Raw genomic sequence first — 57,671 nt, forward strand, 5'->3', positions numbered from 1 at the left:
TCATACTTAAATCCGTTGATTTTTCAGGGTTATCGCAACACGCTTCCCACTGTAGAACTTACTTTGGGAATTTACGTATTTGTTAAAACGAATAGGTATTTATGTTTGATCTTACAGAAATTATTAGGGAGGACTGGTTTAAATGAGAATAATCAGTGGCAGATTAATCATCGGTTTGGCAGTACTGATTGTAGGGGTGCTCTTACTGCTGAATAACTTAAACCTGGGTGTGGAGATAGAGATGAGCCAAATTCTACGGTTATGGCCGGTTATTCCGCTAATACTCGGTTTAAACTGGTTGTTTCTCTCTTTCAGTTCAACCGGTTCAGCAGAGGGTAAAAAGATATATTTTTCCTGGGGTCAGTTTGTAACAGCCTTGATATTTATTGTATTCGGAGCAATTTATCTCGGCAGGAATTTAGGCCTTTTTGAAGTAGAGGTGCGGTTATTTTGGAACATCTTATGGCCGCTTGTCTTGATCCTGATCGGTATTAACCTTTTAAAAGGTAAAACGTTCAGTGGTGTTAAGGGCGGTCGCTTTACTTTCCTTGGCGGCTCAAATGTCGGTAGCCCTCATCCTTGGAAACTGGAAAGCGGTAGTTACTTTGCCCTTATGGGGGGCATAGAGATGGATCTGACTGCAGCGGAACTTGATGAAGGGGAAACAATTCTTGATTTAACGGCTGTCATGGGTGGAATTGAAGTTAAAATTCCTCGTGATATGGCTGTCATATACGAAGGTTCGGTTGTCCTTGGCGGGGTAACATTTAAAGATCTGGAAGACGGGGGTATAGTTGCCGGACGAAGGGTTGAAGATAACCTTACAGAAACAGCTTCCAAAGTGCTAAGGATTCAAGCCCGGGCTGTTATGGGTGGTATAGAAATTAAAGAAGCGAAATCTTAAATTCCGGCTACCCTGTTTTTTAAGGCGGCAAATACCTTGAGTTCAGGAAGATCAGGCCTCAACTGGTGAATCTGGTTCAGGCATACCGAAGCACCGTAATCCATACCCTGGCATCCTGCTAACAGCAGGATATCGCCGGGGTTTGTTTCTTCCAGCCCCTGTGCGATCGCTTCTGAAAGATTGTCATGTATTACTGTTTCGATCCCGGCTTCGCTCATAACCTGCCTGTAAACGTCACGTTCTTCGTGAGTAACCAGATCTTTTTCCCCAACAAAATCACAACTGGTGGTAGCTATTACATGATCCAAATTAAGCAGTTTAGCCCAGTGAACTATCGCTTCCGCATTTTCACGATTTACCGTTACTCCACGACTGCCCCTTATTGCATATACCAGGTGTAATTTTTTGTAGTCCATCATCTGGAGGGTTTCCAGGGTAACATGAATGTTTCCACTGTTGGCGAAGTGATCATCAATTACTTTGAAGTCATCTTCAAAGATAAGTTCAAAACGGCGTTCAACCCCCCTGAAATTCTTCAGAGCACTCTGAATGACCGGAACAGGTATATCCTGCAATAAGGCTACAAGTATGGCTGCCATGGCATTGTAGACGCTGTGCAGACCCAGCACAGAAAGTTCAATCGCAAAGGTTTCCGGTTTTACATGCAGCGGTTTGGTTTCCTCTTGGTTTTTCACTTCCACAATAAAACATGCCCTGCCGGTGCTGAGATCCAGTTCGTGAACCAGGCAGTCGGCATCGCGGTTTTTAATCCCATAGGTAAATGTTTTTGCCTTTGTTTCTCCAACCAGAGACGCGGTGTAGGGGCAGTCCATATTAAAGACAGCAAACTGGGCTTCTGTTGCTTCGCGGGCCAGGCTCGATTTTGCTTTGAAATAAGCCTCAAATGAGCCATGCAGATCAATATGTTCACGACTTATATTGTTGATAACTATAGTATTAAAATCAACGCTTCCGACCCTTTTAAGTTCAAGACCGGATGAAGAAACTTCCATAACCGCATGAGTGACCTTTTGCTCAACCATTTCGTTAAAATAGCCGTGTAAATCAAGAGATTCTGGAGTGGTTAGTTCAGCTGCCCGAATAGTTTTGCCGGTCTTAACGATAACCGTTCCGACCAGTCCTGTATTGAATCCATATTCTTCAAAAATTGCGTTGATCATGTAAGTGGTTGTTGTTTTGCCATTTGTGGCGGTAACCCCCGTCAGGTTAAACTTTTTTGAAGGATGATCATAGTATTTATCGGTAAGGGCAGCAAGAGCCCGGCGTGAATCGGCAACCTGGTACTGCGGGATTGCAAGATCTTTCCGAAACTCTTCAACCACAGCGGCAACTGCACCATTTTCCCGGGCTTGATCAAGAAAAAGATGACCGTCTGTTTTATATCCTCTGATACAGACAAAAAGATTACCGGGTTGAACTCTTCCGGAATGATAGGCCAATCCTGATATTTTGATATTTCCGGCATAAATAGAATCCAAAACATCAACGGCTTCTAATAATTTCTGCAGTTTCAAATTTATATACCCGACCTCTCCGGAAATTCTTTGTTTCCCAGCAACAATTCTTCAATACAGAATAAACTCCTTCTTCAAGGATAGTAAAAGAACCCACCGCTCAAGTGGGTTCTTAGAATGATTATAACGCAGGATTAACTTACTCGGAAATCTCAATCGATTCGGTAGGGCATTCCTCAGCCGCTTCGCGAACCTTTTCTTCATGTTCTGCCGGAACCGGGTTTACTTTCACCTCAGCTTTTTCATCACCAAGTTCAAAAACCTCAGGACAGATATCCTCGCAGATGCCACAGGCGCTGCAATCGTCGTTTACTTTAACCTCCATGCCGATGCCTCCTTAAATTAAAAATATAGATATTACCAATTAAATATTATTCGCTAGTTATTTTGTTTTCCCTCTTTTTTTCCCTCTTTTTTATGAGTAAAGATGTTAAGTGATAAATCAATTATTGTGCCATCTATTTTTTAAGAAATTGAACTCTAAGTTATGGTTACCACTGGCGAATTTTGTGGAAAATTGGTTCGGTCCATAGGTATAAAGGAATTTACCTGTGGATAACCCTGTGCATATTGTGAGTAGAACAGATATTTGCCTTTTAAAAATGTTTTGTTTTGGGGCATAAATCTTTTTTCAATTTATTTTTGGTTACATAATTAATTAGTAATATTCTCCAGAAACGATTGCTAATTAATGGTGTTTGTGTTATTAATATTATTAATTATTTGGGGAGGTGCGTCAATGAGAAGAATTAATCTATTATTTTTAGCCCTTATGCTGCTAAGTCTGCTGCTTGTTTCCGGGTGTTTTCCCAGCACCTGATAAATATTGATCATTGAACCGGTTCGGTTCTAAAAATCTGTGAACATGCAAGTAGGGGTGTTCGTTATCGTGAACGCCCCATTTGTATTTAATACCGTGAGATCTGTTTAATCAAAGTATTTCAAGCTGATCACTATAATCAGTCAACTGTTCCAGCTTGCTGCAGCCTACAACAAATGTATCTTCTATACCGACTGTGCCCTCACCGGGGAAGATGAATTTTGGTTCCAGGGCAAAAACCATTCCTTCTTCCAGGAGGTGATCAACACCCCTGGCGATTACCGGGAGCTCATCTAACTCCAAGCCTACCCCGTGACCGACGAAATTTACTTTTTCAACATAACCCATAAAATGATTGGCCAGGCCGGCTTGTGCGGCCAGTTCTTCAGCTTTATCGTAAAGAAGGTTTGCGGCTGTGCCCGGCTTTCCCATCTCGATTAAACTGTGCTTGATTTTTAAAGCCTGGTTGTATGCTTCTACAAGATGCGGTGATGGAGAACCCAGTGAGAATATACGGGTTTGATCAACCATGTAACCGCCGTATACGCTCACGAAATCAACCAATATCGGTTCGTTGTTGCTGATTATAGAAATACCGGCTCCCTGGGGAAAAGACGGATTCAATCCGGAACCGCCGGTCGGGCCATCGAAAAAGGTAACTGCAGCGGCATTTCCCCCGGTCATAATATGACCGTAATAAAGTTCCTGGTTAAAGCCACGCATCCGTACGGAGCCCTGATGGCCCAGTTTGCGGGCGTGTTGTTCCAGCAGGGAAGCTAATTCTATTTCTGTCATTCCTTTTCTGATCACAGCTTTGGCGTGTTCAAGAACCGAGCGGCTGATATCGGCTGCCTTTTTCATCAACTCTATTTCATGAGGGGATTTAACAGATCTGACCTGGCGGATTAGCATGGAGATATCTGCCAACTGAAACCCATTTAACAATTTCTTGTAACGGAAGTAAAGGTTGGCGGGAAGAACATCGGCTTCAACGCCGATTCTGCTTCCCGCGGGAATTTCGCTGTTGATTAATTCAAACAGCTTGTCCCAACCGGTAAAGGGGATTACATTCTCCAAAGAGCTTTCTTCCCTGGCCCGGGTTAACGACTTCCGGACAATAAGTGAAGGTTCTCCATCTAACGGTATAAAAAGATGGGCGTTTTGACCGGTTCCGCTGAAATAAAAAAGATCGGCTCGTTGAATGATCAGGGCTGCGGCAACATCAGCTTTTTTCATCTCTGCTTTTAATTTGGTTAATCGCTTTTTTAACTCTTCAAAAGGTGTCATTATACCCTCCTTACATAAAATAATATCATAAAGAATAAAGAGGGGACACCTTTTAATAAGGTGTCCCCAGAAATTATAAAACCTTGGTTTAATGTAATTACCCAGTGAAAAAGCGGTTGTTATTTATGCAAGCTCGAATAATCCGGCTGCTCCCATACCTCCGCCGATGCACATTGAAACTACGCCATATTTTGTTTTGCGGCGCAGCATTTCATGTAATAACGTGGCAGTGAGCTTTGCTCCGGTGCAGCCCAGGGGGTGTCCCAGGGCAATTGCCCCACCGTTAACGTTTACAATATCCGGATTGAGATCCAGTTCACGCATACAGTAGAGAGCCTGGGAAGCGAAAGCTTCATTTAATTCAAAAAGGCCGATATCTGCAATTTTTTTACCGGTCAGTTCCATCAGCTTTGGAATGGCCACTGCCGGACCGATCCCCATTATTTCCGGCGGACACCCGGCGACTGCAAAACCGCGGAATACGGCAATTGGTTTAAGGCCCATTGCGGCTGCCTTTTCAGCAGACATGACCACAGCGGCAGCGGCGCCATCACTTGTTTGTGATGAATTGCCCGCTGTAACACTACCCTTAACGTGAAATGCCGGACGAAGTTTGGATAGCGCCTCAAGAGTTGTGTCCGGACGGACTCCTTCATCGACTTCGAAGATTGACTCTTTTTCCGCAATCTTGTTATCGGAGTCTACATATCGGTCGATAATTTTCAAAGGAACAATCTCATCCTTGAAACGTCCTTCTTTGATCGCTGCTGTTGCTTTCTGATGGCTGGTAAGCCCGAATTTATCCTGATCTTCGCGGGATATATTAAACCTCTGTGCAACGTTTTCTGCGGTTATGCCCATAGGGGTGTAGGTTTCGATGTGGTTATCTACAAGCTCAGGGCTGGGAGCCAGTTTGTTGCCGCCCATGGGAACGATGCTCATACTTTCGACTCCACCGGCGACAATAACATCAGCAAAACCGCACATGATCCTTTCAGCAGCCAGAGCGATTGACTGCAGTCCCGATGAGCAGAAGCGGTTTACAGTCTGACCCGGAACACTATCGGGTAAACCTGCCTGCAGGGCAACAATCCTGCCCAGGTTCATGCCCTGTTCAGCTTCGGGGAAGGAACAGCCAAGAATAACATCTTCTATTTCAGCAGGATCCAGCCCCTTGGCTCTGGCGACAGCTTCTTTAACTACTACCGATCCCATATAATCGGGACGGGTAAAGCGCAGTGAACCTTTTGGAGCCCTGCCAACTGCGGTCCTGACACTGGAAACAATTACAGCTTCTTTCATACTGGTTACCTCCTCCTTTAATTCCTCAAGGGCTTGCCTGTTGTGAGAATATGGCTGATTCGCTCATGTGTTTTCTCCTCACCAACAAGCCGCAAGAATGCTTCTCTTTCAATATCCAGCAGGTATTGTTCACTGACCAGAGAATCAGGTTTAATATTGCCGCCACAGAGGACAAACGCTATTTCGTTTGCTATTTTCATATCATGTTCACTAATGTAGCCGCCCCAGAACATGTTCTGAACACCCGCTTTGAATGCGGCCAGGCCATATTCGCCGATAACCTTAATCGGTTTCGGACGCGGCGGTTCATAACCTTCAAGAACCATGGCCAGTACTGTGTTTTTTGCATCATGGAGCAGGTAATCCTGATTAACGGTAACTTTATCCGTTGGCCTGAGGAAACCCAGTTCCTGGGCATGGCGGGCACTGGTTGCAACGGTGGCCATAGCTATAGCTTCGAAAGCTTTTTGAACATAAGGTAGCCTGTCTACCTTGGTGTCATCCCTCAATCCTTCAGTAAAACGTATCAACAGCTCTTTATTGCCGCCCCAACCGGGCAGAATGCCGACACCCATTTCAACCTGCCCCATGTAGGTTTCTGCTGCAGCATGGATCCGGTCGCAGTGCAGCACTATTTCCATGCCTCCGCCTAAGGTCATCTGGAAAGGTGCTCCGACCACAGGGATTTTTGAGTACTTGATGGCCATAAAGGCATCCTGTCCCGACTTAATAGCACTTTCCAGCATTTCCCATTCTCCACCCTGGGCAGCCATCATGATCAAAGCAACATTTGCACCAACACAGAAGTTCGATTCCTGATTGCCGACTACCATGCCAATATAGTTTTTCTGGGCTTCTTCTACAGCCTGGTGAACCATTTCAATGAACATGGGTGAGGCAGCCTGGCGAGGGCTGTGCATTTCTAAACAGCATACTCCATCACCCATATCGATCAGGCTGGCATCATCATTGCCGATTATCAGTTTGCCCTGTTTTTTCAGAGCAGGCAGGCTGATAATTTCCGGACTGACCGGAACGGGTTTGTAGTTTTTACTGGCGAAATCATAGTAGGATCGTTTGCCTGTTTCATCTTCCATGTAAAAACTCTCGAAGCCTTTTTCGAGCATTTCTACCACATTTGCCGGTATATTTTCACCCTCATTCTTCATCCGTTCTACACTTTCCCTGACTCCGATGGCATCCCAGGTTTCAAATGGTCCTAATTTATGATTGAATCCCCAGGTTATTGCCCGATCGACGTTAACTATGTCATCCGATATTTCTGGTATCATTGAAGCACTGTATAGCAGCTGTTTTTTGGTTAAATTCCAGGCAAATTTTCCAGCCTTATCATCTGAGTCGATGAGCATCTTAAAACCGGTAACCAACTCTTCATGTTTGGTTTTGCCAAGAATTTCGAAGCGTGGTTTCTCTTTTGGCCGGTATTCCATATTTTCATAATCTAGGACAAATATTTCAGAACCGGCTTCACCCTTAACTTTTTTATAGAAACCCTGTTTCGTTTTATCTCCCAACATCTTGCCATCAACCATTTTTTGTAGTAGTTCTGGTATATTGAATACTTCCTTTTCTTCCGGATTTGTTGTTTTTTCATATACTGTACGTGCAACATGACAAAAAGTATCTAACCCGACAAGATCAAGTAAACGGAAAGAAGCCATTTTGGGTCGTCCCATTGGCGGCCCGGTAATGGTATCGACTTCTTCAACAGTCATTTTTTCTTCTAACATTAACTTGACAGCATATACCCCACCGAAAGTACCGATTCTGTTGGCTATGAAATTCGGGGTATCCTTGGCAAAAACCACACCTTTGCCGAGTACTTTCTCACAGAAGCGGTGCATATACTTCAGGACTTCATCCGTTGTTTCTTTACAGGGGATAATTTCTAATAATTTCATATAACGGGGTGGGTTAAAAAAGTGAGTTCCCAAAAAGTACTTGCGAAATTCAGCTGAATTCTCTGATACCATTTCGTTAATGGAGAGACCCGAAGTGTTTGAGGAAACAATCGTCCCAGGAGCCCAGTTTTCTTCAACCTGCTTGAATACCTTCTTCTTGATATCCATATTTTCGACGATTACTTCAATTATCCAGTCAACATCTTTGAGCTTCGCCATATCATCTTCGAAGTTACCGGGTGTGATCAGTTCTATAGTTGACTGGCGGTATAGTGGAGCAGGTTTTTGTTTGAGCAGGGCTTCCTTGCCACTTGCAGACAAGCGATTGCGAACTTCCGGACTGTTAAGGGTTAAACCTTTTTTCTCTTCCTCCGGAAGCAGCTCACGGGGGACAATATCAAGCAGGTAAACCGGAATTCCCACGTTGGCGAGGTGGGCAGCAATGGTGGCACCCATAACTCCGGCACCTAAAACAGCAGCCTTACGAATTTCTTTCAAGGCCATTAAAATACCTCCTTCTGACATTAAATAGGATTCGATAACGGCGGAGAGATTGTTTATGTTTAATGCAGTCCTCTCAGCAGCAGGTCGAATACAGGTTTTCTAAGTTCGGTCAGGTCGTAAGGTTTGCTTGACATGACCCAACAGGTTACAACTTCATCGATTGCACCGAATATAACTTTTCTGGCTGTCCTGGTATTCAAGCCAATTCTGAAAAGACCTTCATTCTTTCCTTCCTCGATCACCTCCTCGATCAGTCGAAAGTAGTTCATCAGCGGTTTTGAAATTCCTTCGTTAATTGTTTTATCGATCTGTCTTAGCTCAATTTGGGTTACCCTTGCCTGGTCATGTTTCTGCCCCAGGGTTGTCAGATGGTAATTTATAATGGAACTTAACTTTTGATCTGCAGAAGAGCAGTGTACAAGTTCAGAGCGAAGTCCACTTACAAAATTGTTCATCAGGTTTTGGAAAAGAGAAATTAACAGGTCTTCTTTATTTTTAAAATAGATATAGACGGTTCCATCGGCAACTCCGGCCTCACGGGCAATGTCTGCCACCCGGGTACGGTGATAACCGGTTTTGGCAAAGGTTTTTACTGCTGCTTCCAAAATAACCTGGTATTTATCTCCGGTCCGTCTGGCCAAATTTGCCTCCCGCATAGTGAATGAATACTCATTCGTTTTCAGTTATTGTATATTATTTTGAAATAATAAGCAAGAGTTATCGCAATTATTTGTAACTGTTGTATCTATTTTTTTTATATGGTAATATATTATTGCTTTTGGCGCCTGTGTTTAGGCGTTTTTATTATTGCCCAGCACAGAGGCGTATTTTGCAATTTAACCTGGATAATAATCGTTTCAGATTTAACTTTTTATGGTAAGGAGAGGAAAGGAAATGCTCAAAAAATGGGAAAAAATTGAGAATAGCAAGGTAAAGTTGGAAATAGAGGTAGCATCACCTGATGTTGATACCGCTCTGGCCAAAGCATACCGCAAAGTGGTAAAAGATATAAATCTGCCTGGTTTTCGCAAGGGTAAAGTACCGCGCAGGATTTTGGAATCTCGATTCGGACCGGAAATTTTTCATGAAGAAGCGCTGGAAATACTGGTACCTGAGGCTTACGAAGCAGCAATAGAAGAAACAGGCCTGGATCCGATCAACCATCCCGATTTTGAATTAGTGCAGATTGAAGAGGGAAAAGAACTGCTTTTTAATGCTGTAGTTGAAATCCTACCGGATGTAGACCTTGGTGAATTCCGTGGCCTTGAGGCCGAGCAGGAAGAAGCTGAAGTCGATGATATACAGATCGATCACCACCTTTACATGCTGAGGGAGCAAAATGCCCGGCTGGTCCCCCGTGAAGAGGGGCGGACTAAAGAAGGAGATCTGGTTACACTTGATTTCAAGGGCTATATTGAAGGAGAGGCTTTTGAAGGAGGAGAAGCAGAAAATTATTCACTGGAGCTTGGTTCTAACTCTTTCATCCCCGGATTTGAACAACAGTTGGTAGGGGTGGGTCTTGATGAGGAAGTTGATGTTAAAGTTAAATTTCCCGAAGACTATAGCCAGGAGCAGTTGGCCGGTAAAGATGCATCATTCAAAGTCAGGGTCAAGCAGATAAAAGAAAAGCAGCTTCCCGAACTGGATGATGAATTTGTCAAGGAAGTTAGTGAGTTTGAATCACTGGAAGATATGAAAGCGGATCTTAAAGAAAAACTATTGAAAAATGCTGAGGAGCAATCTAAATCAAAGCTTGAGGAATCGCTAATTCAAAAAGTTACTGAAGTTTCAACAGTTGAAGTACCGAAAATACTGATCGATCGTCAGGTGGACCGGATGCTGGGAGACTTGGAGAATTATCTCCGCTACCAGGGAATGAGCCTGGATCAGTTTGTTCAGCTTTCAGGAAAGACTATGGATGATCTGCGGGCTGATCGGTTAGAGGAAGCAGAGATGCGAGCCAAGGCCAACCTGGTGCTTGATGCAATCGCGAAAAAAGAAGGAATTTCCATAGATGACAGCGAATTAGAAGCTAAAATCGTATCAATTGCTGAAAGTTATAATGACGAAGCGGAGCGGATTAAAGAACTTCTTGAAAAGCAGGGCAGATTGCCTGTTATTCGGGAAGAGCTTCGCGTACGAAAAGTAATAGATTTGCTGGTTGCTGAAGCTAAAATTAAGAAAGTTAAAAAGAAGAAACCATCAAAACCAAAGGCAGCAGGGGCAAAAAAAGTAACGAAGAAGAAGGCATCAACTCCTGAAAAGACAGCTAAAAAGCCTTCAAAAACACCGGCCAAAAAGAAGAAAGTAGTTGCTGAAGAAAAAACTGAAGAGTAATATAGTAATCAAGTCTTAAATATTGCAGGGAGGTTAAACGATGAGTGTTTTAGTTCCGATGGTTGTTGAACAGACTAGCCGTGGTGAAAGAGCCTATGATATTTACTCACGTTTGCTGAAAGATAGAATTATATTTCTAGGCAGTGTAATTGATGACAATGTAGCAAATTTGGTCGTCGCTCAAATGCTATTCCTTGAATCAGAGGATCCGAAGAAGGACATAAACCTATATATAAACTCTCCCGGCGGTTCGGTGCATGCCGGTATGGCCATATATGACACCATGCATTATGTTAAACCATCCATATCAACCATTTGTGTAGGATTGGCCGCCAGCTTTGGAGCAGTTTTGCTTGCTGCAGGTGAAAAGGGGAAACGTTTTTCCCTGCCAAATTCGAGGATTATGCTGCACCAACCGGCTGGAGGAGCCCAGGGGCAGGCAGTCGATATAGAGATACATGCCAGAGAGATCCTGAAGATCAGGGAAACCCTGAATCAGATTCTGGCTGACAATACAGGTCAACCTGTGGAAACTATTGCCAGGGATACGGATCGTGACTTCTTCATGTCTGCTGAAGATGCAAAAAAATACGGTTTGGTTGACGAGATCTTGGTTAACAGAACTTAGGAACTTAGAAGCGGAGACGAGGTGAACTCTCGCGATGTTTAAATTTAACGAAGAAAAAGGGCAGTTAAAGTGCTCATTTTGCGGAAAAACCCAGGAGCAGGTCCGTAAGCTGGTTGCCGGTCCGGGAGTCTATATTTGCGATGAGTGTATTGAGTTATGCAATGAAATTATTGAAGAAGAAATCGGTGAAGAACCGGAATTAGGTTTTGTTGAACTGCCGAAGCCGCAGGATATTAAAGATGTTCTCGATCAGTATGTAATCGGCCAGGAAGAGGCAAAGAAGACTCTTTCAGTGGCAGTATATAATCATTACAAGCGGGTTAATGCAGGCCAGAAAATGGATGATGTCGAACTCCAGAAAAGTAATATAGTTCTGGTTGGCCCTACCGGAGTTGGAAAAACACTGCTGGCACAAACTCTGGCGCGTATCCTGAACGTGCCTTTTGCAATTGCCGATGCTACTTCACTGACCGAGGCAGGTTATGTTGGTGAAGATGTAGAGAACATTCTGTTGAAGTTAATCCAAGCGGCCGATTATGATCTGGAAAAAGCGGAAAAAGGCATTATTTACATTGACGAGATCGACAAAATCGCCCGCAAGACAGATAATCCTTCAATTACCCGCGATGTATCAGGCGAGGGAGTCCAGCAGGCTTTGCTGAAAATTCTTGAAGGGACAGTAGCCAGCGTTCCACCCCAGGGTGGGCGCAAGCACCCACATCAGGAATTTATGCAGATTGACACAACGGATATTCTGTTTATCTGTGGGGGTGCCTTCGATGGTCTGGAAAAAATCATTCAGAACCGGGTCGGGAAAAGAGGGATCGGTTTCGGTGCCGAGGTAGTATCAAGCGATGATAAAAACCTGGGTGCAATTCTGAAACAGATATTACCTCAGGATCTGTTGAAATATGGCCTGATACCCGAATTTGTCGGCCGGATACCGGTTATTGCAACCCTCGATCCTCTGGACATGGAAGCATTTGTCAGAATTCTAAAGGAGCCGCGTAATGCGTTAACCAAGCAGTACCAGAAAATTTTTGAACTGGATGGGGTAGCACTCGAATTTAAAGATAACTGCCTCCAGGCTATTGCGGAAGAAGCAATGAAGCGTAATACCGGGGCAAGGGGTCTGCGTGCCATACTTGAGGAAGTTTTGCTTGATGTTATGTTTGATCTTCCTTCCCGTGACGATATTGAGCGGTGTGTAATAACCAGGGATGTGGTACTTAACTGTGAAGCTCCGATCCTGGTAACCCGTGAAAAACGTAAAAAGAAAGAAGAAACAGCCTGACGGGAAGCAAACTATTTATACAGTAGTTTATCTGATTGGTTTTTAAGGTATAATTAAGCGAGAAGCAAATACAGAAAAACACGAGCTTCTCGCTTTATATTTTTAAAGCAAAGGTGGTTAAACTAAATGTCGAAAAAAGAAAAATTACCTGTTCTGCCTTTAAGAGGCGTCCTGGTATTTCCCAATATGGTACTGCACCTTGATGTAGGCAGGGAAAAATCAATCACAGCGCTAGATCAGGCAATGCTAAAAGATACCCGGATTTTCCTGGTTGCCCAGAAAGACTCCAAGATGGACGAACCGGCGATTGACGATTTATATCCTATCGGTACTATTGCCCTGGTAAAGCAGATGGTAAAACTACCGGGTGGAACAATCCGTGTTTTGGTTGAAGGTTTATCAAGAGCCAGTCTCGAGAAACTTGAAGCCGGCAACAAATATATAAAAGCTGAAATCAGAGAGATCAACGATGATGACAAGGTGACACCCGAGATAGAAGCCCAGATGCGGACCATGCTAACTCAGTTTGAAAAATATACAAAACTTGGCAGGAAGGTGCCCCCGGAAACACTGGCGGCAGTAGCAGATATTAATGACCCGGGGCGTTTTGCGGATATTATTGCATCACACCTGAGCATGAAAATAGAGCAAAAGCAGGATATCCTGGAAGCTATAGAACCTCTGCAGCGTCTTGAGAAGCTCAATGATATGATCAGCCGGGAAATTGAGATTATTGAAATCGAACGGAGGATCAGTCTCAGGGTACGCAGACAGATGGAAAAAACACAGAAGGAGTACTACCTTCGGGAACAGATGAGGGCAATTCAGCAGGAATTGGGCGAAAAAGATGAGCGGATGGCCGAGGCAGATGAATACCGTGAAAAAATTGCTGAAACTGAACTACCGGAAGAAGTTGCCGAAAAAGCGCTAAAAGAAGCTGATCGTTTGGAGAAGATGCCGCCTGCTTCTGCTGAAGGTGGGGTAATCAGAACCTATCTGGACTGGTTGCTTGAGCTGCCCTGGGTTGAGGCCACTGAAGATCGTCTTGATCTTGATCGGGCGGAAGAAATACTGGACGAAGACCATTACGGTCTGGAGAAAGTTAAAGAAAGAATCATTGAATACCTGGCAGTCCGCCAGTTAACGGAAAAATTGAAAGGGCCAATTTTGTGCCTTGTTGGACCTCCCGGTGTAGGGAAAACTTCACTTGCAAAATCAGTGGCACGGGCGCTGGAACGTAAATTTGTCCGTATTTCGCTTGGTGGTGTAAGGGATGAAGCAGAAATCAGGGGTCATCGTCGCACTTATATCGGGGCTCTTCCTGGTCGGATAATTCAGGGGATGCGTCAGGCCAAGTCGATCAACCCGGTTTTTCTGATGGATGAAATTGATAAGATGTCAACTGACTTCAGGGGCGATCCATCTTCCGCACTTCTGGAAGTCCTGGATCCGGAACAGAATTCAAACTTTAGCGACCATTACATTGAACTGCCTTATGATCTTTCTCATGTAATGTTTATCACAACCGGAAATACAACATACAATATACCCCGTGCCCTTCTCGACAGGATGGAGTTGATCTATATCCCGGGGTATACTGAGGAAGATAAAGTGCAGATTGCAAAACGACATCTCATACCCAAGCTGCTTGAAGAACATGGTTTAAAAGTAGAAAACCTGGAACTGTCTGAGGAAGCTGTACGTAAGTTGATCAGGGAATATACCAGGGAGGCCGGAGTGAGAAACCTTGAGAGGAGTATTTCTACGATCTGCAGAAAAGTTGCCCGGGAAGTAGCGAAAGATCGAGAGAAGCGAATCAAGCTTACCCGGCAGAATATCCAGAAATATTTAGGTGTTCCCCGTTATCGGTATGGGTCTGCCGAAAAAGAAGATGAAGTAGGCGTCGCCACAGGTTTGGCCTGGACAGAAACAGGCGGAGATCTTCTGTCAATTGAGATTACCCTGATGAAGGGTAAAGGCAATATGATTCTTACCGGGCAGTTGGGGGATGTGATGCAGGAATCAGCGAAAGCCGCTATGAGCTATATTCGAACCCGTTCAAAGGCACTGGGACTGGACGAAGACTTTTATGAAAAGAATGATATCCATATCCATGTTCCCGAGGGAGCGATCCCGAAAGATGGTCCGTCGGGAGGAATTGCCATGGCAACCGCTCTCGCATCTGCTTTGACAAAAATACCTGTACGAAAGGATGTCACCATGACCGGAGAGATAACTCTGCGGGGAAGAGTGCTGCCGATTGGCGGTATCAAGGAGAAAATGCTGGCCGCGCACAGGGCGGGTATTAAATATATGATCATACCTGAAGAAAATCGCAGAGACCTCAGTGATATACCGCAAAATGTACGGCGAAAAGTTGAAGTTAGAATGGTTGAACATATGGATCAGGTTCTGGAAATTGCTTTGGCCAAACCGGTTGAAGAAGGGTAGATAAATGAGAATCAACCAGGTTGAACTTAAATCTTCAGCATACAGCATTAAAGATTTCCCCCAATGGGAACTGCCGGAGTTTTCATTTATCGGCCGTTCCAATGTGGGTAAATCGTCATTAATCAACAAACTGATCAATAGAAAGAATTTAGCCCGCACCAGTGCGACTCCGGGCAAGACCAGAGGTCTATATTTTTACCTTGTTAATAATAAGTTCTGTTTCGTTGATCTCCCGGGATATGGCTATGCCAAGGTTTCCAAGCATGAAAGAGAAAGATGGGCTCCAATCATAGAAGAGTATCTTTCCGGCAGGATCAATCTATACGGCTGCCTGCATCTTATAGACTGCCGTCACGAACCGACAGAGGATGACAGACTGATGTCAGCCTGGCTGCGTGCGCACAGTATAAGGACTATTACTGTGGCTACCAAGGCAGACAAGCTATCCCGAAATGCATTGAACAAACAGTTATCCCTGATCAGGAAAAGCCTTGGATTTTTTGAGCAGGAAACACTGCTGACTTTCTCTGCAAAAACCGGAGACGGGCGTGATCAGCTTTGGAAGTCAATTACCGATCTGCTGCCAAAATGAAATTACTTATAAGTTTACGTATAAAAGTATTTTCTGACTAGAAGAGGTGGATTATGCCAGTTGCAGGTATTGATATCGGTTCACTATCCGCAGAAGTGGTTATTTTTGAGCAGGGTGAAATAATTGATTATATAATCCGCCCTACAGGTTCTAACAGCAAGCTTGCTGCTGAAAAAGCGCTGGAGGAAGTTTTGAACAAGGTAGGTATGAGGAAGGATGCCCTGGCGTATATTGTTGCAACCGGCTACGGCAGAATAAGTATCGATTATGCTGACAAAAGAATCACTGAAATAACCTGCCATGGACGGGGCGCCCATTATTGGGACCCCGATATTCGGACTATAATTGATATCGGAGGACAGGACTCGAAGGTTATCAGGCTTAACGAAGAAGGCAAAGTGATCGATTTTGCCATGAATGATAAGTGCGCAGCAGGAACCGGAAGATTTCTGGAAGTAATGGCCAATGCCCTGGAAGTGGAACTCGAAGGGCTTGCCGGATTGAGCAGCCGGGCTCAAAATACCGTTTCAATCAGCAGTATGTGCACGGTTTTTGCTGAATCAGAGGTAGTTTCGCTTATTGCCCAGGGGCTTAACAGGGAAGATATCGCCCGGGGTTTGCACCAGTCGATAGCCGATCGTACTGCTGGACTTGTCCATCGGGTTGGCCTTATGGAAAGGGTGATGATTACCGGCGGTGTAGCCAAAAACGCAGCTGTGGTGGAAGCTCTGAATGAAAAACTGAATACAAGTATAATTGTACCACCGGAGCCGCAGATAGCCGGTGCGTTAGGCGCAGCTATCCTGGCCTGGGAAGAGGTCGTTAATTAAGTTTATAGTTTAGATATCTATCACTTTTTCAGAATGTGTTCCAGCCTGTTTTGATACAGGCTTTTTTTGATCTGTATGCTTAAAACAGCAGCCAGAAATGCTTTAAAAAGGTCAAAAGGGATAAAGGGGGCGATACCCAATAGTAAAACCTGTCTAAAGTTGTATCCCATTATTAATCCGAGTTGGATTCCTCCAACCAGGTAGATGAAAAAGAGAGCCGTAAGCATTGCGGCAGCAGTACGGTATTGGTTTGGTTGTTCTGAACTTTCAATGATTTTTCCGCAAAAATATACTGCAGGGATAAAACCCCATAAATAGCCGCCGGTTGGACCGGTCAGAATGTAGATTCCACCCCTGGTCAGGGAAAAAACCGGGGCTCCGGCTGCTCCCAGGAGCAGGTAGGCTGAAATGACCAGCAAACCTGATTTGCTCCCCAGAAGAACTGCGGTCGCCAGCACCCCGATCACCTGACCGGTAAACGGCACCGGGCTGAAAGGAAGAGGAATGGCGATCTGGGCCAGGATGGCAATTAAAGCAGTAAACATGGCACAGATTATTAATCTTGTTAATGACATCGCGGTTACTCCTGTCAGTTTTTTATTTCTCCGTAGTTTACGTTGTGGATGAAACCATGTTCATCTTCCACAACAAGCGAACCATTTTCACTAAGATCGATCACTTTGCCGGTTAGTGATTTGCCGGACCAGATCAGGGTGATAATTTTTCCGGTAGTTTCATTTAGCTCGAGCCATAAATTGTGAAATGGTGCGAAACCCTGTCGGTAAAAAATTTCATAAGCTTTTAACAGTGCTTTTCTGATTGAAATCAGCAGTTCTGTCCTGTCAAATAACCTGCCGGTTTCGATAAAAAGTGAAGTTGCCAGAGGTTTTAACAGTTCGGGAAAATCAGCAGGTTTTTGATTTACATTTAAGCCAATTCCAGCAACTATGTAGTCAATTTTTGTCTGATACCCTTTCATTTCAGTTAAAATCCCGCCCAGTTTTTTCCCGTTGAGAATCAGATCATTAGGCCATTTTATGGTTGAAGAGATCTCATATTTTTCATTCAAGTGATTAGCTATTACTGCTCCCGTTATTAATGTTATTGCCTGAGCATTTTCCGGTTTTAGCATAGAGGGTTTTAAAAGAATAGAAAACCAGAGGCCGCAGCCAGGAGGTGAGAACCAGTCCCTACCGCGCCTGCCTCTTCCTTTATTTTGTTCTTCAGCAACAACAGTATAATAATTTTCACTTAGTGCCGCATTTCTGTGTATAGCAAGGCTTGTTGAGTCGACTGTCCTGTAATATAAAATTTTTTCTGCTTCCAGCTTTTTGTCATCAAGTAAGCAATATTTTTTGTCTTGATAATCCATACTACCACCGGCCATCATATTTTGATAGAATGATAAGCGAGCAGGATATTATTGTCAACCTGCCCCTTTAGCTTGGCCATAATTAAAATAAAAAGAAGACGCAGTTCATATGAACTGCGCCCAGTGATATATATAAAAAGAGGGGGTCAACTCACATTCATTATAAAACCTTAACATTACAGGAATATTACAAACAGGTTGTTTTTTTATTACATTACTTTTGATCTGACTTAAAAAGAGGATATTTATGGCCAGAATCAATGATTATCTGATAAAAAAACTATCTTGTGTCGAGAGGGAAGAATCGGCAGAGGCTTTTTTTGCTGTTTTGAAGAGTTTACATACCGAGATGCTGTTTACTCTTGATAAAGGAAAAAGAAAAGGAATCATAACCCCTCACTCAATTATTCACACCCTTACAAATAAAGAAAAACACAGCGATCTGAAAGTATCTGATTTTGAGTTGAAACCGCTACCGGTAGCCAATGACGATGACGATCTTGTTGAAATCGGGGAAAAGATAGAAAAGCACGGGATCCTGGCAGTTCTGGATAAAGATGGAGAGATTGAAGGAGTGATCACTCCGGAATCAATTATTAAATATTATGCTCACTTATATTCGGCGCTGGAACGAGAGCTTGATGCAGTTATCAATTTTTCCTCTGACGAAATTCTTGTCGCCGATGGCAATGGTATAATTCTCCGGGCAAATTCCATATTTGAAGAAAATTTTGGGGTTAAACTATCCGATGTGCTTGGAAAGTCTGTAGATGAACTGGTAGATAAAAAAGTATTTTTCCCTTCTGTAACAAGGATGGTTATTGAGAAAGGAAGCGCACAGACAGTAATTCAGTCGAAACGTGACGGACGTAAGCTGTTGGCCACCGGGACACCTGCATTTAATGAAGACAATACGCTATTCAGGGTTGTTGTGAATACCAGGGATATAACCAGGCTGAACAACCTTAAGAGACAACTGGAGGAAGCAGAACTTTTAAAAAATCGTTATCAACAGGAGTTGGTCGAGCTCAGGCAGGGTTACCTGAGGAAGAATGAGATTGTTGCTAAAAGCAGCACTATGCAGGAATTGATTAAAATAGCCCGGCGAATTGCTGATGTAGAATCAACGGTGCTGCTGACTGGAGAGTCGGGCTCAGGAAAAGGTATGGTGGCGCGATATATTCACAGCTGCAGTCCCAGAAATGCAAAACCTTTTACTACTGTCAATTGCGGGGCAATACCGGAAAACCTGCTGGAGAGTGAACTTTTTGGTTATGCAGGAGGTGCATTCACTGGAGCTCTTCGTGAAGGGAAAATAGGTAAGCTTGAACTGGCCAATAAAGGAACACTTTTTTTGGACGAGATAACTGAACTACCCCTTTCCCTGCAGGTTAAGCTGCTGCATGTCATGCAGGAAGGCATGATCTGCCGGGTTGGTGGAACCAAAGAAATAAAACTTGATCTACGTTTCATTGCAGCAACAAACAGGGATATAACAAAGATGGTTGAAGAAGGCAGGTTTCGTGAAGATCTTTTCTTTCGCCTCGATGTGATTCCTCTGCATGTTCCTCCTCTTCGAGAACGGTTAGAAGATATCAGGCCTCTTACAGAACTCTTTTTAGAAATGCTGAATCAGCGGTATCAGCAGCAGAAAATGATCAACCCGGAGGTGATTAAATATTTTAAAAAGTATCATTGGCCGGGTAATATCCGGGAAATGGAAAACCTGGTGGAACGGCTTGTTATCGTTGTTGAAGGGACTGAAATAGGTGTTGAGGATTTGCCGGATCATATCCTCAGCGATTCAGGTAAAAGTGAAAGCAGGATTAAACCGAAAAACGCAGCACCTTCTCTCCGGGAAGCCAGGGAGGCTGCAGAAAAAGATCTGCTTGCAGATACTATGCACCGCTGCAGGAATACTTATGAAATTGCTGAAATGCTCGGTGTAGATCAGTCAACGATCGTCCGCAAATTTAAAAAGTATAAATTGCGGTTTTAATGCCCGTTTCCGGCAAATATATTTGCTTAAAAAGTTCTTGACAGCTTTAGAGAGATCAAAGTAATGCGTTTTAATGTAAAAACGCATTACTTTGATGCAATAATGCATCAAATAGGTTTTTCTTTTGCTTGAATTTATTAACATTCCGAGCTATATACCTGAATATATCTTATATTAAAGGATTCTATAATTCTCTAGATGCTGCCTTCAGTTCGAAGCTATTGGCATAGCAATTGCTATATTATATTAAAAATATATTTATACAGATTCAGGAAAGGGGACTAACAATGAGCGATCATCAAGGAAGGGTGGTTTCATTTGAACCGGGACCAAAAGCGCGCGAGCTTCTGGCTTTACGTGATGAAAATGTAGCCAGGGGAATATCTTACGTGCTCCCTACATTCATCAAAGAAGCCAGGGGTGCAATGGTTACCGATGTTGATGGAAATGAATTTTTAGATTTTGCAAGCGGGATCGGCGTAGTTAACTTTGGCCATAATCATCCTGCAGTGGTGGAGGCGATAAAGAACCAGGCTGATCATTACCTGCATACCTGTTTCATGGTTGCCATGTATGAGCCTTATGTTCAGCTCGCCGCCCGATTGAACAAACTGACACCGGGTGATTTCCCTAAAAAGACTGCATTTTTTAACAGTGGAGCCGAAGCTGTTGAAAACTCGGTTAAATTAGCCCGCCGGTTCACCAGGAAAACAGCCATTGTTTCCCTGGAATGTGCTTTTCATGGCCGGACCCTGATGGCAATGACCCTTACTTCCAAGGTCAAGCCTTACAAGTACGGGTTTGGACCATTCGCACCGGATGTTTATAAAATACCGGCACCTTATTGTTATCGCTGTCGATTCGGGCTTACTTATCCTGGATGTGATCTGCATTGTGCTCGTTATCTTGAGCAGTTCTTCGCTGTAGAGTGTACTGCCGATAATGTAGCTGCTGTTATTGCCGAACCTGTCCAGGGTGAAGGCGGTTTCATTGTCCCTCCGCAGGGCTATTTCAAAGTACTGCAGGATATCTGCAAACGGAACGATGTTCTGTTGATTCTTGATGAAATCCAATCAGGTTTTTACCGAACAGGTCCCAAATTGGCCAGTTACTATTTTGATGTGACTCCCGATCTGATTACAATGGCAAAATCTCTGGCCGGTGGTGTTCCAATCAGCGCCCTGACCGGTCGCTCTGAGGTAATGGATGCAGCCGGACCGGGAGAAATAGGTGGAACATATGGAGGTAATCCTCTTGGTTGTGCTGCATCACTGGCAGTTCTGGATATAGCTGAAAAAGAAGATATTGAAAGCAAGGCTATGGAAACCGGGAAAATAACTTCTGAGCGGTTGGAAGACATGAAAGAAAAGTTCCCGCTTATCGGTGAACACCGCGGGTTGGGGGCAATGCAGGCAATTGAGTTGGTTAAGGATCGCAAAACCAAAGAACCGGCACCTGAAGCAGCAAAAGCGATTATCAAGCGCTGCCATGATCAGGGCCTGATCATTATTACAGCCGGTATTTTCAGCAATGTTGTCAGGTTGTTAATGCCGGTAAATATCCCTGCAGATCAGCTGAACAGGGGTCTCGATATCCTTGAAAACGCTATTGCAGAGGAGCAGGGAGGTCGCTGATCTCTTGTATGGGTCACACGGTAAACTGCTGTTAATAGACTTGAGCAAATCAGATATTACCGAAAAGGGTATCGGTGAAGACATTTATAAAAACTATATCGGTGGTAAAGGCCTGGGCAGTTACCTGCTGTTGAAAATGCTGCCACCGGAAGTCGATCCTCTTTCTGCTGACAATTTACTGATCTTCACAACCGGTCCGGCAGTTGACACCGTTCTTTCACCGGCGAGCAGATATGGTGTGTTCAGCAAATCTCCCGCAACGGGGCTTTATGCAGAATCATACAGTGGTGGCCATTTGCCTCCCCTGATGAAAAGAACAGGATACGATGCCCTGATTATCTCAGGCAAATCACCCAAACCTTGTTATATCAGCATTTCAGAAGAAGGTGTGAGTTTTTTTAGCGCTGAGGAGATATGGGGCAGGGAATCCTATGAAGCAGAAGAAATTCTCTTAAAAGATACCGGATTGAAAAATGCCCAGGCATTGGTTATCGGGCCGGCCGGGGAAAAAATGCTGCCCTTTGCCTGTATTAAAAACAACCGCTGGCGCAGTGCCGGAAGAACAGGGCTCGGGGCGGTCATGGGATCGAAAAACCTGAAAGGTATTGTATTTAGCGGTAATACAAAAGCTTCTATCGCAGATGAGGAAGGCCTGAAGGAGTGGAATCAACGTTTTTACCAAAACCACAAGGATTCACCTGCTGCCCAGTTATATCGCCGCAAAGGAACCCCGGCACTGGTTGCAGTTACCAATAATGCCGGCTGTTTTCCTACCCGTTACTGGTCTGAAGGATCGCTTCCGGGCTGGGAAACCATAAGCGCAGAATACATGCAGGAATCGATGGAGGTTAAATCACGCGCCTGTTACCGCTGCTTTTTTGCCTGCGGAAAATTATCAAAAGTTCTACACGGCAGGCATAAAGATTTAGTTGTTGAAGGTCCCGAATTTGAAACCATTTATTCCTTCGGAGGGCTTTGCTGCCTGACTGAAATGGAAGAGATTCTTTACCTGAATGATCTATGTGATCGATGGGGTATTGATACTATTAGCGCCGGGAATATTGCGGCATTTGCTATTGAAGCAGGGTTGAAAGGTTTGCTGTCCCAAGCCCCTTCATACGGTGACGCTGAATCAATTGCCCGTTTTTTGAAAAAGGTAGTTAACATTGAAGATGAAGGAGCCATATTCCGACATGGGCTCAGGAAGACAGCAGAAACACTGGGGTTGGAAAATTTTGCAATCCATGTCAAGGGATTGGAACCGGCAGGTTATGACCCGCGGGTATTGAAAGGCATGGGATTAGCCTACGGGACATCCGACCGTGGGGCATGCCACCTGCGTTCGACTTTTTATAAACCTGAATTAAGCGGGATGATCGATCCCGGTCAAATTGAAGGAAAAGCCCGCATGTTCATCGACTATGAAGATCGTCTTAATATTTATGACTGCCTGATATTCTGCCGTTTTTACAGGGATCTGATTCACTGGGAAGAGTTAATCACTGTTCTCCACTTACTAACGGGGGTAAGGTACAGCGCAGCGGAGCTGCATCTTATTTCCGGAAAAATCCAGAATCTGACCAGGTTATTTAACCTGCGTGAAGGAGCAACCATACAAGATGATATGCTACCCAAACGCTTTTATGATCAGCCGATCAATAATGGGAAAGATATAATTACCAAAAAAGAGTATGAGTTTATGCTTAAAGATTATTACCTGTTACGCGGATGGGATGAGTATGGTATTCCCCGACAGGTAGCGCCGCTATAAGTTATATGTCTGTAACTTTTTAATGTATATTTATTTAGAAGGAGGAAAAACAATTTATGAATATTAACGAGTTTATGAATTATGTTATCAGCAGGAATCCTGGTGAAGTAGAATTTCACCAGGCAGTAGAGGAAGTAGTTGAATCAATACTACCTGTAATTGAAGAAAATCCAAAATATCTGAAGGCAAAAATACTGGAAAGATTGGTAGAACCGGAAAGAATAGTTATTTTCAGGGTACCCTGGGTAGATGACAAGGGAGATGTCCAGGTCAATCGCGGTTATCGCATTGAATGGAACAGTGCAATCGGGCCTTATAAAGGTGGAATCAGGTTTCACCCGAGTGTAAACCTGAGCATCCTTAAATTCCTGGCTTTTGAACAGGTTTTCAAAAATTCACTGACAACTCTGCCCATGGGTGGTGGCAAGGGTGGTTCCGATTTTGACCCCAAAGGTAAATCGGACAATGAAGTAATGAGATTCTGTCAGAGTTTCATGACTGAGCTTTCCAGGCACATTGGACCGAATACCGATATACCTGCCGGAGATATCGGGGTAGGTGGCCGGGAAATAGGTTATATGTTTGGTCAGTATAAAAGGCTTCGTAATGAGTTTACAGGGGTATTAACCGGTAAAGGATTAAACTGGGGTGGCAGCCTGATCCGGCCGGAAGCAACCGGCTATGGTTGTGTGTACTTTGTTCAGGAGATGCTTAAAAGTAAGGGTGATTCGCTGGAAGGTAAAAGATGCACGGTGTCCGGCTCCGGCAATGTTGCACAGTATACAGCGGAAAAACTTCTTGAACTGGGTGCCAGGGTGGTAACATTCTCTGATTCAAACGGGTTTATCTGCGCTGAACAAGGTATCAGCAAAGAAGACCTTTCCTGTGTACTGGATCTGAAAAATGTCCGGCGGGGAAGGATTAAAGAGTGCACCGAGGAATTTGAATGCGATTATTATGAGAACCAAAGACCGTGGTCCATCAAGTGTGACATTGCTTTTCCCTGCGCTACCCAGAATGAAATTGATGAAAATGATGCAAAAACACTTGTTGCAAACGGCTGTATTGCTGTCGGCGAAGGAGCAAACATGCCGACTACACCTGCCGGGGTGGAGGTTTTTCAGAAAGCGAGGATCCTCTATGCTCCCGGAAAAGCAGCAAATGCAGGCGGGGTATCAACTTCCGGTTTGGAAATGTCTCAGAACAGCATAAGAATAGCCTGGCCGCGTGAAGAAGTGGATAGAAGGCTCCACGAGATCATGGTGGCGATTCACAACCAGTGCGTGAAATACGGCCGGGAAGATGACGGCTATGTTGATTATGTAAGAGGGGCTAATATTGCAGGATTTGTTAAGGTAGCCGATGCAATGATCGATCAGGGCGCTGTATAAAACCTACCTGAGAATATCTGAAAACTTATGCGCTTTCTCTTTGCAGGGGGAGCGCATAAGCGCGGTTTGTTGATAACAATTTGACCGGGAATTATATATTATGTTAATCTTAATCCGTCATAAGCAAGCAAACGAGAATACGGGCGGTTGACATTCGAAGATGGATCTAAAAAAACTAAATTACTATTACACAAAATTTAAGTTTGGTGAAGATAACTTTCATGATTTAATGCAGTTCAGGGTTCGGGAAATACTGCTGATTTCCACCCTTTATGATGCCTACACATTTGAACAGGAATCCCGTCTCAGTCAGCAGTTGGTTGGTGAGTACCACGAATTGAAGCTCACTACCATACCGAGAATAACCAATGTGCCAACAACAGAAGATGCTTTAAGTAAGTTGGAAGAACAGCATTTTGATCTGATAATAACCACCATGCGTATTTCCGGTTTATCAGCTTTTGAACTGGGAAAGCAGATCAAAGAAAAACACCCTGATATCCCCATACTGCTGCTGTTAACCAATAAAGCCGATCTCAGTATTGTATCCGGAAAACGGGACGAAATGGACTGCTTTGACAACGTATTTCTCTGGAACGGAGACTCCAAGCTGATTTTGGCCATGATCAAATACATCGAAGATAGAAAAAATGTCGAATACGATACAAGAAACGGCCTTGTCAGGGTTATTCTTCTTGTAGAAGATTCGGTTAGTTTTTATTCAATTTACCTGCCTACTCTTTATACCGAGATAATGATCCAAACCCAGAGATTAATTTCTGAAGAGTTAAATGATGCCCAGAAATACTACCGGATGAGAGCAAGGCCGAAAGTACTATGCGCCCGTAATTATGAAGAGGCTATGGATATTTGCAGTCAGTATAAAGAATTTATGCTCTGCATAATCTCTGATGTCCGTTACGAGAAAGATGGGGATATTAACTGTGAAGCCGGTATAGAGCTAACCAGAACTTTAAAAGACGAAAAATGGGATATACCGATTTTGCTCCAATCATCGGAGATAGTTGACAAAGAGATTGCTGAGTCGATGCAGGTGCATTTTATACACAAATACTCACCTAACCTGCTGTATGAACTAAAAAGTTTTATTCTGAATAACCTTGGTTTCGGTGATTTCATATTCAGGAATGAAAAGGGGGAAGAGATTGGAAGGGCTACATCACTTGCCGATCTGGAAAATAAAATAACCCAAATCCCTAAAGAGTCATTACTATATCATAGCAAACGAAATCATTTTTCTGCATGGTTAATTGCTCATGGAGAAATACAGGTTGCCCGAAAAATCAAGCCTGTAAAAGGCACTGATTTTCCGGATACTGACGCCCACCGTCAATTTTTGGTTGATGTTTTCAATAAAACAAGAAATGATCGCCGGAAAGGCAAGGTAATCGAATTTGAAAAAAATTCCCTCTCCATGGAAAACCAGATAGTGAAATTAACCGAAGGTTCTCTGGGCGGCAAAGGCCGGGGGATTGCATTTTTTAACAGCCTTTTTACAATTATCGAGCTTGACAGGCACGATGAAAATGTAGAAATAAAGATTCCAAAAACGGTTATAATCGGGACCGACGAGTATGACCTCTTTATTGAAAGAAACGGTTTACGTAGCCTTATGTCCTCTGATGACGATCAGCTGATCCAGCGCCAGTTTCTAAAAGGTGAACTGACCGAGACCTTGAAGGGAAAACTGTCTGATCTTCTCGATGTTATTGAAAAACCGCTGGCAGTGCGGTCATCCGGACTCCTTGAAGACTCTCAATCACAACCATTTGCCGGTATTTATGACACTTTCATGCTTCCGAATAATCATATGTCAAAAACAGTACGGCTCGAACAGCTGATGATGGCTATTAAACTTGTTTATGCTTCTGTATACCACCAGAATGCAAAAAGTTATATTGAAAGTCTTCGATATCGCCTGGAGGAAGAAAAAATGGCTGTTGTGATCCAGGAGATTGTCGGCAGGGAGAACGATGGATTCTACTATCCGCATATTTCCGGTGTAGCTCAATCATACAACTTTTATCCTACTTCGCATTTAAAACACCATGACGGGGTGTCAATGCTGGCTGTTGGCCTGGGCCATTCCATAGTAGAAGGTGGCCGAAATTATCGTTTTTGTCCCCGTTATCCCGATATGAACTTTTTTCCCATAGAGGATCAGGTCCGCTATTCCCAGACTGAAATTTATGCTCTCGATATGCACCGGAATGAACAGGTTTTTTCCAATGGTGATTTATTAACCCTTGCCATGCTGCCCATTAAAACTGTTGAAGAACATAAAAATCTAACCCATCTGGCTTCTGTCTGGGACGCGGAGAACAACAGGATTGATGATGGTCTTTCACTGCCCGGACCACGAGTGGTTAATTTTTCTAATATCCTCAAATACGAAGCCTTTCCCCTGGCTAAAATTCTGGTTGATATTCTGGATGTATCAGAAGTTGCTTTCGGAGTGCCTGTTGAAATTGAATTTGCTGTGGATCTGACTAAAAATAGAAAATCCGGAGAAAAGCCGTCCTTTTATTTTCTTCAGGTGAGACCTTTGACAGTCAACACTGAGGATATGAACCTTAACCTTGAAGCAGCCCGCAAAGAAGACCTTATACTTTTTACAAACGAGGGCATGGGACACGGAATTGTCGATAATCTTTACGACCTGGTTGTGGTTGATCCGGAACGGTTTGATAAAACACGGACAGCTGATATAGAAAAAGAGATTGAGTATTTTAACCAAAAAATGAAAGATGAAAACAGGCGCTACATCCTTATTGGTCCGGGTAGGTGGGGTTCGAGGGATCGCTCTCTGGGAATTCCGGTTAACTGGGGACAGATATCTCAGGCCCAGGTTATTGTTGAGGCTGGTATAAAAGATTTCAATATTGAACCGTCACAGGGAACTCACTTTTTCCATAACTTGATTGCAATGAATGTTGGATATTTTAACATTTCCTATGATTCGAAAACAGATTTTATTGATTGGCAGTGGATTAAGTCACAGGAGCCGCAGGAAATGAGAGCGTATACTGCCCATTTCAGTTGTAGTGAACCACTGGTGGTAAAGATGGATGGTAAAAAGGGCATATCAATGATTTTGAAAAGCAGAAACTAGCAGCGAAAATAAATTTCTGGTGGCAGATGAAATAAACAACATGTTTTTTGGTATCTTTCTGTCACTTCTGGTAGGCTGAAGTTTAGAATCAATTAGAATGACTTCTAATTTATTTGACAATCCTGTAAGGGGGAGATCATTTTTGGTTCGCATGGAAAGTCCGGTAACCAATGCCCTGTTAACAATCAACCGGGAATGGTGTAAAGGGTGTGGAATCTGCATAGCCTTCTGTCCAAGAGAGGCTCTTTTTTTGGATGAAATGGAAAAGGCGGTAAAGGATAATCAGAAGTGCAGAGCCTGCGGTGTTTGTGAAATGTTTTGCCCAGATTTTGCTATTTCGTTGATCAAGCAAGGGAGGCCTGATAATGCCGGAGATCAAACCGGTCCTGATGCAAGGTAATGAAGCCTGTGCTGAAGGTGCGATAAGTGCGGGAGTCCGGTTTTATGCCGGCTACCCGATTACTCCATCAACTGAAGTAGCCGAACACATGGCATCCAAGCTGCCTGAAATCGGTGGCGTTTTTATCCAGATGGAAGATGAGATTGCCAGCATGGCAGCTGTTATTGGAGCTTCCATCGGAGGCATGCGCTCTTTAACCGCGACCAGTGGTCCCGGTTTTTCTTTGAAACAGGAAAACCTGGGATATGCCATCATGGCTGAAATACCATGCGTAGTGGTAAATGTCCAGCGTATGGGGCCAAGTACCGGTGTGCCCACTGCACCGGCCCAGGGTGATGTGATGCAGGCAAGGTGGGGGACCCATGGTGATCACCCCATTATTGTTTTTTCTCCGGCATCAGTTTATGAAACATTTTATCTGACAATTGCAGCGGTTAATTTAAGCCAGAAGCTGAGACAACCGGTGATCATGCTCCTCGATGAGGTAATCGGGCATATGAGGGAAAAAGTTCTTATCCCGGAAGCCGGAAAATTAATGGTTGAAAGATCAAGCGATAAAGTGCCATCCGATTGGAAACCTTATGACGAAAAAGGATTAACTCCCCTGGTTCCATTTGGTTTTGGCCATTTCTATCACGTAACAGGATTATTCCATGATCAATATGGCTTCCCTACAGGCGATCCCATTCAGGTAGAGCGCGCTCTTGATCGCATCCACGGAAAACTTGAAAAATACAGAGATGAAATAATTCTGACAAACTATATCGGGCATAAGGAACCCAGGGTAGCAATTATTACCTATGGCTGTACAGTTCGGTCGGCAAGAGCGGTGGTTAAGAAAGCTTACTGGCAGGAACGTTTACCGGTTGGGCTCTTAAGTATGCAAACTATCTGGCCCTTCCCGGCCCGCGAAGTCGAAGCCCTGGCAAATCAGGCCGATGTGATAATCGTTCCGGAAATGAACATGGGACAGATCATCGGTGAGGTGGAAAGATATGCCTGTGGAAAAGCAAAAATTGTTCCATTGAACCGCTATGACGGGGAAATGATAACTCCTGAACAAATATTGAATGAGATTGGGAGGTGGCTCTAATCGAACAGTTAACCAGGGATTTTTTAAGATCACAAAAATTACCACATATCTGGTGTCCCGGCTGCGGCAACGGGATTGTAACTGCCGCTTTGGTCCGGGCTATTGAGAGGGCAGGTTATGACCAGAGCGATGTAGTTATCGTTTCCGGTATCGGCTGTTCTTCGAGAGCGGCCGGTTACCTTAACTTTAATACGTTGCACACAACACACGGCAGAGCCCTGGCATTTGCCACAGGGCTGAAGATGTCCAGACCGGAGTTGAAAATATTTGTTATTATGGGTGATGGAGATTGCAGCGCAATCGGTGGTAATCACTTTATCCATGCTGCCAGGAGGAATATAGATCTAAATGCAGTAATCATTAATAACTACATATATGGCATGACCGGTGGCCAGCATTCTCCGCTTACCCCCAGGGGCAAAAAAGCAACTACTGCGCCCCGGGGAACTCTGGAAAGGGCTTTTGATCTACTGGAACTGGCAAAAGGTGCAGGCGCAACCTTTGGAGCCAGGGCAACAGCAGCCCAACCACGTCAGCTTGAGCAGCTCATCCTGCGGGGGGCTAACCACAAAGGGTTTTCAGTTATCGAAGCGCTATCTCCCTGCCCGATAGCCTATGGCAGACGAAATAAATTGGGAACTGCAGTAGATATGCTTCGGGATATGAAAGAGAAGAGTATATCTGTGGAGAGATCTTTTCAGATGGCAGATACTGAACTTGAAGAGAAAACAGTCACCGGGGTTATCTACACTTTGGATGCACCTGAATACTCCGAAGAATACTACCGTTCTATCGAAAAGACCGTAAATTAGAGACGGGGGGTTATCCTTTGAGTAACAGGCAGGAGATATTACTGACCGGCGCGGGAGGACAGGGTTTGATCCTTGCTTCCATCGTGCTTGCAGAAGCGGCGGTTAATGATAATAAAAATGTTGTGCAGACGCAGTCATACGGCCCTGAAGCAAGGGGTGGGGCCAGTATGGCCGGGGTAATTATCGATGTAGATACGATTGAATACCCTAAAGTGACAAATCCGACTGTCCTGCTATGTATGAATCAGGCTTCCTTCAATAAATACCTCCCGAAGATTAAACCCGGTTGTATTGTTATTGTCGATTCCACGTTTGTCAGCGGACCTTTTCGCGAAGAATATAATGTCATGTCATTTCCGATTACCCGGATGGCCCGGGAAGAGCTTGGAAAAGAAGTGGTGGCCAACATGATGGCACTCGGTGTTATTAATGCGGCAGCAGGGCTGGTCAACCGTGATGTGTTTAGTCAGAGTATCTTTAAACTTGCACCTAAAGGAAGTGGTGAACTCAATCAAAAAGCCTTCGATTTGGGTTACCAGCTTTTTGAAAAAGGCTCGGGGGATAATATCGGAATATCTGCTCAAGCCCCTCAATAAGAGAGTCTTCCTGGTCGTAATTGTCACGGTTATTGCGACAGAACTTTTTATTGTTACCGATATCGGACCTTTTCGTTTTTCCATCGGAACGGTTGTATTTATTTATGCAATCCTCAGCCTTAATCAACTCCTGATTATTCCCACCACTATTCTGGTTGCTTTATCCACGCTGTTACTAAGAGTGGGACTTGATTATTTTTTCTGGATTCCGCGAGAATATTTTAACTTCATGATGGCTCACCAATATTCCGGTGTTGTATATTTTTTAATCCTCTCATTTATCCTCAGACTCGGAGGGTACAGGCAGGGAGAGCGGACGTTTACCCTGCCCCTGGTACTTTTCCTTGGCGGAGCTGTGACTGTGTCAACTCTTTCCGAAGCGCTGGTAAGGGTGCCTTCCGGCGAGATATTTACCGGAGGAAACATTATCATATTGATTCTCATGTCTGCAGTTCAGGTATTTTTAGTTATAAGTCTAATTGACATCAGTCAATTTCAAAAGACAATGGTTCTTGATGAGCAGCAGCGGGTAAGTTATGAAAAAATGCTGCTGGTTGCTTCCGAACTCTATGATGAGCTCTTTTACATGCAGAAATCAATGGAAAATATTGAAAATATCATGGCTAAAAGCTATAATTTACATAAACAACTCAAGGAACTAAAGCTCGCCGAACGCACCCTGGAAAAAGCTGCTCTTGAAATAGCTGAGGAAGTTCATGAAGTAAAAAAGGATACTATTCGAATCCTGGCCGGTCTTGGAGAAGTAATTAAAATCCGGCAAGAAAAACCGATCCTGAATCTTTCTGAAATACTGGATCTCGTCATAAAAACTAACCGCAACTACAGCCAGAGTCTTGAAAAGAAGATCCAGTTCAAGCTGCGCATTGAAGAAGATATGGATGTTATCCAGATCTACCCTCTGCTGGCTATACTTAACAACCTGGTTTCAAATGCTATTGAGGCTATAGAGCAGGAAGGTGAAATTCGCCTGAAAGCCAGACATAGAAGCGGTATATTGCGAATAGATGTCAGCGATAACGGTATTCCCATCAGGGAAGGTGATCGTAACCTGATATTTGAACCCGGATTTACAACTAAATTTTCCCCTGAAGGCGTTCCATCGACCGGGATCGGACTGGCCTATGTGAAAGGTTTGGTTGAAAACTTCAACGGTCGTGTCTTTTTCAGGGAAAAGAAGCAGGAAAAATGTTTTACCATAATGATCCCTGTTTCAAGTCTTACCGGAGGTTAGTATGGATTTTACTTTTTTTATTATTGAAGATGATCCTGCCTGCCGCAGCATTCTGGCCCGGGTAATTGAGGATGAAAATCTCGGGGAGGTAATCGGCGAACTTCCGGATGGACATGGAAATGTCGTTGGAACAATTATTTATCACCAACCCGAAGTGCTCATCGTTGATCTCCTGATGCCTGGTAAAGATGGTATAGAAATTGTTGAGCAGCTGAAAAGTAGAAATTACCGGGGTAAGATAATTATGATTTCACAGGTTGAAAAGAAAGAGATAGTTGCCCAGGCTTATGCCGCCGGTATTGAATTTTATATTAATAAACCGATTAACAAGGTAGAAGTAATTTCAGTTATAAAAAATGTTACTGAAAGAATTCGCATGGAGCGTTCATTTGAACAGATGCGCGACTCCCTGGCAGCATTGGACCATATTGGCAGTTTGAGAAGAACTGTTAATGTAAAATCAAGCCGGATAATGGACCATGAAACAATCAGGGGGCGGGCCAGGGAAGTACTATCAGATCTCGGCCTGATTGGTGAACCGGGAAGTCATGATTTGATCCAAATTGCTCTCTTCCTTCATACGGTGCCTGACACGGACCAGTACCTAGGTGACTACAGGCATTTAAAGGAGCTCTATCAGGCCATTCAGGATAAGTACCTGCTGGAAGAAGATAAGCAGACTGATGCCCGCGCTATAGAACAGCGGGTAAGGCGAGCTATAAAACACGCCATGGATCATATGGCCGCGCTCGGCATAGAAGATTATAATAATCCGCTTTTTGAACGTTACGGCCCGAAGTTTTTTGATTTTAATGAACTGAGACTTAAGATGAAAGAACTGGAACACCCCCCCCAAACCCCTTCAAAGACCAGGGTTAACATCAAGCAGTTTATCAATGCCCTGTACTGGGAGATTAAAAAGTAACCACTGGCATTGACTTTCAAGCTGTGAAATAATAATATTTATAAGATCATTCATTTGAGGTGAATTTATGTCTGAAAAAATGCTGCCGCCGGTATATGATCCCTCTGAAGTCGAAATGAAGAGATATCAATTTTGGCTTGATGGTGAATATTTCAAAGCTGTCCGTGATACAACAAAAGAGCCCTTTACAATAGTAATACCTCCACCAAACGTAACAGGATCACTGCATATGGGACACGCACTGAATAATACTGTTCAGGATATACTTATCCGCTGGCGGAGGATGCAGGGCTATGATGCATTATGGATTCCCGGGTGTGATCATGCCGGAATCGCCACCCAGAATGTAGTTGAAAAGCATTTGGCTGAAGAAGGCATAGAGAGCCGTGAACTGGGAAGAGGAGCCTTCATAGAGAGAGTCTGGCAGTGGAAAGATACGTATCACGAAAGGATCACCAGGCAGCTTTATCGTCTTGGTGTTTCCTGCGACTGGTCCCGCGAGCGGTTTACCATGGACGAAGGCTGTTCCCGGGCAGTTAGAAAGGTATTTGTTGATCTTTATCACGCTGGTTTAATCTATCGCGGCGATTACATGATCAACTGGTGTCCTCGTTGTCATACTGCTTTATCCGATATTGAGGTTGAACACGAAGATGAGTGCTCCTCACTAACCCACATCCGTTATCCCTTGTCTGATGGCAGCGGTTTCATAACAGTAGCAACAACCCGACCTGAAACAATGCTGGGTGATACGGGCGTAGCCGTTCACCCTGATGATCATCGTTATATAAAGTTGGTTGGCAAGACTGTAATTCTGCCACTTTTAAACCGTGAAATACCAATTGTTGCCGATGAATATGTTGATCCGGAGTTTGGAAGCGGTGCGGTTAAGGTAACACCGGGCCATGATCCCAATGACTTCGAAATTGGACAGAGACATGATCTTGAAGTTATAAAAATTATTGATGAAGAAGCGAAGATGACAGAGGCAGCCGGGATTTATGCTGGCCTTGATCGCTATGAGAGCCGTAAAAAAGTTGTAGAGGATCTGGAAAAACAGGGTTTGATCGAAAAGATTGAAGAGCATCAACACTCGGTCGGACATTGCCAGCGCTGCAATACTGTAGTTGAACCTTTAATATCCCGCCAGTGGTTTGTTAAAATGAAACCTCTGGCCCAACCTGCTCTGGAAGCGGTTAAGGATGGCCGGACCCAATTTGTACCTCCCCGGTTCACCCGCATTTATCAGAATTGGGTTGAAAATATCCGTGACTGGTGCATTTCACGCCAAATATGGTGGGGTCACCGGATCCCGGCCTGGTACTGCTCATGTGGTGAAATCATTGTTTCTTACGAAGATCCGGTAAAATGCCCCCAATGTGGCAATGGTACTCTTGAACAGGACCCAGATGTGCTCGATACATGGTTCAGTTCAGCTCTTTGGCCATTTTCTACCATGGGATGGCCGGAACAAACGCCGGATTTAGAACATTTTTATCCTACCAGCGTTCTGGTTACAGCCTATGATATTATTTATTTCTGGGTTGCCCGGATGATGTTTATGGGTTTGGAGTTCATGAAGGAGATTCCCTTTCATACAGTTTATATCACCGGCCTGGTTCGCGATGCGCTGGGCAGGAAAATGAGCAAATCGCTGGGAAATGGAATAGATCCCCTTGATGTAATTGAAAATTATGGTGCCGATACACTGAGGTTTACCCTTGTAACGGGGCAGGCACCGGGAAATGATCAGCGATTCAGACAGGAAAGTGTTGAAGCAGGACGTAATTTTGCCAACAAAATATGGAACGCTTCCCGCTTCGTTCTGATGAATCTTTATGATGAGGGTGAAGAAGAATTAATGTTTAAATGTTTTAATCCTCTCCAGCTACCCGTTGATTTAAACCGCACAGACCGGTGGATTCTGCACCGGTACAACGAGACAGTTCAGAAGGTTACAGGGCTACTGGAAAAATATGAGCTGGGCGAAGCTGCACGCCTTATCTACGAGTACCTCTGGAATGATTTTTGTGACTGGTATGTTGAAATAAGCAAACATTTCCTTTACCGAAAGGGTAAGGATAAGAGTATACGGGAGGATAAAGCTCGCATTCGTAGCCTACTGGTTTATCTTCTGGATGGGGTAATGCGTCTGCTGCATCCCTTTATGCCGCATATTTCCGAGGAAATATGGCAGCAGCTTCCCGAACGGGCCGAGAAAGCCCTGGTTGTGGGGGCATGGCCTAAGCCGGAACCTAAAATTTGCTTTAGCAAAGAAAGCAGTGAAGTTATACTACTTCAGGAGTTGATCAGGGCCATCAGAAATCTTCGCAGTCAGGTTCAAATTCCCCCTGGCATAAAAACTGCCGTCCTGGTTCGTGCAGGAGGTAATGCCGCCGCCTGTTTCAGGGAGGAGAGCCATCATATTAACCGCCTTGCATTTGCTGAGCCGCTGGAAATAGATCCGGCCGCTGCTAAACCTGCTCAGGCACTGACGTCGATTATCGGTGATGGAATAGAGGTTTACCTGCCTCTTAAAGGGGTAATCGACCTTGATGCCGAAGTATCCCGCCTGGAGAAAGAAGTTGTCCAGTTACAAAAAGAAATATTAAAAACTGAAGGCAAACTTAATAGTAAAGGCTTCATCGACAAGGCGCCAACTGAAGTTATAGAAAAAGAAAAAGCCCGAAGGAAAGAGCAGGAAATCAGAATTGTTAAGTTACAGCAGCGTTTACAGGAGCTAAACTAACAGATGGATGATCTGGAGTTAATATATCAGGAATCATTGGATTGGATTCATGGGCTGGGCCGATTTGGTATTAAGCCGGGCCTGGAAAGAATAACGGCATTGCTAAATCTCCTTGATAATCCCCACCACAAAATCAAGTTTATCCATATCGGCGGAACAAATGGCAAGGGGTCGACTGCTGCCATGCTGGCTTCTATTTTACGATCAGCAGGGTATTCTGTCGGGTTGTACACGTCACCTTACCTTCTTTCCTTTACCAACCGGATGGCCGTTAACGGCGCTGACGTAGCCCGGTCTGAGCTTGTTAATATTGTGAATCGTATCCGTCCCCTGGTTGAAGAAATAAAGAAAAACCCCGGGCTCGGTCAAATGACAGAGTTTGAAGTGGTTACAGCCATAGCGTTTACCTATTTTGCCCAGAGAGATGTGGACATGGTAGTCCTCGAAGTAGGTTTGGGCGGCAGACTTGATGCAACCAATGTTGTTAATCCCCTGCTAAGTATAATTACCAATGTTAGCCTGGAACATACAGATATTCTAGGCGATACGGTTGAAAAAATCGCGATAGAGAAAGCCGGAATAATTAAAGAGAATAGGCCGCTAATAACTGCTTCAGATGACCCGGCGGTAGTTAGGATCCTGGAGGAACGCTGCCGGCAGGTTAATGCTCCTTACTATGTCGTTAACCCTGTATTAGATGGAAAACCGGAATCTGAGATTACTCTATCTGCTCACCTGAGAGAAATTACAGAAGAAGGACAGTTTTTTGATTATAGTGGGGTTGATCTCTCTCTGGATAACCTGTTTGTCACTCTACGCGGTTCTTACCAGGTGATCAATGCAGCTACCGCGCTGGCAGCCATTGAATTACTGGGCAGGGCAGGGTATCAAGTGGAAAGTGAGGCGATATACAAAGGTTTAGCTGAAACATCCTGGCCGGGAAGGTTGGAAGTGCTTCGCAGAAACCCTCTTCTTATTATGGATGGTGCGCATAACCCGGCGGCAGTGAAGGAACTTGCTTCAGACATTACTGCTTACTTCAAGTTCAAGCGACTTATTCTGGTGATTGGAATGATGGCCGATAAAGATATCAAAGCGATGCTCGAGTACCTTATTCCTATTGCCGATGTAATTGTCTTTACCCGCCCGGTTTTAACAAGGGCGGCAGATCCACAGACTATTGCCGACATTGCTGTAAATACACTGAACATGCAAAAAGAATACCAGGTCATTTGGGAGCACGGTGAAGCATTGCGAAAAGCACTTGATCTTGCCGGCGAAGATGATGCTGTTCTTGTAACCGGTTCTTTGTATACAGTAAGCGATGCCAGGGCAAGCTGGCTTAAAAGTGATAACTGATAAAAAGAAAGTTATATGCAGGACTTTAAAGAGATTTAACGAAACTTTTATAGGCGTTTGCATTTTTTCATAACTTAACCACATCAATCAATACCAGGAAAGGGTGAACTAATTTTATGAGCAGCACTGGATTTAAGGGAGGCGTTCATCCGGGTTATCATAAAGAAATTACTGCGACCATGGCAGTAATTGCGATGAAGCCGCCCTCCAAGGTGGTAATACCTTTACAACAACATATCGGTGCACCCTGTGAACCGCTGGATAATATCGAAGTCGGCACCCATGTTAAGCTGGGGCAGAAGATTGCTGATAGCAGCGGTTTTGTTTCGGCGCCGATTCATGCCACGGTATCGGGTACAATAACGGAGATCGGTCTTTTTAATCATCCCCTGGGAAGACCGGTTCAGGCAATAACCATAGAATCGGACGGTCAGGATGAATGGGATGAGACGATAAACCCTGCCGGCGATCTGGATGATCTTTCTTCTGATGATATCCGTAAACTTGTTCGTGAAGCAGGAATTGTCGGGCTTGGTGGTGCAACTTTCCCAGCTCATGTCAAATTATCTCCACCTGCAGAAAAACCTATTGATCTGGTAATTATTAATGGAGCTGAATGTGAGCCATATCTTACAGCTGACCATAGGGTAATGCTGGAAAAACCTGAGGAGATAGTTTTCGGACTGAAAGCAATTTTAAAAGCGCTGGGTGCTGAAAAAGCTGTTATCGGCATAGAAGACAATAAGAGCGATGCTATAAGGGTAATGGAGCAGGCAATCTCAGGAGAAAACAATATAACTGTTGCCCGGCTACACACTAAATACCCGCAGGGTGCCGAGAAGATGCTGATAAACGTTACTACCGGACGGAAAGTCCCTTCCGGAGGATTACCTCTTGATATTGGTGTTGTAAATCATAATGTAGGGACAGCTGTAGCTGTTGCTGAAGCTATCCGGGAAGGAAAGCCTCTGATAGAAAGGGTCGTAACCGTAACAGGCTCAGGTGTTAATCGACCCTCGAACCTTCTGATCAGGATCGGAACCCTGGTCAGTGATGTTCTGGAAGTTTGTGGAGGCTTGAAAGAAACAACCCAAAAATTGATAATTGGCGGCCCGATGATGGGATTAGCCCAGCCTGATCCTGATATTCCTGTTATCAAGGGAACTTCAGGAATTCTCGCCCTGACAGACCAGGACATTTACATTGCTGAAAGCAGTCCCTGCATTCGCTGTGCCAAGTGTATCGATGCTTGTCCGGTTCAACTGTTGCCGACAGAAATTGCCAAATTGGCTGAAAATAAGCTTTATAAAAAGGCGGAGAAAATTTATGCCCTTGATTGTTTTGAATGTGGCTGTTGTTCTTACGTCTGTCCTTCCAAAATTCCTTTGACGCAATGGATAAGGATTGCCAAGGCGGAAATCTTGAAAGCAAAAAAAAAGTAAAGGCTGAGTAAGGGAGGGAAGTGATGAATATGGAAAAGAAAATGTTAGTTTCATCTTCTCCGCATATACGGACTATTGAGTCAGTACAGAGTGTTATGACTGATGTTTTAATTGCTCTTTTTCCGGTAGCCCTCATGTCGGTGCTGCTATTCGGGTATAAAGCTCTTCTGACCATGATTATTTCGGTAGTTACAGCGATGCTGGTGGAAGCGATCTGGCTGCGCAAACGTGATATTTTCAGTGATGGCAGCGCAGCTGTAACCGGATTACTGCTGGCAATGACTCTTCCCCCGGCTCCCCCGTGGTGGCTGGTGGTGATCGGTGCTGCAGCAGCGATAATTATTGGCAAACAGGTTTTTGGAGGGATTGGTTATAATATTTTTAATCCCGCTTTGGTCGGCAGGGCAATTCTTGTTGTTTCATGGGGAGGGCATATGGTCGGACGTATTTGGCCGCAGCCACAACCATTTGCCTTTGGAGCCGATATTTCGGCTGTAACAATGGCAACCCCACTTGCCGGTCAGGAAGAAGCTTTGGCAGTTAGTCTTACTCAGCTCTTTGTTGGTAATGTGGCCGGCTGTCTGGGAGAAACATCAGCCCTGGCCCTTTTGATCGGTGGCTTGTGGTTATTTTACAAGGGACATATTGACTGGCGTATACCCGGCGGTTACCTCGGAACCGTTTTTATTCTGGGAGTACTACTGGGCGGCGGTTTTTACGAGAATAACTTTTTAACCGGGCTCTTTCATGTGCTGGCCGGAGGGGTCATGCTCGGAGCGCTGTTCATGGCGACCGATATGGTTACCTCACCGGTTACGCCCAGGGGCAGGTTGATTTTCGGCATAGGCTGTGGATTGATCACAATGTTGATCAGAGTCTGGGGAACTATGCCGGAAGGTGTAACATTTGCTATTCTGATCATGAATGCGGTTACCCCGATTATTGATAATTTTACAGTTCCCAGGCAATTTGGGGGGGTGAAGAAAAGTGCGTAATATATTAAGGTTATCGTTAACTCTGGCTCTTGTCGGAATAGTGTCAGCCCTGCTTTTAACTGGTTTGTTCAACCTTACCGAGCCTATAATAACGGAAAGACAGGAAAGAGAGTATCTGGAGACTCTGGAAGCCTTTTTCCCGGATATAGATACTTTTGAGACGGAAGTTCTGGAAGCAGATGCTTACGACATGGTTTATGATGTTTCAGGTCAGCTGCTGGGGGTAATGGGTACAATTAAACAGCAGGGTTATGACGGTGATATTACGTACAACCTGGCAATAAATCAATCCGGCGAAGTAGTCGGAATCAGAATTGTATCCCATTCGGAAACTCCGGGAATCGGAGATGTAATTGAAACTGAAGCTTTCCAGGAGCAGTTTAAAGGAAAATCTTATGAAGACCCGATCGCTGCAGGAGAAGATGTAGACAGCGTTAGCGGCGCTACGGTCAGTTCTTCGGCAATGATTAATTCAATCCGGCGTGTCGTCGGTGTTGTGGCTGAGAATTATCTGGGCATAGAAGCAGTTACCGTAGAGATTTCTGAAGTTCCTGATGGAGTTTATGAGGGATCTGCACCCGGTTTAATGGGACTGATTGTCGTTGAAGTGGAAGTTTCCGGGGGAGCTATCACGCGGATAGAGGTGCTTGAACACGAAGATACTCCGACTTACTTTATTGAAGCTTATCCACTTATCGCTGAAAGGATTATTGAAGCCCAGGATTTTGATATTGATATCAGAACCGGAGCAACTGTAAGTTCTGAAGGAATATTGAATGCTGTTATCAATGCGCTCCTCGGTGCTCTCGGAATTGACAGTGGTGATGTGGAAGAGGTGGAAGATGAGCCGGTCGCTGTTGATTTTTCTGAAGTTCCTGACGGAGTTTATGAAGGCACCGCTGAAGGCTTTTTAAGTCCGATAGTGGTAGAAGTTGAAGTATCCGGAGGGGAAGTAATCTCCATTAGCATAATCAATCATGAGGAAACCGCTGAATATTTTGTTCAGTCCAATCCTCTCGTTCCGGAAAGAATAATTGAAGAGCAAACCCTTGATGTAGATATTATTACCGGTGCAACTAATTCTGCACGAGGTATTGTCAATGCTGTTAGAAATGCCCTGATCGGGGCATTGCAAGATGGTACTGGAGGTGACGGCAACTGATGAAATCGAGTAATCCTTATCTACAGGATCTAACCAGGGGTATTGTCAAAGAAAATCCTGTATTCGTAATGCTGCTCGGTATGTGCCCGGTATTGGGAGTTACTGCATTCATTGTCAACGGGTTTGGGATGGGGCTTGCTGCTACTGCTGTTTTGATCTGTTCCAATCTGGTGGTTTCGCTTCTTCGCAATTACATACCGCCGCAGGTGCGTATTCCCTGTTTTATTGTAATTATTGCAACCTTCGTAACAATCATTGAGATGGTCCTAAAGGCTTTTCAACCAGTATTATATGATGCGCTTGGTGTATTTGTTCCGCTAATTGTGGTTAACTGTATTATCCTGGGCAGAGCTGAAGCCTTTGCCAGCAAGAGGCCGGTATTACGTTCGCTTATGGACGGCATCGGCATGGGTATCGGATTAACTTTAGCGCTGGTTATTCTCTCGACTGTTCGTGAGGTTATCGGTCAGGGCACAATCCTTGGTCCGGATCCGGCAAGCGCTATTCACTTATTTGGATCGAGCTATGAACCGATGGCGCTATTTGCACTGCCACCGGGAGCATTCATTGCACTTGGATTCCTGCTGGCAATTGTAAATGTGCTCTTCAAACGCTTTAATATCAAATAGCTCAGTAACGGGCCTCTGAACCGGCCCGGGTAGGAGGGTAATATGGAAAAACTGCTGTCGATAATTTTTATCTATATTTTTGTAGACAATTTTGTTCTCCAGCGTTTCTTTGGGATATGTCCTTTTTTAGGGGTTTCCCGCAAAATGGAAACGGCGATGGGTATGAGTATGGCTGTTGTATTTGTGATGACCCTGGCTACTCTCGTGACCTGGTTGATTTACACATTTGTATTGACCCCTTTTAATTTGACATACCTGCAGATTGTAACATTTATTCTTGTTATAGCCTCCCTTGTACAGCTGGTGGAGATCATTCTGCGTAAAATAAGCCCCACTCTGTACCAGGGATTGGGTATATTCTTGCCCCTTATTACCACTAACTGTGCAGTTATGGCAGTAGCACTCTTGGCAGTACGTCAGGAATTTACCCTGGTTGAGTCGGTGGTTTTCGCCATCGCAGCTTCTCTCGGATTTTCTCTGGCCCTGATCATCATGTCTGGTATCCGGGAAAGACTTGAACTGGCAAAAATACCGGAAGCTTTAAAGGGTTCGGCAGTGACATTAATTACGGCTGGTATCCTGTCCCTGGCTTTCTTGGGTTTCAGGGGGATGCTTACGCTTTAACAGTTGCTTAATATAAAGTTGTTCCAAATATTGCTGTGAGGTGAAAATATCGTGCTTATTATATATGCAATAGTTGCCCTGGGTCTCATCGGCCTACTTTTCGGATTACTCCTGGCTGTCGTGGCCAGGAAGTTTGCCGTGCAAACCGACCCGCGGGTCGAGGCGGTAAAAGAAATATTACCTGGGGCCAACTGTGGGGCCTGCGGATATGCCGGATGTTCAAATTTTGCCGAAGCGGTTGCCCAGGGAGATACCAAGACCAGCGGTTGCATTCCAGGTGGAGAAGAAACAGCAAAGGCAATAGCTGAGGTCCTTGGTGAAGAAGTTACTGCTGAAGCTCAGCCGGTTGCAACGGTATTTTGTATCGGTGACTGTTACAAAACTACCGATCGATATGTATATGACGGAGTAGAAGATTGTGTAGTGGCTAATGAATTTGTTGGTGGTTTTAAATCATGCAGTTATGGCTGCCTCGGTTTCGGAAACTGTGTGAACGCCTGCCTTTTCGATGCGATTAAAATGGGTTCTCATGGTCTGCCGGTAGTCGATCCGGAAAAATGTACCGGCTGTGGTTTGTGTGCATCGGCCTGTCCGCGGCATATTATCCAAATGCTGCCTAAGGGTAGTGAAGGACACCTGGTTCTATGCAGTTCTCACGATCGGGGCAAAACCGTTTCCCGGGCCTGTGAAATTGGCTGCATTGCCTGTAAGGCCTGTATAAAAGCCTGTCCACAGGAAGCAATTGAAATGGATGAATACCTGGCAGTAATTGATCTTGAAAAATGCGATGACTGCGGGGAGTGTGTTAAAGTATGCAAGCCTGGAACTATACACCGGCGATCAGAAATACCTTCGGAGGAAGATGCTAAAGCTGCAGCAGCAGAAAAGGTTGCTGAGTCTGCATAATAAATAGCGGGTTGTTGATATTATGAAAAAGCAATGGTTAAACTACATTGGTATAACCATTATTTTCTTTCTCTTCTGGGTGGCCGTAAGCGGCTCCCTGGAATGGCCGCAGCTTGTTGTCGGTTTAGCAGCGGCCTCTTTTGTTACGTACTTCAACCGGCAAATGATCATTACTGCAGAGGAAAGGCCACCAATCAGGTTAAAAACTGTTATTTGGCTGGTCGGTTATTTTTTAAAACTTATATTTGACATAGTAGTAGCAAATTTTCAGGTAGCCTGGATAGTGCTCCACCCTAAAATGCCTATTGAACCTAACTTTGTTTCTCTGACGGTTGATATTGACAAAGTCACCAGCAGGGTGCTTCTGGCAAATTCAATTACCTTAACACCAGGAACATTAACAGTCCTTGCTGATGAAAAAGAATTTTTGGTCCATGCTCTGACTTTTAAAAATGGTGAAGGATTGGCCGACTGGCCCCTGATCGGCAGGTTAGAGAGAATGGAGGAAGAATAGATTTGAGTTTACCTCAGATACTGGATTATATGTATAATATTGGTGCTATCATAGTAATGTTGATGATTTTCATGTCACTGATCAGAGCGCTTGTTGGACCAACAGCTCCTGACCGGGTGACGGCTATCAACATTATTGGAACCAAGACCTTGATTATTATTACCCTGATTGCCCGTATCTATGAACAAAAATACTTCTTAGATATTGCCATGGTTTATGCCCTGATGAGTTTTATCACCACTATTGGGGTAGCCAAATATCTTGAGAAGGGGGCGTTGGACTGATTATCGCTTCGATTACTTTAATAATTGATATCCTGGCACTCATATTTTTAATCGGGGGGCTCTTCTTTCTTTTTGTCGGGACGCTCGGATTGCTGCGTCTGCCTGATGTTTACAACCGGCTCCACGCAACGACCAAGTGCGATACCCTTGGAGCAGGTCTGGTCTTACTATCTCTGGCCTTGCAGAGTACAACCGTAATCGGTATCAGACTTGCTTTGCTTATATTATTTATTTTGATTACCAACCCGACTGCAGCTCATTTGATTGCACGCGCAGCCTATAAGACAGGTATTCGGCCGGTACTTGCCCGGAGGGATAAAGATGGTTGAACTGCTTAATATATTGCTGTTGCTGTTCTTAATAGTTTGTGCCCTGGGTGTTGCTTATATCCGTGATCTTCTCAGTGCAGTAGTCCTCTTTTCGGCATTCGGCCTGATTATGGCCATAATCTGGCAGCAGCTAAGTGCTCCTGATGTTGCCATGGTTGAGGCGGCATTGGGAACAGGTGTTGCAGCCCTGCTGATGATAGCTGCTATCAGTAAAACAAAAAGGGTTGAATAACCTTAGTCAGGAGTGGTTATTCTATGACGTACATTGTTCTTGCATTCGCTTTTTTTCTGGCAATATTCCTGAGGTTCATCATCGGAATTGAACTGAGGACTATCCTGACAGTATATCTTCTTGGATTGATTATATACCTGTTTGGGTTTACTGTGGCAGAAATGCCCCCATTTGGAGATCCTGGAAACCCCGTTTTTAATGAAGTTTCAGTTCGCTATCTTGGACAGGGAGTTTCTGAAACAGGGGCAGTGAATATTGTGAGCAGTGTAATCCTAGATTACCGTGCATTCGATACCCTGGGAGAAGCGACTGTTCTCTTTGTTGCTATTGCAGCGGTAATAGCAACCTTAAAATCGCATTAGGAACGCCTGGAGGTATTATCCTATCGAAGATCAAATTGTGCGTATTACCAGCCGTCTGGTTACACCCTTCATTCAGGTTTACGGAATATACGTGATCCTGCACGGTCATCTCTCGCCCGGTGGAGGTTTTTCCGGTGGAGCGATATTCGGGGCCAGCCTGGTCCTTGTAGCCTTATCTTTTAATTTGGAAGCCGGATCAAAACAGATATCCCATCGTACAGCTTCAATCCTTGAAAGCGGAGGAGCACTGGGCTTTACCATCACCGGCCTGGTTGCCATTATCCTGGGAAGCAGCTTCCTGGCCAACCGTGCAGCAGGTTTTCCAATGGGTGAGGCAGGTTCGCTTTTCAGCGCCGGAGCAATAGCAATAATAACCGTATTCCTGGGAATCAAGGTAGCCAGCACAATTGTTACCCTCTTTTATAACATAATCGAAGGAGAGAAATAGCTTGGATTTCTTGTCCGGACTGATGGAAAATTATTATTACATGGTGGCAATAATCCTTTTTGTCATCGGCATGCATACCATGCTTACCCATTCAAACATGATAAAAAAGATTATTGCGATGAATATAATGGATACTTCCGTTTTCCTGCTCTTCGTAGCGATCGGCTATTCCTATGGCGGTAAAGCTCCTATTATCACAGAAGGAGCAGATATTGTTTATGCCAACCCCCTGCCTGGATCACTTATTTTAACCGGGATAGTTGTTGCGGTAAGTGTCACTGCCTATGCTTTAAGCCTGGTGGTTAAGATCTACCGATACTACGGAACATGCGATTATGATGAAATTTGTGAGATAAGGAGTAAGGAATAGTGACCTTTTCTGATCATCTTCCGGCATTGGTGGTTGTCATTTTTTTGATCAGTGCTTTTTCTGCGCCACTCGTTTTCAGGTGGGCAAGAAATTTAAGCGCCCCGCTTCTTCTCACTACACTGATTCTTGCTTTTGCTATGGCCATTTATCTTTTAAGTATGGTTAATACTCGGGGAACTATTTTATACCATATGGGAGGTTGGCCGCCGCCATGGGGCATTGAACTGCAGGTTGATCGATTGCGTAGTTACATGCTTCTTGTAGTAACCGGAGTCAGCTTGTGGATCTTTTTTTATGGTTTAAAAGATCTCCAGCATGAATTAAAACCGGAAGTGATAGGTTGGTACTACTCACTTTATGCTTTACTTGTCGGGTCAATGGTCGGGATTACTCTGACCAACGATCTTTTCAACCTTTTTGTAATGATGGAAATTTGCGCAATTTCTGCATGTGCGATTATTTCAATCAAGGAAGACAGGGAATGCCTTGAAGCCAGCTTCAAGTACTTGATCCTGAGTGCCATGGGAACAGGCTGTTTCCTACTCGGTGTAGCTATGTTATACATGGCGACCGGGTATTTAAACTATGGATTGCTTCAGGAGGCTCTTTCAGAAGCATTTTTGCTGTATCCGAGAAACATTTTTACTGCCGGAGCACTTTTCATTGTAGCTTTTGGAACAAAAGCAGCGCTCTTCCCTATGCATGTATGGCTCCCGGATGCTCATGCATCAGCACCTTCACCTTCAAGCGCTATGCTGTCTGGAGTCGTGATCAAGATCTATGCATTTGCTTTGTTTTTAATGTTTTTCAGAGTATTTCCAAGAGAACTTCTTGAAGCGGTTCCCTTGAGTGAAATTATTCTCTGGCTTGCCTCACTGGGTGTTATGTTTGGTTCCATCTATGCCATGCTGCAGACAGATCTGAAAAAAATGCTGGCTTTCTCGAGTATCGGTCAGATCGGATACATTTTCATGGGTATCGGTTTTAACCATGGATTAGCGGCAGTGGGTGGATTTTATCATATCCTGGTTCATGCGATGACAAAGGCGATGCTTTTTATGGTTGCAGGAGTAATAATCTATTCAACAGGAGTTCGGCAGATAAAAGATCTGGCTGGCATAGGAAGGGTGCTGCCTTTGACCATGGTGGCATTTACCATAGGTAGCGCATCAATGATCGGTATCCCGGGTACCGGCGGTTTGATCAGCAAATGGTATTTAGCGCTTGGTGCGCTTGAAATAGGCAGGCCTCTTTTTGTTATTGTAATTCTGGCCAGTAGTTTACTGAATGCTATATACTATATGCCGATTGTGATCAATGCCTTTATGCATCAGGAAGATTTTAAGTTGAAGAGCAAACCGGTACCCCGCTTCATGCTCATTTCACTGGTTTTCGGGATGACCGGTGTTATCCTTTCCGGGATCTTCTCCAAGCCTGTTATCCTGCTCCTCGAACAGGCATTAATTCAGTTTTTTTAAAAACAGCCTGGGAAAAAGCAGCTTGATTGTTGAAATATTCAACTAACAAGGGCTATAATAGTCTATAGTGTAATTCGGAGGTGTAATTATTGGAAAAAACAACAGTAATAACTCTCTTAATAATTATAGTTTTATTACCAATCGTCATGACTCCGGTTATTTATTATATATGCCGGTTTTCAGAAAGGCTGCGAAACATAGTTGCGGTTTTAACCAGTGGAGTTACATTTGTTCTCACCCTGTTCCTCTATCCGGCTATTTCCGGAGGGGGAGGGGTCCAGCATACACTTTTTGAGATCTTACCTAACCTGGAAATCTCAATCCGCCTGGATGTTCTCAGCTTCAGCCTGGCTGCAATTGCTTCATTGATCTGGTTCATGTGTACCATTTATTCGATTGATTACATGGCCAAAGAGCACGCCTGCGGCCGCTATTACCCTGTTTTGATTTTTACTCTGGGCAGCTGCCAGGGAATTTTCTTTGCCGGGGATCTTTTTACTCTATTTGTATTTTTTGAGCTCATGTCTTTAATCGCCTATATCCTGATTATCCATGAAGAAACCGAAGAAGCGCTGAAAGCCGGTTATAAATACCTGGTAATGACCATTATTGGCGGTCTCGCCCTCTTTTTCGGCATAATTATTGTTTTTGAACTGGGAGGAACGGTATCCCTGGGTGTGGGGGTTATAATCAGTGAAAATAGTCTGTTAGCCCTGATAGCTTTTATCTGTTTTTTGATCGGTTTTGGTATGAAAGCCGGGATGTTTCCCCTGCATGTGTGGCTGCCTGACGCTCACCCGGTAGCACCATCACCGGCTAGCGCTCTGCTGTCGGGAGTTATGCTTAAAACCGGGGCATATGGTTTATTGAGAGTATTATTTCATGTTTATTCCATCGATCTTATCAGGGATAGCAACTGGGATCTGATTCTGGGAGTCTTGGCTGTTATTACTATTCTTCTGGGATCTGCAGTAGCTTTAACCCAAACCGATATAAAACGCCGGCTGGCCTATTCCAGTATCAGCCAGTTGGGTTATATTCTACTCGGAATGAGTATTCTTAACAATAATGGCGTAACCGGAGCAGTTTTTCATATCTTCAGCCATGCTTTTATGAAAAGCGTTCTTTTCCTTGCAGCCGGAGCGGTTTTATGGAAAACCGGGAAGCGCAATATTGCAGATTATGGCGGTATAGGGCGACAGATGCCTTTCACCATGGGCTGTTTTTCAATTGCTGCCCTGGCGATGATCGGAATACCACCTCTTAATGGATTTCTCAGTAAATGGACCCTGGCTTTGGGTGCACTTGATGCTGGAATGACCCTCTATGTACCGGTGTTATTGATCAGCAGTCTTTTAAATGCACTTTATTACCTTCCGATTATAATTCCTGCATTCTTTGAGATGCCTGCCGGAGAGAAGACTCACAGGGAAGATGACAGCCATGAAATAAAATTTGACATCAGGGAAGCAACTTACCGCATGCTGATACCCCTGGTATTTCTTGCTCTCTGTACCATCTTTTTCGGTTTAACACCCAACAATATCACCTTTACTCTCTCCCGCTATACAGCTGCTTTCCTGTTGGGAGGGGGGATTTTCTAATTGTTTGCTGCGGCTTCCGAAAACATAGTCGATACAAGCCATATATACTATTCCATTCTGCCGCTCCTGGCTGCCCTGATTCCCCTCCTAACCGGAATTGCAATTTATTTTCTCAAAGATAGCTGGGAAGTCCTCAGAAAAGCGGTAGCCCTGGCTGCTGCTCTCTTTGCCTTATTGGCAGTGATCAGCCTCTTTCCACTTGTCATGAGCGGAAAAGTATATTTTGATTTGATCGATTTTATGCAGATGGGGCTTTTTTTCAAAGTTGATCTGGTTGCCTGGGTATTTGCTTTTTTGATTACCTTCATCTGGTCTCTGGCTACAATATTTTCCTTTGCTTACATGGATCACGAACATAACAGGCGGCGTTATTATAGTTTCTTAATCTTTACGCTGGGGGCAACGCTCGGCGTTGTTCTTGCCGGAGATTTCTTTACACTTTTCCTTTTTTTTGAGTTAATGACCCTCAGTTCCTTTGTCCTGGTCATTCATGAACAGAATGTTGAGGCGATGAAAGCAGGTATGCTCTACCTGTACCTGGGTATAGCCGGAGGACTTAGCCTGCTTTTTGCCATAATGATGTTATATGGAGGTACCGGAACGGTTGATATTGCTCCTGCCCTCGAGCTCCTGGACCGGAACAGGACAGCAATTTATATTTTATTTTTGATCGGTTTCGGGATCAAAGCAGGATTGGTTCCTTTGCACATTTGGCTGCCTCAGGCTCATCCTGTAGCGCCGTCCCCGGCCAGCGCCCTACTTTCAGGGATTATGATCAAGGCTGGGGCATACGGCATACTGAGAGTTTCACTGATATTATTTTCTACCACAGGCGAATTAAGTGCTCTGGATGCTTCCTATTTATTTACTGTCGGCAGTGCTTTGATGTGGATCGGAATTGTGACTATGCTGCTTGGTGCCGTAATGGCCCTGCTGCAGAGTAATATGAAACGGATTCTGGCTTACAGCAGTGTCAGCCAGATCGGTTATATTGCAACAGGACTGGGAGTAGCGACTTTTATGGGCATTGAAGGAGGTATGGGATTTGCAGGCGCCGTGTACCATATCATAAATCATGCCTTTTTCAAGGCCGGACTATTTATGATGGTCGGTACAGTTTATGTTTACACCCATGAATTGGAGCTCTCCCGTTTAGGTGGAATGTTAAAAAAGATGCCGGTTGTAGCAGTGGCATTTCTGGTAGCTGCCTTTGGTATTGCCGGTGTGCCTGGATTTAACGGTTACCCCAGCAAAACCCTGGTGCATGATGCTCTGCTGATTGCAATCAAGTTCAATGAATTGCTCAGCATTGAAATTGCTGAAAAAATATTTGTATTAACCAGTGCGTTAACCATATGTTACTTTATTAAATTATTCAGGGGTATTTTCCTGGGACCAGTTCCTGAGAAGCTGGACCGTAACTACAAGTTGCCTTTTTCCATTAATTTTGTTATGACCAGTTTTATAATAATTATTACAGGTATTGGCCTTTTCCCAAACTATATTTTGGAGAAAATTCTGGTTCCTGCGGCAGAAATGTTTCGATACGAAGGATATGCTATGGAACATCTCTATCATTTTCATTTTTTTGAGTGGCACCCCCTTGAAGCCATGCTGATTGTAGGTGCACTGGCACTTATTATTTACATTCCGGGTGCTTACCGTGGGTGGTTCAACTGGACACCCCCGGAATGGTTAAGTATCCATCGGTTGGTCTATGGCCCCCTGACAAAACAGCTGATGATCATCACCTGCCGGGCAGGAATTATTCTGGACTCGTCGGTAGACGGAGCCTATGATCGTTCGGGTAACATTGCCCGTAACATGTGTCGTTACATCGGAGATGCAGATATCGGTCTGGATAAATTTTACGAGAAGACAGGCAAAATGGCCAGAAGCCTGGCTGACCGTTCTACTGACATGGATTCCAAGCTTGATCAATTTTATGAAAAATCGGGAGAAATGGCCCGTAAGATCGCAGACAGGACTTCTGAAATGGACTCCGCTCTTGATGACATATACACTAAATCGGGAAAGCAGGCGCAAAAATTGGCCAGGCAGACTTCTGATATTGACCGGGCAATAAATGTTGTATATGATCAGGCGGGCCAGAAAGCCCGTAACGAAGTTGAGAGAAGGCTGTCGGAGAAAGAGAAAAAAACCGGTCGTTTCGATTCGACCAAATGGACAACAAAAAACCTTAGTTTTGATACCTTGCTCCTCTTTCTTGTGCTGGGTGTGGTTTTGTTCATTATTTTCTATTTTGGACGCCTGAATTAAGGAGCTAAAAATTGCCACCTATTAAAATAAAACCATCCATCGCGATCCCTCTTTTTTCCCTGATCGTTGTTGCTTTATTTTTTTATATCCGGGTAGTCAATGCTGAGAAAATGAATGTCTATTACCGGGTAACCATGGATACTTCTGTTGAGCTGCGATTCAGCAGTAATTCATCAGTTGATCCCGATGTGATAAAAGAGGCAGTATTTGATGAAATCAAGAGAATGGAGAACATATTCAGCCGCAGCATTGAGGAAAGTGAAATTAGCAGAATAAACAGGATGGCCGGAGTCAGCCCGGTTGCAGTAAGCCCGGAAATGCTGGCAGTGCTGGAAATGGCTCTTCAGTTTACAGAGCTGACCGGCGGTGCATTTAATCCGGCAATAGCACCGGTTATTGATGCCTGGGGTTTTTTTAGTCAGGTATACAAGATACCCTCAGGCAGCGACCTGAAAAATACCCTGGAGGTTTCAGATTACCGGAATGTTGAGATTGATTATGAACAGTCTACTGTTTTCCTGTCCGAAAAAGGAATGGCCCTGGAGTTGGGCGGGATCGCCAAAGGATTCATTATTGATCAGGCTATGGCTGTCTTAAATAATTATGGGGTAGAGCATGCTTTTATCAATGCCGGAGGAGATATACTTCTGAAAGGGACGAAAACTGACGGCAGCCTGTGGAAAATCGGTGTACGCAATCCCCGTGAAGAGGAAAAAATTATTGCCGTATTTCATGTTTCCGAAGGAGCTGTTGTAACCTCCGGAGATTATGAACGCTTTTTTGAAGAGGGCGGAAAGCGATATCACCATATTCTTGATCCCCTTACCGGGTATCCGGCCGGTGAATTGGCCAGTGTAACTGTTCTCGCCCCTTCTGCAGTTATAGCCGATACACTATCGACTGCCATCTTTATTCTCGGCCCTGTCCAGGGAATAAATCTGGTGGAGAGTTTGCCGGAAGTCGAAGCCCTGCTAATTACTCCCGGTTTGGAAATTATACAATCAGGGGGACTGCATGATAATGTTGAAGTGCAGTTTTAAACAACCCGAAAGGAAATATTAATGACGCAACAAGCAATTGAATTACGGAACCGTTTAACTTACCTGATCTACCTGGCTCTGTTGATCACATTTGCCGTGGTAATTCATACAATTGAAGCAGCACTGCCGCTGCCAATGCCTGTTCCGGGGGTTAGGCTGGGACTCGCTAACATCATTACACTATTAACCCTGGTTCTCTTCGGTTTGAGGAGTGGGCTGCTTGTATCAATAATTAGGACTATCCTTGGCAGTCTTTTTGTCGGGGGACTGTTCGGTTTCGGTTTTTGGCTCAGCATTACTGCCGGCGTAACAAGCTGCCTGGCCATGGCACTGGTTTTAACCTTTCAAAAAAAAGGATTGATCAGCCTGCTATCGGTTTCCGTGATCGGAGCCGCAGTGCATAACATAACCCAGTTGACCCTGGCCAGCATTATTATCGCAAACATGGTCTTGCTTCGGGGTTATTACCCCTTACTGCTGCTATTATCAGTTCCAACAGGAATATTTACCGGTTTGGCAGCTTTTTATCTCGAGGGGATAACCAGGAATATGTTCAAACAGGCAAGCCGGAGGGGTTGAAATGGATATAATCCTCGCTTCAGCATCACCACGCAGGGCCAAACTTCTCAGACAGGCTGGAATACCATTCAGGGTAATATATCCCTCTGTCAGTGAAAAGTTTGAAGAAAGCGAAGATCCGGAAAAAATCGTTCTGAAGCTGGCTTATGACAAGGCCGCAATAGTTGCCGGAAAAATTGAACATGGATATATTATCGCTGCCGATACACTCGTTGTTTTCGAAAACAATATCTTAGGGAAGCCAAAGGATCGGGAAGATGCCCTGAGGATGCTCCAAAGGATTAACGGGAAAATGCATAAAGTTATAACCGGTTTGGTTCTTTTCGACGCTGCTTCAAAGAATTGGCTTGAAGGGGTAGCGGTAACGAAAGTATGGTTTAAGAAGTTGTCGGATGATGCGATAGATGCTTACCTGGATACCGGGGAGCCTTTGGATAAAGCCGGTGCCTATGGAATTCAGGAAAAGGCGGCCTTATTTGTTGAAAAAATCGAAGGTTGCTATACGAATGTTGTTGGTCTGCCCCTGGGCTTGCTTTATAACATGATGAACCAGATGAATGTATCATTATGGCTGAACAGAAAGGATGGCGATCATGCAAAATGATTCAATAATGATTAAAGACCTGCCTTTTGAAGAAAGACCCCGTGAAAAACTCAAACAATTTGGTTCAGGCGCTCTTTCCAATGCAGAACTACTGGCAATCCTGCTCAGAGTTGGAAATCGGCAGGAATCTGCTGTACAGCTCGCGACCAGGATTCTGGCCCAGAGCGGAGGACTGCGAAGCCTCCCGGATCTTACACTTGAAGATCTTCAACAGAACAAGGGTATCGGACCGGACAAGGCAGTGATGATTAAAGCTGCTTTAGAGCTTGGTTGCCGGTTGGCTACGACTCCACGCGAATCTTCAGGAAGTATTACTAATCCAAGGCAGGCTGCCGATCTCTTCATGGAGGAACTTCGTTATAAAAAGAAAGAGTACTTTAAAATCCTATTGTTAAATACCAAAAATCATGTGCTATCGAGAGAAGAGATTTCTGTAGGCAGCCTGAGCGCATCAATTGTCCATCCCCGCGAGATATTTAATATTCCACTGCGCAAAAGTGCATCTTCAGTAATTTTAATTCATAATCACCCCAGTGGCGATCCTTCACCCAGCAGGGAAGATCTTGAAGTGACCCGGCGGTTGGTTGATGCAGGCAATATACTGGGCATAAATGTCCGGGATCACATTATTATCGGAGACGGTTGTTTTTTCAGTTTCAGGGAAAAGGGGTTGTTATAGGATAGACTTATCAAAGCAGGAATTTTATGGTATTATATTTTCAAAACGTGGAGACAATAATGAACGATCTGGAATATAAATATGAAGAAATTATCTCTCAGGTTCAAAAGCCCGGACGCTATATCGGCAATGAATGGAATTCATACCAGAAAAATCATTCAAAATCCAAGGTTAAAATGGTTATAGCTTTTCCCGATCTTTATGAAGTCGGGATGTCAAACCAGGGTATTAAGGTACTATATGAAGCAGTTAACCGGCAGCCTGAAATGTTATTGGAACGGGTTTTTGCTCCTGCTGATGATATGGAAAAGTTGCTTCGGGATAATGCCCTCCCTTTATTTACACTGGAGAGTCATAAGCCGATTTCTGAGTTTGATGTAATCGGTTTTTCACTGCAATATGAGCTCAGTTATACCAATGTTCTAAATATGCTCGATCTGAGCGGTATTGAGTTTTACAGCAACATGCGTGGTGAAGATTCACCTTTGATTATCGGTGGCGGCCCCTGCACATATAATCCCGAACCTTTAGCCAATTTTTTTGATCTCTTTGTTCTAGGTGAAGCTGAGGAATTGTTACCTGAACTTCTGGAGTCATTGGGAGATATGAAACAGAAAGGATTAAAACGCCAGGATATTCTTATCAAGCTTGCATCGATCCAGGGTGTCTATATCCCATCCCTCTATGAACCTTTATACCGGAAGCAGGTCTTAACCGGAATTAATAAATTAGATCACAATGCTCCGGATCTGGTTAGAAAAAGGATAGTTGCAGATCTTAATCTGTCTCTTTATCCGGAAAAACCTCTAGTACCCTATATCCAGGTAATCCACGACCGGGCAGTTATTGAACTCTTCAGGGGCTGTGGGCGGGGATGTCGTTTTTGCCAGGCCGGCTATATTTTTCGACCGGTGAGAAGAAGGAACAGGGAGAAGATTATAGATCTGGCAGCGAAGATGATTGCTTCTACTGGCTATGATGAACTATCTTTATCTTCATTGAGCAGTGCAGACTATCCGGAGATCGGCGAATTGATCAACGATCTTACTGAAGCGTTATCAGGGAACAGGGTTAAGTGTACGCTGCCATCTCTCCGTCTCGATTCTTACTCGGTTAAATTGGCTGAGCTTTTTCATCGCGGGAAGCGCAGCAGCCTGACTTTTGCTCCCGAAGCTGCTACGGAGCGCCTGAGGAATGTCATTAATAAAAATATTACCGAAGATGAAATTTTTCAAGCCCTTAAGGATGCTGTCAATGCTGGATGGGAGGGATTTAAATTATATTTTATGATTGGCTTGCCTACTGAAACGGATGAAGATGTTGAAGCAATTATCTCCATGTGCCGGGAAATCAGAGATCATTTCAAAGAGAATATGAAGCGAAAGATCAGGTTATCGATCAGTGTGGCGACCTTTATTCCAAAAGCACATACACCTTTTCAGTGGGAGCAACAGCTGCCTCTGGGTGAGGTAATTAAAAGACAGCAGATATTAAAAGAAGGATTTAGGATGATTCCCGGAGTTGAATTCAGCTGGCATGATGCTGAAGCGAGTCTCCTTGAAGCTGTTTTTGCCAGGGGAGATCGTCGTCTGGCTGAAGTAATTGAAAAGGCATGGTCCCTGGGCTGCCGTTTTGATGGGTGGTCGGAACACTTCAATTACCAAACCTGGGAACGGGCTTTTAAAGAAACAGGGCAGGATCCGGGGAGTTATGCACAGCATTCATACCGGTATGATGATATTCTGCCCTGGAGCCATCTGAATTGTGGAACAGTCAAAGAAGTTTTTATACGGGAACATCAGAAATCACTCGCAGCAGATTCCGGAGGAGGAGCAGAAAAAAATGGACCGGATCAGGTTTAGTTTTTCCTGCAGCGGAAAGTTAAAATATATTTCACACCTTGACATGATGCGATTATTCGTCAGGGCTTTACGGAGAACAGGCCTGCCTGTTGCTTACAGCCAGGGTTATAATCCACATCCACGTTTTAATCTGGCCCTTCCCTTACCCACCGGTGCTGCGGCAGAAGAAGATTATGGGGAGGTTTATTTTGACGGAATAGTTAAACCTCAGCAGTTTATTGATTATCTGAAACACCAGCTCCCGAATGATATTAAGATTAAATCCGCTTTTTCTGTCGATCCGGTCAGCCCGGCTTTACCCGCAGAGGTTAGTGGAGCAGTTTACAAAGCCCTGTTGCTGACTGGCGGTGATGAATATATTGAAACTAAGATAATGCAGACTGCCCTGGATATGCTTATGGCAAAAGAGGAAATACTGGTGGATTATACCGGTAAAAAGAAGAAAGCCACCAAGAGAGATATAAGATCCTATATATACGAGGCGGAGATACATGATGGAGAAAAAAATTTATTGGAATTAATACTGGTTTTGCAGGCAGGAAGTGAAGGTGGCGTATCACCGGTTCAGTTTCTGGAACTGATTCGAAAGGAACTTGATACCGGATGGACAGCAAACTTCCGTTGGGAATTAACCAGAAAGAGGATTATATTTAAAAACTAGAATGTAGTATATCTGACCATAAGGATGTGAAATTAAATGGATAAAAAGATCATAGTTAACTGTGATAACCGGGCAACAAGAGTCGCCCTGCTTGAAAAAGGGAAACTTGTTGAACTGGATATAGAAAGACCTCTGCAGCACAGGGTTGTCGGTAATCTCTACAAAGGTATTGTTGCGAATGTCTTACCGGGGATGCAGGCTGCATTTGTTGATATTGGCCTGGAGAAAAATGCTTTTTTATACGTTGATGATATATTCCCTGATTGGGACGATGAAAGTCCCCCACCGGCCCGAAATTCAATTGATAAGCTGTTAAGAGTTGGGGAAGAATTAATGGTCCAGGTGATCAAAGAACCTTTTGGCAGCAAAGGAGCGAGAGTTACCGGACAGATTACCATCCCCGGTCGCTACCTGGTTCTTGTTCCCGGAGCTGATTATATTGGTGTATCAAGGCGGATAGAGAGCCAGGCAGAACGTGATAGACTCAGAAAAGAAGTAGAGAAATTAAAGCCGGAGGAACTTGGTTTGATTGTCCGCACAGTTGCGGAAGGTGTGGATAATGAAATAATGGCCCAGGACCTTCAGTTTTTGGTTCAGCTCTGGAAGAGAATTTTATCCAGGTTCCAGCAGAAGAGTGCCCCTGCCACCCTGTATCAGGATCTTTCGCTAACCTGTCGGATAGCCCGTGATTTATTTGTGGAGGAATTCAGCAGTTTCTTGATTGATAATGAGCATGAGTATGATAAGGTTCGTGAAATTGTTGACTATATATCACCCCACTTGAAAAATAAAGTTAAATATTACCAGGAAGACGAACCAATATTTGAGCGATACGGTGTTGAAAAAGAGATAGAAAAGGCGCTTGCACGACAGGTATGGCTAAAGAGCGGTGGTTACCTGGTCTTTGATGAAACTGAAGCGTTGACCGTTGTGGATGTTAATACCGGAAGATACATTGGACGCCGTAACCTTGCTGAGACCATACTGAAAACAAATCTTGAAGCAGCGGAAGAGATAGCCCGCCAGGTTAGACTGAGGGATATCGGTGGCATAATTATTATTGATTTTATTGATATGAGTATCGAAGATCACAGGCGCAAGGTTTTGGAGAAACTGCAGAATTCTATAAAAAATGACCGGACCAAGACATATGTGCTCGGATTAACCAACCTTGGCCTGGTGGAGATGACGAGAAAAAAAGTACGGCAGGATCTTTCAGAATATCTCCAGCAGCCCTGCCCGTATTGTGGAGGATCGGGTCGGGTACTTTCACCGCTGGTGATCAGCACCCGTATTGAGATAGATCTGAAACGACAGCTCCAGGAAGAGAGGAGCAAGGCAGTTTTGGTGGAGATGCACCATGAAGTTGCCGCAATTATTATAGGCAGCGGGGGCGGCAATTTAAAGAAACTGGAAGATGAACTGGGGAGACATATCTTTATCCGGGGAACCGAAGATATACATGTTGAGCAGTATCGGATAGTTGCCCGGGGAAGCCACAAGGAGATCCAGGCCCTGGCTCTTCCGGTAAAAGCGGGAGACAGCCTTGAACTTACTATAGAAGGGCAGCATACAACCAACCCACATCACGGTATAGCGCGGCTCCAGGGTTTTGTAATAAATGTTGAAGATGCCGGTGAAAAGGTTGGTGAAAAAGTCATGGTAGAAATCAAAGATGTTAACCGGACTTTTGCC

General features: G+C 44.3%; 51 protein-coding genes (1 of these 51 running past the window's edge). 43 read left to right on the top strand and 8 right to left on the bottom strand.

All coding sequences use genetic code 11. From position 1 onward, the window contains the following. Nucleotides 1-142: 142 nt before the first annotated feature. Nucleotides 143-904 (top strand): LiaF-related protein, encoded by a 762-nt coding sequence (locus SCJ97_07960; protein ID MDW7739971.1) that lies wholly within the window; start codon nt 143-145, stop codon nt 902-904. On the opposite strand, the gene murE is transcribed toward SCJ97_07960, so the two are convergent. From murE to SCJ97_07990, 6 genes are all read right to left on the bottom strand, one after another. Continuing rightward, entirely contained in the window at nt 901-2,439 is a 1,539-nt protein-coding gene (gene murE, locus SCJ97_07965) for a UDP-N-acetylmuramyl-tripeptide synthetase (protein MDW7739972.1), read from the bottom strand. The genes SCJ97_07960 and murE overlap by 4 nt on opposite strands. A 139-nt stretch (nt 2,440-2,578) precedes the next feature. Continuing rightward, nucleotides 2,579-2,764: a ferredoxin gene (locus SCJ97_07970; GenBank protein MDW7739973.1), complete on the bottom strand. Its 186-nt coding sequence runs from the start codon at nt 2,762-2,764 to the stop codon at nt 2,579-2,581. Nucleotides 2,765-3,370: 606 nt separating this feature from the next. Beyond that, the gene (locus SCJ97_07975; GenBank protein MDW7739974.1) at nt 3,371-4,546 is read right to left on the bottom strand and encodes a Xaa-Pro peptidase family protein; all 1,176 of its coding nucleotides are present in this window, start codon (nt 4,544-4,546) and stop codon (nt 3,371-3,373) included. A 123-nt stretch (nt 4,547-4,669) separates the two neighbouring features. Further along, on the bottom strand, nt 4,670-5,848 hold the full coding sequence (locus tag SCJ97_07980) for an acetyl-CoA C-acyltransferase (protein ID MDW7739975.1): 1,179 nt from the start codon (nt 5,846-5,848) through the stop codon (nt 4,670-4,672). Between the two features lie 17 nt (nt 5,849-5,865). Next, nucleotides 5,866-8,274, bottom strand: a complete 2,409-nt coding sequence (locus SCJ97_07985; protein MDW7739976.1) for a 3-hydroxyacyl-CoA dehydrogenase/enoyl-CoA hydratase family protein — start codon at nt 8,272-8,274, stop codon at nt 5,866-5,868. A 59-nt stretch (nt 8,275-8,333) separates the two neighbouring features. Continuing rightward, a complete protein-coding gene (locus tag SCJ97_07990) occupies nt 8,334-8,915 on the bottom strand; it encodes a TetR/AcrR family transcriptional regulator (GenBank protein ID MDW7739977.1) in 582 nt (193 codons plus the stop codon). Between the two features lie 253 nt (nt 8,916-9,168). Here SCJ97_07990 and tig point away from each other — a divergent pair, with 253 nt between their 5' ends. The 6 genes from tig to SCJ97_08020 all read left to right on the top strand — a co-directional run bounded on the left by tig (nt 9,169) and on the right by SCJ97_08020 (nt 16,406). Then, entirely contained in the window at nt 9,169-10,611 is a 1,443-nt protein-coding gene (tig, locus tag SCJ97_07995) for a trigger factor (protein ID MDW7739978.1), read from the top strand. Between the two features lie 40 nt (nt 10,612-10,651). Beyond that, a complete protein-coding gene (gene clpP / locus SCJ97_08000) occupies nt 10,652-11,239 on the top strand; it encodes an ATP-dependent Clp endopeptidase proteolytic subunit ClpP (GenBank protein MDW7739979.1) in 588 nt (195 codons plus the stop codon). A gap of 34 nt (nt 11,240-11,273) precedes the next feature. Then, nucleotides 11,274-12,533, top strand: coding sequence for an ATP-dependent protease ATP-binding subunit ClpX (clpX, locus tag SCJ97_08005; GenBank protein MDW7739980.1), 1,260 nt, complete (start codon nt 11,274-11,276; stop codon nt 12,531-12,533). A 126-nt stretch (nt 12,534-12,659) separates the two neighbouring features. Next, nucleotides 12,660-14,984 carry an endopeptidase La gene (gene lon, locus SCJ97_08010; GenBank protein ID MDW7739981.1) on the top strand — a complete coding sequence of 775 codons (2,325 nt, stop codon included), beginning with the start codon at nt 12,660-12,662 and terminating at the stop codon, nt 14,982-14,984. Nucleotides 14,985-14,988: 4 nt separating this feature from the next. Beyond that, nucleotides 14,989-15,576, top strand: a complete 588-nt coding sequence (yihA, locus tag SCJ97_08015) for a ribosome biogenesis GTP-binding protein YihA/YsxC (GenBank protein ID MDW7739982.1) — start codon at nt 14,989-14,991, stop codon at nt 15,574-15,576. A 53-nt stretch (nt 15,577-15,629) separates the two neighbouring features. Next, the gene (locus tag SCJ97_08020; protein MDW7739983.1) at nt 15,630-16,406 is read left to right on the top strand and encodes an acyl-CoA dehydratase activase; all 777 of its coding nucleotides are present in this window, start codon (nt 15,630-15,632) and stop codon (nt 16,404-16,406) included. A gap of 20 nt (nt 16,407-16,426) precedes the next feature. Here SCJ97_08020 and SCJ97_08025 read toward each other — a convergent pair whose 3' ends face one another. Together SCJ97_08025 and SCJ97_08030 are read right to left on the bottom strand one after the other, a co-directional pair. Beyond that, complete coding sequence (locus SCJ97_08025) at nt 16,427-16,981, bottom strand: biotin transporter BioY (GenBank protein MDW7739984.1); 555 nt, start codon at nt 16,979-16,981, stop codon at nt 16,427-16,429. A gap of 14 nt (nt 16,982-16,995) precedes the next feature. After that, entirely contained in the window at nt 16,996-17,793 is a 798-nt protein-coding gene (locus SCJ97_08030; GenBank protein ID MDW7739985.1) for a biotin--[acetyl-CoA-carboxylase] ligase, read from the bottom strand. A 232-nt stretch (nt 17,794-18,025) separates the two neighbouring features. Here SCJ97_08030 and SCJ97_08035 point away from each other — a divergent pair, with 232 nt between their 5' ends. From SCJ97_08035 to SCJ97_08210, 36 genes are all read left to right on the top strand, one after another. Next, the gene (locus SCJ97_08035; GenBank protein ID MDW7739986.1) at nt 18,026-19,777 is read left to right on the top strand and encodes a sigma 54-interacting transcriptional regulator; all 1,752 of its coding nucleotides are present in this window, start codon (nt 18,026-18,028) and stop codon (nt 19,775-19,777) included. A gap of 287 nt (nt 19,778-20,064) precedes the next feature. Further along, nucleotides 20,065-21,411, top strand: coding sequence for a 4-aminobutyrate--2-oxoglutarate transaminase (gabT, locus tag SCJ97_08040; protein ID MDW7739987.1), 1,347 nt, complete (start codon nt 20,065-20,067; stop codon nt 21,409-21,411). After that, a complete protein-coding gene (locus SCJ97_08045; protein MDW7739988.1) occupies nt 21,374-23,182 on the top strand; it encodes an aldehyde ferredoxin oxidoreductase family protein in 1,809 nt (602 codons plus the stop codon). Before gabT ends, SCJ97_08045 begins: the two co-directional genes overlap by 38 nt. A gap of 56 nt (nt 23,183-23,238) precedes the next feature. After that, nucleotides 23,239-24,573, top strand: a complete 1,335-nt coding sequence (gene gdhA / locus SCJ97_08050) for an NADP-specific glutamate dehydrogenase (protein ID MDW7739989.1) — start codon at nt 23,239-23,241, stop codon at nt 24,571-24,573. A 160-nt stretch (nt 24,574-24,733) separates the two neighbouring features. Continuing rightward, the gene (locus tag SCJ97_08055; GenBank protein ID MDW7739990.1) at nt 24,734-27,706 is read left to right on the top strand and encodes a PEP/pyruvate-binding domain-containing protein; all 2,973 of its coding nucleotides are present in this window, start codon (nt 24,734-24,736) and stop codon (nt 27,704-27,706) included. Nucleotides 27,707-27,803: 97 nt separating this feature from the next. Further along, on the top strand, nt 27,804-28,106 hold the full coding sequence (locus SCJ97_08060; GenBank protein MDW7739991.1) for a 4Fe-4S binding protein: 303 nt from the start codon (nt 27,804-27,806) through the stop codon (nt 28,104-28,106). Then, nucleotides 28,072-29,199 (top strand): 2-oxoacid:acceptor oxidoreductase subunit alpha, encoded by a 1,128-nt coding sequence (locus SCJ97_08065; protein ID MDW7739992.1) that lies wholly within the window; start codon nt 28,072-28,074, stop codon nt 29,197-29,199. Before SCJ97_08060 ends, SCJ97_08065 begins: the two co-directional genes overlap by 35 nt. Further along, entirely contained in the window at nt 29,199-30,011 is an 813-nt protein-coding gene (locus SCJ97_08070) for a 2-oxoacid:ferredoxin oxidoreductase subunit beta (GenBank protein ID MDW7739993.1), read from the top strand. Before SCJ97_08065 ends, SCJ97_08070 begins: the two co-directional genes overlap by 1 nt. Before the next feature lie 17 nt (nt 30,012-30,028). Then, nucleotides 30,029-30,607, top strand: coding sequence for a 2-oxoacid:acceptor oxidoreductase family protein (locus SCJ97_08075; protein ID MDW7739994.1), 579 nt, complete (start codon nt 30,029-30,031; stop codon nt 30,605-30,607). Further along, the gene (locus SCJ97_08080; GenBank protein MDW7739995.1) at nt 30,555-31,859 is read left to right on the top strand and encodes a sensor histidine kinase; all 1,305 of its coding nucleotides are present in this window, start codon (nt 30,555-30,557) and stop codon (nt 31,857-31,859) included. Before SCJ97_08075 ends, SCJ97_08080 begins: the two co-directional genes overlap by 53 nt. Nucleotide 31,860: 1 nt before the next feature. Further along, nucleotides 31,861-32,784, top strand: coding sequence for a response regulator (locus SCJ97_08085; GenBank protein MDW7739996.1), 924 nt, complete (start codon nt 31,861-31,863; stop codon nt 32,782-32,784). 67 nt (nt 32,785-32,851) lie between these two features. Continuing rightward, nucleotides 32,852-35,533 (top strand): valine--tRNA ligase, encoded by a 2,682-nt coding sequence (locus SCJ97_08090; GenBank protein ID MDW7739997.1) that lies wholly within the window; start codon nt 32,852-32,854, stop codon nt 35,531-35,533. 3 nt (nt 35,534-35,536) lie between these two features. Then, nucleotides 35,537-36,892, top strand: a complete 1,356-nt coding sequence (locus SCJ97_08095) for a folylpolyglutamate synthase/dihydrofolate synthase family protein (GenBank protein ID MDW7739998.1) — start codon at nt 35,537-35,539, stop codon at nt 36,890-36,892. 116 nt (nt 36,893-37,008) lie between these two features. Then, a complete protein-coding gene (gene rsxC / locus SCJ97_08100) occupies nt 37,009-38,334 on the top strand; it encodes an electron transport complex subunit RsxC (protein MDW7739999.1) in 1,326 nt (441 codons plus the stop codon). A gap of 29 nt (nt 38,335-38,363) precedes the next feature. Further along, on the top strand, nt 38,364-39,329 hold the full coding sequence (locus tag SCJ97_08105; protein ID MDW7740000.1) for an RnfABCDGE type electron transport complex subunit D: 966 nt from the start codon (nt 38,364-38,366) through the stop codon (nt 39,327-39,329). Further along, nucleotides 39,322-40,491 (top strand): FMN-binding protein, encoded by a 1,170-nt coding sequence (locus tag SCJ97_08110; GenBank protein MDW7740001.1) that lies wholly within the window; start codon nt 39,322-39,324, stop codon nt 40,489-40,491. The genes SCJ97_08105 and SCJ97_08110 overlap by 8 nt, the downstream gene beginning before the upstream one ends. After that, nucleotides 40,491-41,120 (top strand): electron transport complex subunit E, encoded by a 630-nt coding sequence (locus tag SCJ97_08115; protein ID MDW7740002.1) that lies wholly within the window; start codon nt 40,491-40,493, stop codon nt 41,118-41,120. The genes SCJ97_08110 and SCJ97_08115 overlap by 1 nt, the downstream gene beginning before the upstream one ends. A gap of 42 nt (nt 41,121-41,162) precedes the next feature. Beyond that, a complete protein-coding gene (gene rsxA / locus SCJ97_08120) occupies nt 41,163-41,744 on the top strand; it encodes an electron transport complex subunit RsxA (GenBank protein MDW7740003.1) in 582 nt (193 codons plus the stop codon). Nucleotides 41,745-41,795: 51 nt separating this feature from the next. Further along, nucleotides 41,796-42,650 carry an RnfABCDGE type electron transport complex subunit B gene (locus SCJ97_08125; protein ID MDW7740004.1) on the top strand — a complete coding sequence of 285 codons (855 nt, stop codon included), beginning with the start codon at nt 41,796-41,798 and terminating at the stop codon, nt 42,648-42,650. Nucleotides 42,651-42,672: 22 nt separating this feature from the next. Then, nucleotides 42,673-43,164 (top strand): Na+/H+ antiporter subunit E, encoded by a 492-nt coding sequence (locus tag SCJ97_08130; GenBank protein MDW7740005.1) that lies wholly within the window; start codon nt 42,673-42,675, stop codon nt 43,162-43,164. A gap of 2 nt (nt 43,165-43,166) precedes the next feature. After that, nucleotides 43,167-43,448 carry a monovalent cation/H+ antiporter complex subunit F gene (locus SCJ97_08135; GenBank protein ID MDW7740006.1) on the top strand — a complete coding sequence of 94 codons (282 nt, stop codon included), beginning with the start codon at nt 43,167-43,169 and terminating at the stop codon, nt 43,446-43,448. A gap of 32 nt (nt 43,449-43,480) precedes the next feature. Beyond that, nucleotides 43,481-43,777: a monovalent cation/H(+) antiporter subunit G gene (gene mnhG, locus SCJ97_08140; GenBank protein ID MDW7740007.1), complete on the top strand. Its 297-nt coding sequence runs from the start codon at nt 43,481-43,483 to the stop codon at nt 43,775-43,777. Then, complete coding sequence (locus SCJ97_08145; protein MDW7740008.1) at nt 43,770-44,009, top strand: hydrogenase subunit MbhD domain-containing protein; 240 nt, start codon at nt 43,770-43,772, stop codon at nt 44,007-44,009. Before mnhG ends, SCJ97_08145 begins: the two co-directional genes overlap by 8 nt. A gap of 23 nt (nt 44,010-44,032) precedes the next feature. Continuing rightward, complete coding sequence (gene mbhE, locus SCJ97_08150) at nt 44,033-44,371, top strand: hydrogen gas-evolving membrane-bound hydrogenase subunit E (GenBank protein ID MDW7740009.1); 339 nt, start codon at nt 44,033-44,035, stop codon at nt 44,369-44,371. A 37-nt stretch (nt 44,372-44,408) separates the two neighbouring features. Further along, nucleotides 44,409-44,819, top strand: coding sequence for an MnhB domain-containing protein (locus SCJ97_08155; GenBank protein ID MDW7740010.1), 411 nt, complete (start codon nt 44,409-44,411; stop codon nt 44,817-44,819). Between the two features lies 1 nt (nt 44,820). Next, nucleotides 44,821-45,189: a cation:proton antiporter subunit C gene (locus tag SCJ97_08160; GenBank protein ID MDW7740011.1), complete on the top strand. Its 369-nt coding sequence runs from the start codon at nt 44,821-44,823 to the stop codon at nt 45,187-45,189. Next, the gene (locus SCJ97_08165; GenBank protein MDW7740012.1) at nt 45,189-46,667 is read left to right on the top strand and encodes a monovalent cation/H+ antiporter subunit D family protein; all 1,479 of its coding nucleotides are present in this window, start codon (nt 45,189-45,191) and stop codon (nt 46,665-46,667) included. Before SCJ97_08160 ends, SCJ97_08165 begins: the two co-directional genes overlap by 1 nt. 89 nt (nt 46,668-46,756) lie before the next feature. Beyond that, on the top strand, nt 46,757-48,271 hold the full coding sequence (locus tag SCJ97_08170) for a monovalent cation/H+ antiporter subunit D family protein (protein ID MDW7740013.1): 1,515 nt from the start codon (nt 46,757-46,759) through the stop codon (nt 48,269-48,271). Beyond that, nucleotides 48,272-50,551: a complex I subunit 5 family protein gene (locus tag SCJ97_08175; protein ID MDW7740014.1), complete on the top strand. Its 2,280-nt coding sequence runs from the start codon at nt 48,272-48,274 to the stop codon at nt 50,549-50,551. It abuts the gene before it with no gap. A gap of 11 nt (nt 50,552-50,562) precedes the next feature. Continuing rightward, nucleotides 50,563-51,591 (top strand): FAD:protein FMN transferase, encoded by a 1,029-nt coding sequence (locus SCJ97_08180; GenBank protein MDW7740015.1) that lies wholly within the window; start codon nt 50,563-50,565, stop codon nt 51,589-51,591. Between the two features lie 21 nt (nt 51,592-51,612). Continuing rightward, on the top strand, nt 51,613-52,170 hold the full coding sequence (locus SCJ97_08185; protein MDW7740016.1) for a Gx transporter family protein: 558 nt from the start codon (nt 51,613-51,615) through the stop codon (nt 52,168-52,170). Nucleotide 52,171: 1 nt separating this feature from the next. Continuing rightward, nucleotides 52,172-52,774 (top strand): Maf family protein, encoded by a 603-nt coding sequence (locus SCJ97_08190; GenBank protein MDW7740017.1) that lies wholly within the window; start codon nt 52,172-52,174, stop codon nt 52,772-52,774. Further along, the gene (radC, locus tag SCJ97_08195) at nt 52,764-53,453 is read left to right on the top strand and encodes a DNA repair protein RadC (protein MDW7740018.1); all 690 of its coding nucleotides are present in this window, start codon (nt 52,764-52,766) and stop codon (nt 53,451-53,453) included. The genes SCJ97_08190 and radC overlap by 11 nt, the downstream gene beginning before the upstream one ends. A gap of 59 nt (nt 53,454-53,512) precedes the next feature. Continuing rightward, nucleotides 53,513-55,315, top strand: a complete 1,803-nt coding sequence (locus tag SCJ97_08200) for a TIGR03960 family B12-binding radical SAM protein (GenBank protein ID MDW7740019.1) — start codon at nt 53,513-53,515, stop codon at nt 55,313-55,315. Continuing rightward, entirely contained in the window at nt 55,296-55,976 is a 681-nt protein-coding gene (locus tag SCJ97_08205) for a TIGR03936 family radical SAM-associated protein (GenBank protein ID MDW7740020.1), read from the top strand. The genes SCJ97_08200 and SCJ97_08205 overlap by 20 nt, the downstream gene beginning before the upstream one ends. Before the next feature lie 36 nt (nt 55,977-56,012). Beyond that, nucleotides 56,013-57,671, top strand: the 5' portion of a protein-coding gene (locus tag SCJ97_08210) for an Rne/Rng family ribonuclease (protein MDW7740021.1). Its footprint extends 33 nt past the window's final position; only the first 1,659 of its 1,692 coding nucleotides appear in the window; it begins with the start codon at nt 56,013-56,015; its stop codon lies off the right edge, out of view.

It is taken from the genome of Bacillota bacterium, from assembly GCA_033549065.1.
In the GTDB taxonomy this organism is placed as follows: Bacteria; Bacillota; Dethiobacteria; order DTU022; family DTU022; genus JAWSUE01.

Coding starts and splice junctions, on each gene's coding strand:
- SCJ97_07985 (MDW7739976.1), bottom strand. CDS start 8,274: ATGGCCTTGAAAGAAATTCGTAAGGCTGCTGTTTTAGGTGCCGGAGTT.
- SCJ97_07980 (MDW7739975.1), bottom strand. CDS start 5,848: ATGAAAGAAGCTGTAATTGTTTCCAGTGTCAGGACCGCAGTTGGCAGG.
- SCJ97_08055 (MDW7739990.1), top strand. CDS start 24,734: ATGGATCTAAAAAAACTAAATTACTATTACACAAAATTTAAGTTTGGT.
- radC (MDW7740018.1), top strand. CDS start 52,764: ATGCAAAATGATTCAATAATGATTAAAGACCTGCCTTTTGAAGAAAGA.
- SCJ97_07960 (MDW7739971.1), top strand. CDS start 143: ATGAGAATAATCAGTGGCAGATTAATCATCGGTTTGGCAGTACTGATT.
- SCJ97_08060 (MDW7739991.1), top strand. CDS start 27,804: ATGACTTCTAATTTATTTGACAATCCTGTAAGGGGGAGATCATTTTTG.
- rsxA (MDW7740003.1), top strand. CDS start 41,163: ATGGAAAAACTGCTGTCGATAATTTTTATCTATATTTTTGTAGACAAT.
- SCJ97_08065 (MDW7739992.1), top strand. CDS start 28,072: ATGCCGGAGATCAAACCGGTCCTGATGCAAGGTAATGAAGCCTGTGCT.
- SCJ97_08095 (MDW7739998.1), top strand. CDS start 35,537: ATGGATGATCTGGAGTTAATATATCAGGAATCATTGGATTGGATTCAT.
- SCJ97_08190 (MDW7740017.1), top strand. CDS start 52,172: ATGGATATAATCCTCGCTTCAGCATCACCACGCAGGGCCAAACTTCTC.
- clpX (MDW7739980.1), top strand. CDS start 11,274: ATGTTTAAATTTAACGAAGAAAAAGGGCAGTTAAAGTGCTCATTTTGC.
- SCJ97_08145 (MDW7740008.1), top strand. CDS start 43,770: ATGGTTGAACTGCTTAATATATTGCTGTTGCTGTTCTTAATAGTTTGT.
- SCJ97_08200 (MDW7740019.1), top strand. CDS start 53,513: ATGAACGATCTGGAATATAAATATGAAGAAATTATCTCTCAGGTTCAA.
- rsxC (MDW7739999.1), top strand. CDS start 37,009: ATGAGCAGCACTGGATTTAAGGGAGGCGTTCATCCGGGTTATCATAAA.
- mbhE (MDW7740009.1), top strand. CDS start 44,033: ATGACGTACATTGTTCTTGCATTCGCTTTTTTTCTGGCAATATTCCTG.
- yihA (MDW7739982.1), top strand. CDS start 14,989: ATGAGAATCAACCAGGTTGAACTTAAATCTTCAGCATACAGCATTAAA.
- SCJ97_07970 (MDW7739973.1), bottom strand. CDS start 2,764: ATGGAGGTTAAAGTAAACGACGATTGCAGCGCCTGTGGCATCTGCGAG.
- SCJ97_08035 (MDW7739986.1), top strand. CDS start 18,026: ATGGCCAGAATCAATGATTATCTGATAAAAAAACTATCTTGTGTCGAG.
- SCJ97_08105 (MDW7740000.1), top strand. CDS start 38,364: ATGGAAAAGAAAATGTTAGTTTCATCTTCTCCGCATATACGGACTATT.
- tig (MDW7739978.1), top strand. CDS start 9,169: ATGCTCAAAAAATGGGAAAAAATTGAGAATAGCAAGGTAAAGTTGGAA.
- SCJ97_08020 (MDW7739983.1), top strand. CDS start 15,630: ATGCCAGTTGCAGGTATTGATATCGGTTCACTATCCGCAGAAGTGGTT.
- SCJ97_08115 (MDW7740002.1), top strand. CDS start 40,491: ATGAAATCGAGTAATCCTTATCTACAGGATCTAACCAGGGGTATTGTC.
- SCJ97_08030 (MDW7739985.1), bottom strand. CDS start 17,793: ATGGCCGGTGGTAGTATGGATTATCAAGACAAAAAATATTGCTTACTT.
- SCJ97_08185 (MDW7740016.1), top strand. CDS start 51,613: ATGACGCAACAAGCAATTGAATTACGGAACCGTTTAACTTACCTGATC.
- SCJ97_08085 (MDW7739996.1), top strand. CDS start 31,861: ATGGATTTTACTTTTTTTATTATTGAAGATGATCCTGCCTGCCGCAGC.
- SCJ97_07975 (MDW7739974.1), bottom strand. CDS start 4,546: ATGACACCTTTTGAAGAGTTAAAAAAGCGATTAACCAAATTAAAAGCA.
- SCJ97_08025 (MDW7739984.1), bottom strand. CDS start 16,981: ATGTCATTAACAAGATTAATAATCTGTGCCATGTTTACTGCTTTAATT.
- gabT (MDW7739987.1), top strand. CDS start 20,065: ATGAGCGATCATCAAGGAAGGGTGGTTTCATTTGAACCGGGACCAAAA.
- clpP (MDW7739979.1), top strand. CDS start 10,652: ATGAGTGTTTTAGTTCCGATGGTTGTTGAACAGACTAGCCGTGGTGAA.
- lon (MDW7739981.1), top strand. CDS start 12,660: ATGTCGAAAAAAGAAAAATTACCTGTTCTGCCTTTAAGAGGCGTCCTG.
- SCJ97_08205 (MDW7740020.1), top strand. CDS start 55,296: ATGGACCGGATCAGGTTTAGTTTTTCCTGCAGCGGAAAGTTAAAATAT.
- SCJ97_08090 (MDW7739997.1), top strand. CDS start 32,852: ATGTCTGAAAAAATGCTGCCGCCGGTATATGATCCCTCTGAAGTCGAA.
- SCJ97_08130 (MDW7740005.1), top strand. CDS start 42,673: ATGAAAAAGCAATGGTTAAACTACATTGGTATAACCATTATTTTCTTT.
- gdhA (MDW7739989.1), top strand. CDS start 23,239: ATGAATATTAACGAGTTTATGAATTATGTTATCAGCAGGAATCCTGGT.